Annotated in this window: 63 protein-coding genes (2 of these 63 running past the window's edge); 48 read left to right on the top strand and 15 right to left on the bottom strand. The window is 73.0% G+C overall.

The window, feature by feature from the left end; all coding sequences use genetic code 11:
• From AC1RSJ_RS09930 to mutM, 13 genes are all read left to right on the top strand, one after another.
• Positions 1-227 carry the final stretch of a nitrilase-related carbon-nitrogen hydrolase gene (locus tag AC1RSJ_RS09930; protein WP_493118210.1) on the top strand. Its footprint begins 622 nt before the window's first position, so 227 of the gene's 849 nt are visible here — the last part of the coding sequence; the start codon falls outside the window, past its left edge; it ends in the stop codon at positions 225-227.
• Positions 228-246: 19 nt separating this feature from the next.
• A complete protein-coding gene (gene hydA / locus AC1RSJ_RS09925) occupies positions 247-1,683 on the top strand; it encodes a dihydropyrimidinase (RefSeq protein WP_493118209.1) in 1,437 nt (478 codons plus the stop codon).
• A 46-nt stretch (positions 1,684-1,729) separates the two neighbouring features.
• Positions 1,730-2,761: a TIGR03842 family LLM class F420-dependent oxidoreductase gene (locus tag AC1RSJ_RS09920; protein ID WP_493118288.1), complete on the top strand. Its 1,032-nt coding sequence runs from the start codon at positions 1,730-1,732 to the stop codon at positions 2,759-2,761.
• Complete coding sequence (locus AC1RSJ_RS09915; protein ID WP_493118208.1) at positions 2,758-3,630, top strand: ABC transporter permease; 873 nt, start codon at positions 2,758-2,760, stop codon at positions 3,628-3,630. Before AC1RSJ_RS09920 ends, AC1RSJ_RS09915 begins: the two co-directional genes overlap by 4 nt.
• Entirely contained in the window at positions 3,627-4,487 is an 861-nt protein-coding gene (locus tag AC1RSJ_RS09910; RefSeq protein WP_493118207.1) for an ABC transporter ATP-binding protein, read from the top strand. The genes AC1RSJ_RS09915 and AC1RSJ_RS09910 overlap by 4 nt, the downstream gene beginning before the upstream one ends.
• Positions 4,484-5,239, top strand: a complete 756-nt coding sequence (locus AC1RSJ_RS09905; RefSeq protein WP_493118206.1) for an ABC transporter permease — start codon at positions 4,484-4,486, stop codon at positions 5,237-5,239. The genes AC1RSJ_RS09910 and AC1RSJ_RS09905 overlap by 4 nt, the downstream gene beginning before the upstream one ends.
• A 37-nt stretch (positions 5,240-5,276) precedes the next feature.
• Positions 5,277-6,428: an ABC transporter substrate-binding protein gene (locus tag AC1RSJ_RS09900; RefSeq protein WP_493118205.1), complete on the top strand. Its 1,152-nt coding sequence runs from the start codon at positions 5,277-5,279 to the stop codon at positions 6,426-6,428.
• A 116-nt stretch (positions 6,429-6,544) separates the two neighbouring features.
• Entirely contained in the window at positions 6,545-7,876 is a 1,332-nt protein-coding gene (locus AC1RSJ_RS09895) for an aspartate aminotransferase family protein (protein ID WP_493118204.1), read from the top strand.
• Positions 7,877-7,936: 60 nt separating this feature from the next.
• Positions 7,937-8,362, top strand: coding sequence for a YbaB/EbfC family nucleoid-associated protein (locus tag AC1RSJ_RS09890; RefSeq protein ID WP_493118203.1), 426 nt, complete (start codon positions 7,937-7,939; stop codon positions 8,360-8,362).
• 65 nt (positions 8,363-8,427) lie between these two features.
• A complete protein-coding gene (locus tag AC1RSJ_RS09885; protein WP_493118202.1) occupies positions 8,428-8,952 on the top strand; it encodes a YceD family protein in 525 nt (174 codons plus the stop codon).
• A gap of 3 nt (positions 8,953-8,955) precedes the next feature.
• Positions 8,956-9,159: a 50S ribosomal protein L32 gene (rpmF, locus tag AC1RSJ_RS09880; protein ID WP_493118201.1), complete on the top strand. Its 204-nt coding sequence runs from the start codon at positions 8,956-8,958 to the stop codon at positions 9,157-9,159.
• Positions 9,160-9,241: 82 nt separating this feature from the next.
• Positions 9,242-9,871, top strand: a complete 630-nt coding sequence (gene rnc, locus AC1RSJ_RS09875) for a ribonuclease III (protein WP_493118200.1) — start codon at positions 9,242-9,244, stop codon at positions 9,869-9,871.
• Between the two features lie 4 nt (positions 9,872-9,875).
• Positions 9,876-10,778 carry a bifunctional DNA-formamidopyrimidine glycosylase/DNA-(apurinic or apyrimidinic site) lyase gene (mutM, locus tag AC1RSJ_RS09870; protein WP_493118199.1) on the top strand — a complete coding sequence of 301 codons (903 nt, stop codon included), beginning with the start codon at positions 9,876-9,878 and terminating at the stop codon, positions 10,776-10,778.
• Here the strand turns inward: mutM and AC1RSJ_RS09865 are convergent.
• The 4 genes from AC1RSJ_RS09865 to AC1RSJ_RS09850 all read right to left on the bottom strand — a co-directional run bounded on the left by AC1RSJ_RS09865 (position 10,775) and on the right by AC1RSJ_RS09850 (position 14,573).
• The gene (locus AC1RSJ_RS09865; RefSeq protein ID WP_493118198.1) at positions 10,775-11,875 is read right to left on the bottom strand and encodes an FAD-dependent oxidoreductase; all 1,101 of its coding nucleotides are present in this window, start codon (positions 11,873-11,875) and stop codon (positions 10,775-10,777) included. The genes mutM and AC1RSJ_RS09865 overlap by 4 nt on opposite strands.
• Positions 11,872-12,981 carry a GNAT family N-acetyltransferase gene (locus AC1RSJ_RS09860; protein ID WP_493118197.1) on the bottom strand — a complete coding sequence of 370 codons (1,110 nt, stop codon included), beginning with the start codon at positions 12,979-12,981 and terminating at the stop codon, positions 11,872-11,874. The genes AC1RSJ_RS09865 and AC1RSJ_RS09860 overlap by 4 nt, the downstream gene beginning before the upstream one ends.
• A complete protein-coding gene (locus AC1RSJ_RS09855; protein WP_493118196.1) occupies positions 12,978-13,823 on the bottom strand; it encodes a class I SAM-dependent methyltransferase in 846 nt (281 codons plus the stop codon). The genes AC1RSJ_RS09860 and AC1RSJ_RS09855 overlap by 4 nt, the downstream gene beginning before the upstream one ends.
• 96 nt (positions 13,824-13,919) lie before the next feature.
• Positions 13,920-14,573 (bottom strand): hypothetical protein, encoded by a 654-nt coding sequence (locus tag AC1RSJ_RS09850; RefSeq protein ID WP_493118195.1) that lies wholly within the window; start codon positions 14,571-14,573, stop codon positions 13,920-13,922.
• 80 nt (positions 14,574-14,653) lie between these two features.
• Here AC1RSJ_RS09850 and smc point away from each other — a divergent pair, with 80 nt between their 5' ends.
• Entirely contained in the window at positions 14,654-18,301 is a 3,648-nt protein-coding gene (smc, locus tag AC1RSJ_RS09845) for a chromosome segregation protein SMC (RefSeq protein WP_493118194.1), read from the top strand.
• Between the two features lie 82 nt (positions 18,302-18,383).
• On the opposite strand, the gene AC1RSJ_RS09840 is transcribed toward smc, so the two are convergent.
• Genes AC1RSJ_RS09840 through AC1RSJ_RS09830 form a run of 3 tightly spaced genes read right to left on the bottom strand, consistent with a single transcriptional unit; the run spans position 18,384 to position 21,007 of the window.
• Positions 18,384-19,814: a serine hydrolase domain-containing protein gene (locus AC1RSJ_RS09840; protein WP_493118193.1), complete on the bottom strand. Its 1,431-nt coding sequence runs from the start codon at positions 19,812-19,814 to the stop codon at positions 18,384-18,386.
• Positions 19,815-19,843: 29 nt separating this feature from the next.
• A complete protein-coding gene (locus tag AC1RSJ_RS09835; RefSeq protein WP_493118192.1) occupies positions 19,844-20,416 on the bottom strand; it encodes a histidine phosphatase family protein in 573 nt (190 codons plus the stop codon).
• Positions 20,417-21,007 (bottom strand): histidine phosphatase family protein, encoded by a 591-nt coding sequence (locus AC1RSJ_RS09830; RefSeq protein ID WP_493118191.1) that lies wholly within the window; start codon positions 21,005-21,007, stop codon positions 20,417-20,419.
• Between the two features lie 170 nt (positions 21,008-21,177).
• On the opposite strand from AC1RSJ_RS09830, the gene ftsY reads away from it, so the two are divergent.
• Entirely contained in the window at positions 21,178-22,047 is an 870-nt protein-coding gene (gene ftsY, locus AC1RSJ_RS09825) for a signal recognition particle-docking protein FtsY (RefSeq protein ID WP_493118190.1), read from the top strand.
• 157 nt (positions 22,048-22,204) lie between these two features.
• Positions 22,205-22,648, top strand: coding sequence for a DoxX family protein (locus AC1RSJ_RS09820; RefSeq protein ID WP_493118189.1), 444 nt, complete (start codon positions 22,205-22,207; stop codon positions 22,646-22,648).
• Positions 22,649-22,679: 31 nt separating this feature from the next.
• Here AC1RSJ_RS09820 and AC1RSJ_RS09815 read toward each other — a convergent pair whose 3' ends face one another.
• Positions 22,680-23,207 (bottom strand): gamma carbonic anhydrase family protein, encoded by a 528-nt coding sequence (locus tag AC1RSJ_RS09815; protein ID WP_493118188.1) that lies wholly within the window; start codon positions 23,205-23,207, stop codon positions 22,680-22,682.
• A gap of 23 nt (positions 23,208-23,230) precedes the next feature.
• Here AC1RSJ_RS09815 and AC1RSJ_RS09810 point away from each other — a divergent pair, with 23 nt between their 5' ends.
• The 5 genes from AC1RSJ_RS09810 to AC1RSJ_RS09790 are packed head-to-tail and all read left to right on the top strand — an operon-like array spanning position 23,231 to position 27,190.
• Complete coding sequence (locus AC1RSJ_RS09810) at positions 23,231-23,620, top strand: cupin domain-containing protein (RefSeq protein ID WP_493118187.1); 390 nt, start codon at positions 23,231-23,233, stop codon at positions 23,618-23,620.
• Positions 23,621-23,633: 13 nt separating this feature from the next.
• Positions 23,634-25,214 carry a signal recognition particle protein gene (ffh, locus tag AC1RSJ_RS09805; RefSeq protein ID WP_493118186.1) on the top strand — a complete coding sequence of 527 codons (1,581 nt, stop codon included), beginning with the start codon at positions 23,634-23,636 and terminating at the stop codon, positions 25,212-25,214.
• An 8-nt stretch (positions 25,215-25,222) separates the two neighbouring features.
• Positions 25,223-25,765, top strand: coding sequence for a hypothetical protein (locus AC1RSJ_RS09800; protein ID WP_493118185.1), 543 nt, complete (start codon positions 25,223-25,225; stop codon positions 25,763-25,765).
• A complete protein-coding gene (locus tag AC1RSJ_RS09795) occupies positions 25,762-26,349 on the top strand; it encodes a hypothetical protein (protein ID WP_493118184.1) in 588 nt (195 codons plus the stop codon). Before AC1RSJ_RS09800 ends, AC1RSJ_RS09795 begins: the two co-directional genes overlap by 4 nt.
• A 40-nt stretch (positions 26,350-26,389) precedes the next feature.
• Entirely contained in the window at positions 26,390-27,190 is an 801-nt protein-coding gene (locus tag AC1RSJ_RS09790) for an LLM class F420-dependent oxidoreductase (RefSeq protein ID WP_493118183.1), read from the top strand.
• 71 nt (positions 27,191-27,261) lie between these two features.
• Here the strand turns inward: AC1RSJ_RS09790 and AC1RSJ_RS09785 are convergent, their stop codons facing one another.
• On the bottom strand, positions 27,262-28,419 hold the full coding sequence (locus AC1RSJ_RS09785) for a glutamate--cysteine ligase (RefSeq protein WP_493118182.1): 1,158 nt from the start codon (positions 28,417-28,419) through the stop codon (positions 27,262-27,264).
• An 82-nt stretch (positions 28,420-28,501) separates the two neighbouring features.
• On the opposite strand from AC1RSJ_RS09785, the gene AC1RSJ_RS09780 reads away from it, so the two are divergent.
• The 4 genes from AC1RSJ_RS09780 to rimM all read left to right on the top strand — a co-directional run bounded on the left by AC1RSJ_RS09780 (position 28,502) and on the right by rimM (position 30,987).
• Positions 28,502-29,440, top strand: coding sequence for a DMT family transporter (locus AC1RSJ_RS09780; protein ID WP_493118181.1), 939 nt, complete (start codon positions 28,502-28,504; stop codon positions 29,438-29,440).
• Between the two features lie 133 nt (positions 29,441-29,573).
• Positions 29,574-30,044, top strand: a complete 471-nt coding sequence (rpsP, locus tag AC1RSJ_RS09775) for a 30S ribosomal protein S16 (RefSeq protein WP_493118180.1) — start codon at positions 29,574-29,576, stop codon at positions 30,042-30,044.
• A gap of 2 nt (positions 30,045-30,046) precedes the next feature.
• A complete protein-coding gene (locus AC1RSJ_RS09770) occupies positions 30,047-30,286 on the top strand; it encodes an RNA-binding protein (RefSeq protein WP_493118179.1) in 240 nt (79 codons plus the stop codon).
• A complete protein-coding gene (rimM, locus tag AC1RSJ_RS09765) occupies positions 30,283-30,987 on the top strand; it encodes a ribosome maturation factor RimM (protein WP_493118178.1) in 705 nt (234 codons plus the stop codon). The genes AC1RSJ_RS09770 and rimM overlap by 4 nt, the downstream gene beginning before the upstream one ends.
• 4 nt (positions 30,988-30,991) lie before the next feature.
• Here the strand turns inward: rimM and AC1RSJ_RS09760 are convergent, their stop codons facing one another.
• The gene (locus AC1RSJ_RS09760) at positions 30,992-31,879 is read right to left on the bottom strand and encodes an endonuclease domain-containing protein (protein WP_493118176.1); all 888 of its coding nucleotides are present in this window, start codon (positions 31,877-31,879) and stop codon (positions 30,992-30,994) included.
• A gap of 163 nt (positions 31,880-32,042) precedes the next feature.
• On the opposite strand from AC1RSJ_RS09760, the gene trmD reads away from it, so the two are divergent.
• Positions 32,043-32,738: a tRNA (guanosine(37)-N1)-methyltransferase TrmD gene (gene trmD, locus AC1RSJ_RS09755; protein WP_493118175.1), complete on the top strand. Its 696-nt coding sequence runs from the start codon at positions 32,043-32,045 to the stop codon at positions 32,736-32,738.
• A 27-nt stretch (positions 32,739-32,765) separates the two neighbouring features.
• On the opposite strand, the gene map is transcribed toward trmD, so the two are convergent.
• A complete protein-coding gene (gene map, locus AC1RSJ_RS09750; RefSeq protein WP_493118174.1) occupies positions 32,766-33,536 on the bottom strand; it encodes a type I methionyl aminopeptidase in 771 nt (256 codons plus the stop codon).
• A gap of 220 nt (positions 33,537-33,756) precedes the next feature.
• On the opposite strand from map, the gene rplS reads away from it, so the two are divergent.
• The 7 genes from rplS to dprA all read left to right on the top strand — a co-directional run bounded on the left by rplS (position 33,757) and on the right by dprA (position 39,466).
• Positions 33,757-34,104, top strand: coding sequence for a 50S ribosomal protein L19 (gene rplS / locus AC1RSJ_RS09745; protein ID WP_493118173.1), 348 nt, complete (start codon positions 33,757-33,759; stop codon positions 34,102-34,104).
• A gap of 160 nt (positions 34,105-34,264) precedes the next feature.
• Positions 34,265-35,047 (top strand): signal peptidase I, encoded by a 783-nt coding sequence (gene lepB, locus AC1RSJ_RS09740; protein WP_493118172.1) that lies wholly within the window; start codon positions 34,265-34,267, stop codon positions 35,045-35,047.
• The gene (rnhB, locus tag AC1RSJ_RS09735) at positions 35,047-35,724 is read left to right on the top strand and encodes a ribonuclease HII (protein WP_493118171.1); all 678 of its coding nucleotides are present in this window, start codon (positions 35,047-35,049) and stop codon (positions 35,722-35,724) included. Before lepB ends, rnhB begins: the two co-directional genes overlap by 1 nt.
• Positions 35,725-35,769: 45 nt before the next feature.
• Complete coding sequence (locus AC1RSJ_RS09730) at positions 35,770-36,093, top strand: DUF2469 family protein (protein WP_493118170.1); 324 nt, start codon at positions 35,770-35,772, stop codon at positions 36,091-36,093.
• A gap of 141 nt (positions 36,094-36,234) precedes the next feature.
• Complete coding sequence (locus AC1RSJ_RS09725; protein ID WP_493118169.1) at positions 36,235-36,594, top strand: YraN family protein; 360 nt, start codon at positions 36,235-36,237, stop codon at positions 36,592-36,594.
• Positions 36,591-38,147: a YifB family Mg chelatase-like AAA ATPase gene (locus AC1RSJ_RS09720; protein ID WP_493118168.1), complete on the top strand. Its 1,557-nt coding sequence runs from the start codon at positions 36,591-36,593 to the stop codon at positions 38,145-38,147. The genes AC1RSJ_RS09725 and AC1RSJ_RS09720 overlap by 4 nt, the downstream gene beginning before the upstream one ends.
• 2 nt (positions 38,148-38,149) lie before the next feature.
• Positions 38,150-39,466, top strand: coding sequence for a DNA-processing protein DprA (dprA, locus tag AC1RSJ_RS09715; protein WP_493118287.1), 1,317 nt, complete (start codon positions 38,150-38,152; stop codon positions 39,464-39,466).
• Positions 39,467-39,478: 12 nt separating this feature from the next.
• On the opposite strand, the gene AC1RSJ_RS09710 is transcribed toward dprA, so the two are convergent.
• Positions 39,479-39,691 (bottom strand): hypothetical protein, encoded by a 213-nt coding sequence (locus tag AC1RSJ_RS09710; protein WP_493118167.1) that lies wholly within the window; start codon positions 39,689-39,691, stop codon positions 39,479-39,481.
• Positions 39,692-39,936: 245 nt separating this feature from the next.
• Between AC1RSJ_RS09710 and AC1RSJ_RS09705 the strand changes: the two genes are divergently transcribed.
• Entirely contained in the window at positions 39,937-40,917 is a 981-nt protein-coding gene (locus AC1RSJ_RS09705) for a phosphodiesterase (RefSeq protein WP_493118166.1), read from the top strand.
• Positions 40,918-41,154: 237 nt separating this feature from the next.
• The gene (locus tag AC1RSJ_RS09700; RefSeq protein WP_493118165.1) at positions 41,155-42,063 is read left to right on the top strand and encodes a tyrosine recombinase XerC; all 909 of its coding nucleotides are present in this window, start codon (positions 41,155-41,157) and stop codon (positions 42,061-42,063) included.
• A 191-nt stretch (positions 42,064-42,254) separates the two neighbouring features.
• Here AC1RSJ_RS09700 and AC1RSJ_RS09695 read toward each other — a convergent pair whose 3' ends face one another.
• Positions 42,255-43,097, bottom strand: a complete 843-nt coding sequence (locus AC1RSJ_RS09695; RefSeq protein ID WP_493118164.1) for a serine protein kinase RIO — start codon at positions 43,095-43,097, stop codon at positions 42,255-42,257.
• 214 nt (positions 43,098-43,311) lie between these two features.
• Here AC1RSJ_RS09695 and AC1RSJ_RS09690 point away from each other — a divergent pair, with 214 nt between their 5' ends.
• Complete coding sequence (locus AC1RSJ_RS09690; RefSeq protein ID WP_493118163.1) at positions 43,312-43,917, top strand: hypothetical protein; 606 nt, start codon at positions 43,312-43,314, stop codon at positions 43,915-43,917.
• 108 nt (positions 43,918-44,025) lie between these two features.
• Here AC1RSJ_RS09690 and AC1RSJ_RS09685 read toward each other — a convergent pair whose 3' ends face one another.
• Both AC1RSJ_RS09685 and AC1RSJ_RS09680 read right to left on the bottom strand, forming a co-directional pair.
• Positions 44,026-44,529 carry a M23 family metallopeptidase gene (locus AC1RSJ_RS09685; protein ID WP_493118162.1) on the bottom strand — a complete coding sequence of 168 codons (504 nt, stop codon included), beginning with the start codon at positions 44,527-44,529 and terminating at the stop codon, positions 44,026-44,028.
• Positions 44,530-44,925: 396 nt separating this feature from the next.
• A complete protein-coding gene (locus AC1RSJ_RS09680) occupies positions 44,926-45,054 on the bottom strand; it encodes a hypothetical protein (protein ID WP_493118161.1) in 129 nt (42 codons plus the stop codon).
• Between AC1RSJ_RS09680 and rpsB the strand changes: the two genes are divergently transcribed.
• The 12 genes from rpsB to AC1RSJ_RS09620 form a co-directional block, all read left to right on the top strand.
• Entirely contained in the window at positions 45,053-46,081 is a 1,029-nt protein-coding gene (rpsB, locus tag AC1RSJ_RS09675) for a 30S ribosomal protein S2 (RefSeq protein WP_493118160.1), read from the top strand. The two genes, AC1RSJ_RS09680 and rpsB, sit on opposite strands and share 2 nt — an antisense overlap.
• A gap of 90 nt (positions 46,082-46,171) precedes the next feature.
• Positions 46,172-46,999: a translation elongation factor Ts gene (tsf, locus tag AC1RSJ_RS09670; protein WP_493118159.1), complete on the top strand. Its 828-nt coding sequence runs from the start codon at positions 46,172-46,174 to the stop codon at positions 46,997-46,999.
• Between the two features lie 115 nt (positions 47,000-47,114).
• Positions 47,115-47,846 (top strand): UMP kinase, encoded by a 732-nt coding sequence (gene pyrH / locus AC1RSJ_RS09665; protein WP_493118158.1) that lies wholly within the window; start codon positions 47,115-47,117, stop codon positions 47,844-47,846.
• On the top strand, positions 47,843-48,337 hold the full coding sequence (locus AC1RSJ_RS09660; protein WP_493118157.1) for a hypothetical protein: 495 nt from the start codon (positions 47,843-47,845) through the stop codon (positions 48,335-48,337). Before pyrH ends, AC1RSJ_RS09660 begins: the two co-directional genes overlap by 4 nt.
• 150 nt (positions 48,338-48,487) lie before the next feature.
• On the top strand, positions 48,488-49,042 hold the full coding sequence (gene frr / locus AC1RSJ_RS09655; protein ID WP_493118156.1) for a ribosome recycling factor: 555 nt from the start codon (positions 48,488-48,490) through the stop codon (positions 49,040-49,042).
• Between the two features lie 22 nt (positions 49,043-49,064).
• The gene (locus AC1RSJ_RS09650; protein WP_493118155.1) at positions 49,065-50,036 is read left to right on the top strand and encodes a phosphatidate cytidylyltransferase; all 972 of its coding nucleotides are present in this window, start codon (positions 49,065-49,067) and stop codon (positions 50,034-50,036) included.
• A gap of 83 nt (positions 50,037-50,119) precedes the next feature.
• Entirely contained in the window at positions 50,120-50,665 is a 546-nt protein-coding gene (locus AC1RSJ_RS09645) for a DivIVA domain-containing protein (protein ID WP_493118154.1), read from the top strand.
• A 106-nt stretch (positions 50,666-50,771) separates the two neighbouring features.
• The gene (locus AC1RSJ_RS09640) at positions 50,772-51,413 is read left to right on the top strand and encodes an aggregation-promoting factor C-terminal-like domain-containing protein (protein ID WP_493118153.1); all 642 of its coding nucleotides are present in this window, start codon (positions 50,772-50,774) and stop codon (positions 51,411-51,413) included.
• Positions 51,414-51,516: 103 nt separating this feature from the next.
• A complete protein-coding gene (locus AC1RSJ_RS09635; protein WP_493118152.1) occupies positions 51,517-53,316 on the top strand; it encodes a cation:proton antiporter in 1,800 nt (599 codons plus the stop codon).
• Between the two features lie 20 nt (positions 53,317-53,336).
• The gene (locus AC1RSJ_RS09630) at positions 53,337-53,636 is read left to right on the top strand and encodes an Rv1322 family protein (protein ID WP_493118151.1); all 300 of its coding nucleotides are present in this window, start codon (positions 53,337-53,339) and stop codon (positions 53,634-53,636) included.
• Positions 53,633-54,355 carry an alpha/beta hydrolase gene (locus AC1RSJ_RS09625; RefSeq protein ID WP_493118150.1) on the top strand — a complete coding sequence of 241 codons (723 nt, stop codon included), beginning with the start codon at positions 53,633-53,635 and terminating at the stop codon, positions 54,353-54,355. The genes AC1RSJ_RS09630 and AC1RSJ_RS09625 overlap by 4 nt, the downstream gene beginning before the upstream one ends.
• Positions 54,356-54,372: 17 nt before the next feature.
• Positions 54,373-54,576, top strand: partial view of a rhodanese-like domain-containing protein gene (locus AC1RSJ_RS09620; protein WP_493118149.1) — the 5' portion only. 93 nt of this gene lie beyond the right edge of the window; the window shows 204 of its 297 coding nt (coding positions 1-204); its start codon is at positions 54,373-54,375; the stop codon falls past the right edge of the window.

The raw sequence follows: 54,576 nt of genomic DNA, 5'->3' as shown, positions 1-54,576 counted from the left end.
GCGTCGGGCGCGAGGACAACGAGTACGGCGAGCTCGCGGTCGACTTCTACGGCACGAGCCAGATCATCGACCCGCGCGGCGATTTCGTGGGGGAGCGCGGCTCGGGCGAGCACGAGGAGGTGCTCATCCGCGACCTCGATCTCGACATGGTCCAGGAGATGCGCGACGACTGGCAGTTCTACCGGGACCGCCGGCCCGACTCGTACACCCGGATCGCGAAGCCGTGACGACGAGGAGGATCGGACGATGACGAAGACCCTCATCAAGAACGGCACGGTCGTGAACTCGACCGGCACCGGCGCCGCCGACGTGCTCATCGACGGCGACACGATCGCCGCGGTGCTCGCGCCCGGCTCCACGCTGCTCGGCTTCGACATCGAGTCGAACGTCGACCGCGTGATCGACGCCGAGGGCAAGTACGTGATCCCGGGCGGGATCGACGCGCACACCCACATGGAGATGCCGTTCGGCGGCACGAACGCGTCCGACACGTTCGAGACCGGCACCCGGGCCGCGGCCTGGGGCGGCACGACGAGCATCGTCGACTTCGTCGTGCAGTACCCCGACCAGCGGATCATGGAGCAGTACGCGCTCTGGCACGAGAAGGCCGCCGGCAACTGCGCGATCGACTACGGCTTCCACCAGATCCTCTCCGACGTGCAGGACTCGAGCCTCGACGCGATGGACGAGCTCATCGCCGAGGGGGTCACCAGCTTCAAGCTGTTCATGGCCTACAAGGGCGTGTTCCTCAGCGACGACGGGCAGATCCTCCGGGCGTTCCAGAAGGGCGCGTCGAACGGCGCGATGATGATGATGCACGCCGAGAACGGCGCCATGATCGACGTCCTCGTGAAGCAGGCGCTCGAGGCGGGCAACACCTCCCCGTACTTCCACGGCACCACCCGCCCGTGGCAGGCGGAGGAGGAGGCGACGCACCGCGCGATCATGATCGCCGACCTCACCGGCGCCCCGCTCTACGTCGTGCACGTCAGCGCGAAGCAGGCGGTCGAGCAGATCGCGACCGCCCGCGACCGCGGCCTCAACGTGTTCGGCGAGACCTGTCCGCAGTACCTCTACCTCTCGCTCGAGGAGCAGCTCGGCGCGGTGAGCGAGGAGTGGGGCGACCTCGAGGGCGCGAAGTGGGTGTGCTCGACGCCGCTGCGCTCCCGCGAGGAGGGCCACCAGCACCACATGTGGCAGAGCCTGCGCACCAACGACATCCAGATGGTGTCGACCGACCACTGCCCGTTCTGCATGAAGGACCAGAAGGAGCTCGGCCGCGGCGACTTCTCGAAGATCCCGAACGGCATCGGCAGCGTCGAGAACCGCATGGACCTCATGTACCAGGGCGTCGTCACCGGCCAGATCACCCTGCCGCGCTGGGTGGAGATCACCTCCACCACGCCGGCGCGGATGTTCGGGATGTACGGGAAGAAGGGCGTGATCCAGCCCGGCGCCGACGGGGATGTCGTGGTCTACGACCCGAAGGGCCACACGAGCATCGGCCTCGGCAAGGCGCACCACATGAACATGGACTACTCGGCGTGGGAGGGCTACGAGATCGACGGGCACGTCGACGTCGTGCTCAGCCGCGGCGAGGTCGTCGTCGACGAGACCGGCTACGTCGGGGCGAAGGGCCACGGGCGCTACATCAAGCGCGGCCTCTCGCAGTACCTGTCATGAGCCGCCCCCTCGGATCCCTGAGCCTGTCGAAGGGTCGCTCATGAGCCTGCAGTTCGGCGCCGTCCTCCAGACCAACCCGCCGGCATCGCGCACGATCGCCCTGGCGAAGCTGGCGGAGCAGCACGGGTTCAGCCACGTCTGGACGTTCGACTCGCACCTGCTCTGGCAGGAGCCCTACGTCATCTACTCGGCGATCCTCGCGGAGACCCGGCGCATCACGGTCGGCCCGTTCGTGACCAATCCGGCCACGCGCGACTGGACGGTCACGGCGAGCGTGTTCGCGACGCTGAACGAGATGTACGGCAACCGCACGATCTGCGGCATCGGCCGCGGCGACTCGGCGGTGCGGGTCACGAACGGCCGTCCGACGACGATGGCGGAGCTGCGGGAGTCGATCCATGTCATCCGCGAGCTCGCGAACTCCCGGTCGGTCGAGTACCACGGCGCGACCCTGCGGTTCCCGTGGTCGACGGGCAGCGAGCTCGAGGTCTGGGTCGCGGCCTACGGCCCGCGCGCGCTCGAGCTGACCGGCCAGGTGGGCGACGGGTTCATCCTGCAGCTGGCCGACGTCGACATCGCCGCCTGGATGATCCGCACGGTGCGCGAGGCGGCCGAGAAGGCAGGCCGCGATCCGAGCGCGGTGAAGTTCTGCGTGGCCGCGCCGATGTACATCAGCGACGACACGTCCCAGGCGAGCATCGAGCACATGCGCGCGCAGTGCCGCTGGTTCGGCGGCATGGTCGGCAACCACGTCGCGGACATCGTGGCGAAGTACGGCGGCGAGGGCACCGTGCCCCAGGCGCTGACCGACTACATCGCGGGGCGCACGGGCTACGACTACAACTCGCACGGCCGTGCGGAGAACGATCACGTCGACTTCGTGCCCGACGAGATCGTCGACCGGTTCTGCGTGCTCGGCACCGCGGGGCAGCACATCGAGAAGCTCGAGGCGCTGCGCGCGATCGGCGTCGACCAGTTCGCCGGCTACCTCCAGCACGACAACAAGGAGGAGACGCTGCGCGTGTACGGCGAGACCGTCATCCCGCACTTCCGGGATGCCGTGGCGGCCAAGGCATGAGGCGGGTCTCGCCCGTCTTCCTCGGCGTCGCCGGGATCGTGCTGCTCGGCCTGCTCTGGGAGGTCTACAAGGCGGTCGGTCCGGCTGCAGGCGTGCAGCTCGGTGGGCTGACGGTGCTGCCGCGCACGAGCGATCTCGCGATGCCGCACCTGTCGACGATGCTGAGCCGGCTCGGCGAGCCGGTGACGGCCGCGCCTGGGTCGCCGCTGCTCGTCGTCGCGGTGCTGCAGGCGTGCGCGGTGACGCTCGGCACGGCCGCGGCGGGCTGGCTCGCCGGCGTCGTGGTCGGGATGCTGCTCGCCGTGCTCATGCAGCGGTTCCGCACCGCCGAGTCGGCGCTGCTCCCGTGGATCGTGCTGAGCCAGACCGTGCCGCTCATCGCGCTCGCCCCGCTCGTGGCCGGGCTGCTCGCCCAGGCGCGGATCGGGCCGTCGGGTCGCATCCCGGAGTGGGTCGCGGTCGCGCTGATCGCCTCCTACCTCGCGTTCTTCCCGGTCGCCGTCGGTGCCCTGCGCGGCCTCGAGTCGCCGGAGCGGGCGCACATCGACCTGCTGCGCGCGTACGCCGTCGGCTGGTGGCGGACGCTCCTGCACCTCCGGCTGCCGGCGAGCGTGCCGTACCTGCTCACGGCCCTGCGCCTGGCCGCCGCGAACGCGGTGATCGGCACCGTGGTGGCGGAGGTCTCCATCGGCTTCGACGGCGGGATCGGGCGGATGATGATGGTCTACGCCAGCTCGTCGAGCGGCGACCCCGGCAAGCCGTGGGGTCCGATCTTCGGCGCGATCGCGATCGGGCTGGTCTCGGCCGGGCTCGTCGCGCTGCTCGGCACCGGCCTGCGCCGCTTCCGCCGCGGGGAGGTGGCCGCGTGAGCGCCGCCGCGCCCGCGCGGGGCGCATCCGCGGGCGCGACCGCGGCGGTCTCCGTCCGCGGGGTCGCGAAGCGCTTCCCCGGCCGAGGGCGCGGCGCCGGCGTCACGGCGCTCGAGGGCATCGACCTCGAGGTCGCCGCGGGCGAGTTCGTGTCGCTCATCGGCCCCTCCGGCTGCGGCAAGTCGACGCTGCTCCGCCTCATCGCCGATCTCGATGAGCCGAGCGAGGGCTCCGTCGAGGTGCTCGGCGACCCGGCATCCGCGGCCCGGCGCAAGCAGGCCTATGGCATCGCGTTCCAGCAGGCGGGGCTGCTGCCCTGGCGCACGGTCGCCGAGAACATCCGGCTGCCGCTCGAGCTGCACGGCGTGCCGCGTGCGACCCGCGCCGCGCGCGTCGCCGAGCTGCTCGCGCTCGTGGGGCTCGACGACTTCGCCGACCGGCATCCCGACCAGCTCTCCGGCGGCATGCAGCAGCGCGTCGCGATCGCGCGGTCGCTCGCCGAGAGCCCGAGCCTGCTGCTCATGGACGAGCCGTTCGGCGCGCTCGACGAGATGACGCGCGAGCGGATGCAGGGTGAGCTCGCGAGGATCGCGCGCGAGACCGCCGCCGCGGTGGTGTTCGTGACGCACTCGATCCCGGAGGCGGTGTTCCTCTCCGACCGCGTCGTCGTGATGTCGCCGCGACCGGGGCGGATCGTCGACGTCGTGCCGATCGACCTGGCCGTCGCGCCCGGCGAGGCCGGCGACGACGACGTGCGCGAGGCCGCGTCGTTCTTCGCGGCGGTCAGCACGGTGCGCGAGGCGCTGCACGGCACGCCGGGCGGCGCGGGCGGCGCCCGCGGGGTGGACGTGCGATGAGGGTGCGCACGGTCGTCGCCCCGCTCGTGCTGGCGGTCGTCGTGCTCGCGCTCTGGCAGCTGATCGTGACCGCGCTGAAGGTGCCGCCGTTCATCATGCCGAGTCCGCTCGCGGTCGGCCAGGTGCTCGTGACGCAGACGCCGGCGATCTGGCGCGGCACGCTGGTGACCGGCGGCAACGCGCTCGTCGGACTGCTGATCGGCGCGGTGCTCGGCATCGTCGGCGCGCTGCTCGCCGCGAGCTCCCGCCTCCTCGACGGGCTGAGCCGGCCGGTCGTCACGGCGCTCTCGGTCGTGCCGATCGTCGCGCTGGCGCCCGTGCTGTACACGATGTTCGGCGCGGGGGAGCAGACCGCGCGCCAGCTCATCGCGGCGCTCGCGGTGTTCATCCCCGTGTTCGTGAACACGCTGCGCGGCCTGCGCCAGGTCGCCCCGGTGCACCGCGACCTGCTCCGCGCCTACGCGGCGACGCGCTGGCAGGCGGCGCGCACGGTCATCATCCCGGGCGCGCTGCCCCACCTGTTCACCGGGCTGCGGATCGCGTCGAGCCTCGCGGTGATCTCGGCCCTCATCGCGGAGTACTTCGGCGGCCCGGTCAACGGGCTCGCCAGCGCCATCACGTCGGCGGCGGCGTACAGCAACGTCGCCCTCGCCGACGCGTTCGTGGTCGGAGCGGTGCTGCTCGGCCTGGCCTTCTTCGTCGTCACGCTCGGGCTCGAGCGCCTGGCGACGCGGCACGCGTCCCCCGCGTGATCCCTGCACCACGCACCACCGAGAGAGGAACAGCTCCATGAAACGCAGCACACGTCTGGTCCTGTCCGCCGTCGCGACCGCGGCCGCCGCCGCCGTCGCCCTCAGCGGATGCTCCGGCTCCACCGACGAGGGCTCGTCGTCCGGCGACGGCGGGCTCACCAAGGTCACCCTCCAGCTCCAGTGGGTCGCCCAGGCCCAGTTCGCCGGCTACTACGCCGCCGTCGAGCAGGGGTTCTACAAGGACGCCGGCCTCGACGTCACCATCAAGGAGGCCGGCACCGACACCGTGCCGATCCAGTCCGTCGCGAAGGGCGAGGCCGACTACGCGATCAGCTGGGTGCCGAAGGTGCTCGGCTCGCTCGAGCAGGGCGTCAACGTGACCGACGTCGCGCAGATCTACGCCCGCAGCGGCACGACGCAGATCTCGTTCAAAGACAAGGACATCACCACCGCCGCCGACCTGAAGGGCGAGAAGGTCGGCAGCTGGGGCTACGGCAACCAGTGGGAGCTGTTCGCCGGCATGCAGAAGGCCGGCATCGACACCACGAGCGGCATCAGCCTCGTGCAGCAGGCCTTCGACATGAAGGGCTTCCTCGCGGGCGACATCGACGCGGCGCAGGCGATGACCTACAACGAGTACGCGCAGGTGCTCGAGACGACGAACCGGGCGACCGGCCAGCTCTACACGCCGGACGACCTCAACGTCATCAACTGGAACGACGAGGGCACCGCCATGCTCCAGGACGCGATCTGGGCGGACGCGGGACGGCTCGAGAGCGACACGGCCTACCAGGACACCACGACGAAGTTCATCAAGGCGTCCATCCAGGGCTGGATCTACACGCGCGACAACCCCGAGAAGGCCGCGGACATCGTGACGAAGGCCGGTTCGACGCTCGGCACCAGCCACCAGCTCTGGATGACCAACGAGGTCAACAAGCTGATCTGGCCGTCCGTCGACGGCGGCGTCGGGGTCATCGACGCGGACGCCTGGAAGCAGACGGTCGACATCGCCGAGAAGACGAAGGACGACACCGGCGCGACCATCATCTCGAAGGCGCCGCCGAAGACCGCCTACGACAACACCTACGTGAAGAAGGCGCTGAAGGAGCTCGCGGACGAGGGGGCCGACGTCACGGGCTCGTCGTTCGCGCCGATCACGGTCGAGCTGAAGGAGGGCGGCAAGTAGCCGCCGCTCCCGACCCTCGTCCCGCCTAATCTGGGTGCGGGCGACGGAGCCCGTCTCCGCCGCCCGCACCCATCGACCTCCGCTGCGACACCGGTCGCGCAAGGAACGGAGCCGCAATGCCCCTCGACCCCGCCGACGGCGAGCTCGCGCTCCGCCTCGACCGCGCCCACGTGTTCCACTCCTGGAGCGCCCAGGGCTCCCTGGCGCCGTTCGTGATCGCCGGCGCACAGGGCACCGAGGTCTGGGACTTCGAGGGCCGTCGCTACCTCGACTTCTCGAGCCAGCTCGTCAACGCGAACATCGGGCACGGGCATCCGAAGGTCGTGGCGGCCATCCAGGAGCAGGCCGCGCTGCTGCCGACGGTCGCGCCCGCGCATGCGAACCTCACCCGCGGGCGTGCGGCGGAGGCGATCCTCCGGCACGCCGGCGAGGGCTTCGGTGCCGTCTTCTTCACCAACGGCGGCGCCGACGCGAACGAGAACGCCATCCGCCTCGCCCGGCTCACCACCGGCCGCGACAAGGTGGTCAGCCACTACCGCAGCTACCACGGCAACACGGGCGCCGCGATCGCGTCGACGGGCGACTGGCGCCGCGTGCCGAACGAGTACTCGCGCGGGCACGTGCACGTGTTCGGGCCGTTCCTGTACCGCAGCGAGTTCTGGGCCGAGACGCCGGAGCAGGAGTCGGAGCGCGCGCTGCAGCACCTCCGTCGGGTGATCGAGTCGGAGGGCGCGCAGTCGATCGCCGCCGTGCTCATCGAGACCGTGCCGGGCACCGCCGGCGTGCTCGTGCCGCCGCCGGGCTATCTCGCGGGCGTGCGCGAGCTCTGCGACCGGCACGGCATCGTCATGATCTGCGACGAGGTGATGGCCGGCTTCGGGCGCACGGGCGACTGGTTCGCCTGGCAGAACCCGGAGCTCAACCCGGACCGCGTCCGCCCCGACCTCATCACCTTCGCGAAGGGCGTCAACTCCGGCTACGTGCCGGTCGGCGGCGTCATCCTCTCCGAGCCGATCGCGGCCGCGTTCGACGACCAGGTCTTCCCCGGCGGCCTCACCTACTCCGGCCACCCGCTCGCGGCGGCGTCGATCGTCGCCTCGATCGCGGCGTACGAGGAGGAGGGCATCCCCGAGAACGCCGCCGCGATCGGCCGCGACGTGCTCGGCCCCGGGCTCCGCGCGCTCGCGGAGCGGCATCCGCTCATCGGCGAGGTGCGCGGGCTCGGCGTGTTCTGGGCGCTCGACCTCGTCAGCGATCCGGCGACCCGCGAGCCGGTCTCCGGCGTCGTCGTCGGCCGGCTCAAGGCCGAGCTGCTGCAGCGCGGCCTGCTGCCGTTCACGAGCGACAACCGCATCCACGTCGTGCCGCCGTGCACGGTGACGCGCAAGGAGGCGGAGCGGGCGCTCGCGATCTACGAGGAGGCCTTCGCGGCCGTCGCCGCAGGCTGATCCCGGCTCGCGGACACGTCGCACTGCGACCGCGCGGCGTGATCTGCTAGCGTCCGGAGCGTGAGCGACGAATCCTCCATTTCTCCCGCGGAGGCCGCCCGCCGGGCCGCGGAGAAGGCCGCGACGGACCTCGCCGCAGCCGAGGCGCGAGCCACCCTGCAGCGCTCGCAGGACTTCCGCGCACAGGTGTCCGGGCTCCGCTTCACGGCGGAGCGCGCGGACGGCGCGGTGCGGGTCGTCGTCGACGGCGACGGGCTCCTCGTCGACGTCGGGCTGCAGCCGACCGCGAAGGCGTCCGGCAACCGGGTGCTCGCGCGCGACATCCTCCGGCTCAACGACGAGGCGTCCGCACTCGCGGCCCAGCGCTCGCTGTTCATGGGCCGGATCGAGTTCGGCGACGAGTCGGCGATCGTCGGCGACCTCCAGCGCCGGGCCGACGAGACCGCGCCGGTCGAGGCCGAGGGCGAGCAGCCGCCGGTCGCCTGACGGTAGAGTTCCCGTCCGTGCCGCACTTCCGCCCGACCCCGTTCACGGTCGACGTCCGCGACGTCATGCACCGCCCCGGCGAGATGCGCGAGCGGGAGCTCGACTTCGCCGTGCCCGAGCAGCTGGGCGAGGGCGCCGCCGTCGTCGCGCAGGGATCGGACCTGCAGATCGACGTGCGGATCGAGGGCCTGCACGACGGCATCCTCGTGACCGCGGAGGTCGAGACGGAGGCGACGGGGGAGTGCGGGCGCTGCCTCGACCCCGTGCGGCTCCCCGTCCGAGTCGATATCCAGGAGCTCTTCGGCTATTCTGAGGGCGAAGTCTTCGACTATGCGGTTCGCGATGATCACGTGGATCTCGAACCCGTGGTCCGCGACGCGGTGGTGCTGGCACTGCCGTTCCAGCCGGTCTGTCGACCGGACTGCCCAGGCCTCGATCCCGTCACGGGGGAGAAGCTGACGGCCGTTCCGGAGCAGGAGAGCCGTGCGGTCCCCGACCCGCGGTGGGCCGTGCTGGAGGGCTTCGGCGCTGGACAGGACAGCGCGAACGACACGTCCGGTGCCCCGGGCACCGAGGAAGAGAAGAGATAGACCATGGCCGTTCCCAAGCGCCGGCAGTCGCGCGCCAACACCCACGCCCGCCGCTCGCAGTGGAAGGCGACCGCGCCGACCCTGGTGAAGACCGTCGAGAACGGCCGCACCGTCTACAGCCTCCCGCACCGCGCGAAGGTCGTCGAGGACAGCGCCGGCACGCCCCTGTACCTGGAGTACAAGGGCCGCAAGGTCGCCGACGTCTGAGTCGGACCGGTCGGCGGCGAGTCCGCCGGCGGAGGTCCCGCGGAGCCTGATCGAGCAGCTCGAGGTCGCGATCGACCCCGAGTTGCTCGTCGTCGCGCTCACGCACCGCTCGTACGCGTACGAGCACGGTGGCACCGGCCACAACGAGCGCCTCGAGTTCCTCGGCGACTCGATCCTCGGCCAGGCCGTCACCGTCAAGCTGTTCCGTGAGAACCCGGATCTCGACGAGGGCGACCTCGCGAAGCGCCGCGCGTCGCTCGTCTCGACCGTCGCGCTCGCTGAGGTGGCCCGCGGCATCGGCCTCGGCGTGCACCTGCGGCTCGGCCGCGGCGAGGAGCTGACGGGCGGCCGCGACAAGAGCTCGATCCTCGCCGACACCGTCGAGGCGATCATCGGCGCGACGTACCTCTCCGCCGGTCCGGATGCCGCCACCGACCTGGTGCTGCGCCTCGTCGCGCCGCTCCTGGCCGATCCGCACCGCTTCGGCGCCGCGATGGACCCGAAGACGAGCCTGCAGGAGCTCTCGGCCCGCAGCGGCCGCGGGCTGCCGCGCTACGACGTCTCCGACACCGGCCCCGATCACGACAAGCGCTTCCACGCGACCGTCTCGGTCGGCGACGAGCCCGTCGCCTCCGGCACCGGCACGAGCAAGAAGCAGGCCGAGATGGCCGCCGCGCTCGAGGCCTGGACGATCCTCAGCCGCAAGCACTGACCTCGTGCCCGAGCTGCCCGAGGTCGAGGTGGTCCGCGCCGGCCTGGCCCCCGCGGTCGCCGGCGCGCGCGTCGAGTGGGTCGAGGTGCTGGAGCCGCGATCGCTGAAACGCCACGACGGCGACGCCGCGGACTTCGAGGCCGGGCTCACCGGGGCGGAGCTGCTCGAGCCCGCCCGCCGCGGCAAGTTCCTCTGGGTGCCGTTCGCGCCGTCTCGGACCCCTGAGCCGGTCGACGGGCGCGCGCTGATGGTGCATCTCGGGATGAGCGGCCAGGTGCTGCTGCGCGCCCCCGAGGCGCCGCGCGACCGGCTCACGCGCATCGTGCTCGGCATCCGGCATCCGGAGCACGGCGAGCTCCGCGTCGACTTCGTCGACCAGCGCATCTTCGGCTCGATGGCGATCGACGCTCTCGTGCCCGCCCCGGATGCCGCCGATGACCTCATCCCGACGCAGGTGACGCACATCGCCCGCGATCCGTTGGATCCGCGCTTCGACGACCGCCGCCTGCTCGCCGCGCTCGCGCGGAAGGACAGCGGCATCAAGCGGGTGCTGCTCGACCAGACCACGGTCAGCGGCATCGGCAACATCTACGCGGACGAGGCGCTCTGGGCGGCCCGCATCCACTACGAGCAGCCGGCGTCGTCGCTGTCGCGCCACCGCGCGACCGTGCTGCTGGCGGAGGTGCGGCTGGTGCTCGGCAAGGCGCTCGCCGAGGGCGGCACGAGCTTCGACGCGCAGTACGTCAACGTGAACGGCGCCTCCGGCTACTTCTCGCACTCGCTCAACGCGTACGGGCAGGCGGGCCGGCCGTGCCCGCGCTGCGGCCGTCCGATCGTGCGCGAGACGTTCATGAACCGCGGCTCGCACTTCTGTCCGCACTGCCAGCGGCTCCGCCTGCCTGCCTAGCGGATGCGGAACCGCTCCGGGATCGGCGCGCCCGCGTCGACCGCGAGCCCCGCGAGCAGCTCGCCGAGCACCGGCCCGAACTTGAAGCCGTGGCCCGAGAACCCGGTCGCGACGACGACGGGCCCCCGTCGGTCGAGCACGAAGTCCTCGTCGGCCGTGAGGTCGTAGAGGCAGCTGATCGGCTCCGGCCGGCTCGCGTCCACGCCGGGCACGAGCTCGGCGACGATGCGCTGCAGGTCGGCCAGGCGCCCGGGCTCGACGGCGGAGTCGCGCTCGTCGGCCGTCGTGATCACCCCGTCGCCGTGCCAGCCGACCTTCACGCCCTCGCCCGGCGTCTCCAGCCCGTAGACGCTGCGGCCGTCGCGGTAGACCACGAAGCTCGGCCAATCCGCGGCGGGCAGCAGCGACGGGAAGTGCGCGGGCTGCACCTGCTCGACCCGCACCGACGGCAGCGGGGCGCCGCGATCGGCGAACCAGCCGCCGACGAGCGGATGCGCCCACGAGCCCACGGCCGCGACGACCGCGTCCGCCTCGATCGCGGCGCCGTCCGCGTGCACGAGCGCGGCGCCGGAGGTCGTCTCCTCGATGCCGTCGACTCGGACGCCGAAGCGGAGGTCGGCGCCGTCGGCCGCCGCCGCGTCGAGGAGCGTCTCGATCGCGTCGGCGGAGCGGATCCGGCCGCCGTCCGCGCCGAGCAGCACGTCGCCGTCGAACCGCAGTCCGCGCCAGCGCGCCGTGGCGTCGGCCGCCGCGAGCCGCTCCACGGCCGCGCCGCCGGCGCGCATCGCCGCCTCGATGCGGTCGAGCATCGCGTCGTCGCCGGAGTCGATCGCGCCCGTGCGGTCGAGCAGCGCCCGCCCGGACCGCGCCTCGAGCGCACGCCAGGCGCGGAGGGCGCGGGTGCTGAGGTCGACGTAGTCCGCCGCGTCGTAGCCCTGGCGGAAGATGCGCGATGCGCCGTGCGACGAGCCGCGATCGTGCCCGCGGGCGAAGCGCTCCAGCAGCACGACCCGGCGGCCGGCGGCGGCGAGGGCCGCCGCGGTCGCGGCGCCGACGATCCCCGCGCCGACGACCACGGCATCCGCTCGCCCGGTCACGCCTCCGCTCCGGATGCCGCCGGGTCGGGCGGGACCGCCGAGCCCGGCAGGTCCTTGCGCCAGGCGCCCTCGTAGCCCATCGGCACGAAGCCGATCGCCTCGTTGACCGAGAGCATGTGCCGGTTCTCCTCCGCGTTCCACGTGACGACCGAGGGCCGGCCCGGGTAGCGCTCCTCGAGGGCCTGCAGGTTCGCGATCTTCAGCAGCATGCCGAGCCGGTGCCCGCGGTCCTCGGCGCGCACGAGCGTGTCCCACTGGTGCACGGCGGCGCCGTCCTGCGGCACGCTGAATCGGGTGTAGCCAGCGAGCCGGCCGGACTCCTCGTGCTCGACGGCCGCGGTGAGCAGGTCGTACGTGGAGCCGAGCAGCCGCGCCTCCGTCTCGGCGACGCGGTCGGCGTCCCAGGTCTCGGCCGGCTCCTCGAGGCCGGCACTCGGCGCGTCCGTGCTCATCCTGGCCAGCAGCTCGGCCATCCCGGCGCGGTACGGCTCCGGCGTCGCGCCGGGCCAGATGTGCACGCGGTAGCCCGGCGCGTGAGCTTCGGCCTCGGCGCGCAGCACGGCGAGCGCGTCGGCATCCGCCGGCAGCGGGAACCGGCTGCCGCGCTCCACCTGCTCGAGCCGCCAGCCGCGGGCGAGCAGGAACCGCACCTCGCGGTTCGCGAGCGGCACCGAGCCGAAGCCGGTCGGCGCGGTGAGCCGCTCGCCGGGGCCGTCGGGGGAGGCGGCGTAGCTGATGATCTTCGTCATCCCCTCCTCCGCCGCGATCCGCTCGACCGCATCCGCGAGGGCGCGTCCGACGCCGGCGCCCTGCTCGTCCGGATGCACCTGCACGTCGAGCCACGCCGTGTCGGGCGTCTCGAGCGCCCACTGGAGGCCGCCGCGGCCGACGATCCGCCCGTCGCGCCGCGCGACGATGAGCCGCTTGCCCTCGTTCGGGTCGTGCCAGTGCGGCAGCCGCTGCTCCGCCGTCATGACGACGTCGGCGGTGCCGTACGCGAGCACCTCGGTCGCGATCGCGGCCTCGACCGCGGCGGCGTAGTCGTCCCAGCCCGGTGCGCCGACGGCCTCCGGGAGGGTCAGCTCGTCGATGGTGATGCCGGTCATGCGCCGGGTCCTCTCTTGCGTGCCTGCAGGGTGTAGGTGAGCGGCAGCTCCGGCGGCGTGCTCCTGAGGCGCGCCTCGCCGGCCTCCGCGTCCCAGTCCATCGCGGCGGGCAGGGCCAGCCACGGGATGCTGTCGTGCTCGACGAGCGCGGTGATCTCCAGGCCCTGCTCGAGCAGCGCCGTCACGATCTCGCCGAGGCCGTGGTTGAAGATGTGCGTCGTCGCCGCGGTGATCGGCCCGTCCGTCGTCACGTAGGAGACGTCCGACTCGTCGACGAGCGGCGCGTCCGGGTGCTCGAAGTACGGGTCGCGGGCGACGAGGAGCCCGTCCTGGCGCTCCCAGTCCATCGTGGCCAGCATCGGATGCTGCTCGCGCAGGTGCAGCCGGGCGCCCGGGCGCAGGAGCGCGGCGACGGCGGCGGCCCAGGGGCGGATGCGCGGCAGCCAGCTCAGCACCCCGATGCCCGTGTAGACGAGGTCGAAGCGCTCGCGGCCGAGCGCGGCCGGGGCGTCGTAGACGTCCGAGACCACGTAGTCGATGTCGGCGCCGGCGCGCTCCGCGAGCCGGCGCGCCTCGTCGATGGACGCGGCCGAGAAGTCGAGCCCGGTCACGCGGGCGCCCAGCCGGTGCAGCGAGAGCGTGTCGGTGCCGATGTGGCACTGCAGATGGGCGACGTCGAGCCCGGCGAGGCCGCCGAGCCGCGGCAGGTCGAAGCGGACGACCCCCGACAGCCACGCCGGGTCGGCGGCGGCCCGCTCGAGCTGGTAGTCGGGGCTGGCGGCGTGCAGCGGCGCGCGGGAGTCCCAGTTGGCGCGGTTCAGGGTGAGGTAGTCGTCGCTCATGGCGGCCTCCGGTCGTGGCGCAGGTGCGGTGCCGCCGGGCGAGGTCGTCGCGGGCAGCCGACCAGGATGGCGGACCTCCGCCCGCGGCGCAACCCGTCAGGAGAACGTGGCGACGGCGATCGCGAGCACGATGCCCGCGATCAGCAGCAGCCCGACGAACGTCGCGCCGCCGACGATGAGCGCGAACGCCCAGCGGTGCGCGTCGCGCCAGTGCAGCGTCCGCGGATCCCAGGCGCGCAGCTCCGGCGCGGTGACCGGGCGGTCGAGGTGGATGTGCTCGATGCCGCGGGCGGCGAGGTCCTGCACCAGCAGGCCGAGCTGCGCGCGGTCCCAGATCGTGCCGATCAGCCACGACAGCCGCCGGTCGGGGCCGAGCAGGAAGACGTGGGCGGTGTCCGCCGCGACGGTGATCGTCATCCGGTCGACCGAGACGACGCGCACGATCTCGGCGGCCGTGACGCGCCGCGTGCGGAACAGCCCCTGGGCGATGAGGTACCGCCCGTCGACCGCCTCGATGCGCGAGCGCCGCACGGCCAGCCGCACCAGCGCGAGGGTCAGCGGGATCATCAGCGCGCCGAGGATCACGAGCAGGATGCCGAACCCACGGGACACGAGCAGCTGCAGCAGGCCGAGCAGGATCAGCATCACCGAGACGGGCACCGCGATGGCGATGTTGAGGCGCTGGAACGAGCGCCGGGTCTCCGGCGTCATCCGGATCACGAGCGGCGGGGCGGAGGGAGGCTGCTGCACCCCGCCAGTCTGCCCGGTCGCGGGCCCGTGTTCCGGTACCGTGGAGCGGTCTCCAGCCCCCGGAACGAGAGCGTGCGCGCGTGTATCTGAAGAGCCTGACCCTCAAGGGGTTCAAGTCCTTCGCGTCGCCGACCACCTTCGCGTTCGAGCCCGGTGTCACCGCCGTCGTCGGCCCGAACGGCTCCGGCAAGTCGAACGTCGTCGACGGGCTCGCCTGGGTCATGGGCGAGCAGGGGGCGAAGACCCTCCGCGGCGGCAAGATGGAGGACGTCATCTTCGCCGGCACCGCGACCCGCGGCCCGCTCGGCCGGGCCGAGGTCACGCTGACCATCGACAACGCGGACGGCGCGCTGCCGATCGAGTACAGCGAGGTCACGATCTCGCGCACGCTGTTCCGCAACGGCGGCAGCGAGTACGCCATCAACGGCCAGCAGTGCCGCCTGCTCGACGTGCAGGAGCTGCTCTCCGACTCCGGACTCGGCCGCGAGATGCACGTCATCGTCGGGCAGGGGCAGCTCGACCAGGTGCTGCATGCGACGCCGGAGGAGCGGCGCGGCTTCATCGAGGAGGCCGCCGGCATCCTCAAGCACCGCCGCCGCAAGGAGAAGACGCTCCGCAAGCTCGAGGCGATGCAGTCGAACCTGACCCGGCTCGCCGACCTGCAGACCGAGGTGCGCCGGCAGCTCAAGCCGCTCGGACGCCAGGCCGAGGTCGCCCGCGAGGCCCAGACCATCCAGGCGATCGTGCGCGACGCCCGCGCCCGGCTGCTGGCCGACGAGGTCGTCGAGCTGCGCTCCGCGATCTCGGACGTCTCGCGCACGGAGTCGGAGCGCAAGACCGAGCGCCTCGTGCTGCAGGAGCAGCTCGACCAGGCGAAGCTGCGGATGGGCCGGCTCGAGCAGACCGGCACCTCGACCGCCGTCGACGAGTCCCGCCGCACCGCCTTCGGTCTCGAGCAGGTGCACGACCGGCTCCGCTCGCTGTCCGCGCTCGCCGGGCAGCGGCTGACGCTGCTCACCCAGCAGGCCGAGCTGCCCGGCATGACCTCGACCGTCAGCGCGTCGATGGTCGAGGACGCCCGCGAGGAGGCCGAGCGGCTGCACGGCAGCGTCGTCGCCGCCGAGGAGGAGCTCGGGCGCGCCACCGCCGTCACGGCGTCCGCGCGCGCCAGCCTCGACTCCCTCGACGAGGAGATCAGCGCGCAGAGCGCGCTCGTCTCGCAGCACGACCTCGAGCAGGCCCGCCTCCGCAGCCAGGTCGAGCTCGCCGGATCTCGGCTCGCCGCCTCCACCGCCGAGCTCGAGCGCCAGCGCGGCGCCAGCGTCGAGGCGGAGGCGCGTCGCGAGCAGGCGCGCACCGACTTCCTCGCGCTCGAGGGCGACGACGGCGCGCCGGACGGCGACGGCGAGGCGCTCGCGACCGCCGTGTCCGAGGCGGAGGCCAAGGTGGCCCGCCGCCAGGAGGAGATCGAGCAGCTGCGCGACGAGGTGCACCAGGCCGAGCGCGAGCGCGACGCGCTCGCCGCCCGCGTCGCCGCGCTGAGCATGGCCGCCGGCTCGCACCAGGGCGCCGACGCGATCACCGGCCTCGCCGGCATCCGCGGCATCGTCAGCGACTTCGTGCGCGTGCACCCGGGCTGGGAGGCGGCGATCGCCGCCGCGCTCGGCGGACTGGCGGAGGGCGCGCTCGCCCGCAGCCGCGACGTCGCGCTGAACGCGCTCGAGGAGGCCCGCTCCGGCGACGCCGGCCGCATCGACATCGTCGTGTCCGACGCCGTGCCGCCCGCGCCGCTCGGCGCGCTGCCGACCGGCGCCCGCACGGCGACGAGCCTCGTTGAGGCCCCGCCCGGCGTGCGCGGCCTGCTCGCCCGCACCGTCGTCGTCGACGACCTCGACGTGGCCCGCATCGTCTGGCCGCAGCTCTCGCGCTACGACGACGTCACCCTCATCACGCGCGAGGGCGAGGTGCTGACGGAGTTCGTGCTCCGCGGCGGCACCGGCGGCACGCGCAGCCGGCTCGAGCTGCTCGCCGAGCGCGACACCGCGCAGGAGCGCCTCGTCGGCGTCACGACCCGCATCGAGCGGGCCGAGGGCGCGCTCGCCGACCACCGCGAGAAGCTCGCCAAGGCGCGCGGCAAGGCGGACGACGCCGCCATCCGGCTCAAGGAGTTCGACACGGCGCTCGCCGCCCGCAGCGACGCGCTCGGCCGCGGACGCGTCCAGCTGGAGGCCGCGGAGGCCGAAGCCCAGCGCCTCGCCGACGCGATCGCCGCGCTCGCCGAGGCCGTGCGCGGCGCCCAGTCCGAGAACGACCGCGCCGTCGGCGCCCAGGAGGAGCACGCCGCGTCGCCGCGGCCCATCCTCGACGTGTCCGCCCGCGACGAGCTGTTCGGCGAGCTCGAGGAGGCGCGCGGCCGCGAGGTGGAGCTGCGCGTCGCGCTCGAGACCGCCCGCGAGCGCGTCCGTGCGCAGGTGCAGGCGGCGGAGAGCCTCCAGCGCCAGCTCGACGCCGAGCGCGCCGCGGCCGAGGAGGCCGCCCGCATCGCCGTGCTGCGCCAGCACCAGGTCGGCGCCGCCTCCGCGGTGCTCGACTCGCTGCCGCCGGTGCTCTCGCTCGCCGAGCGCTCGGTGTTCCAGGCCCGCGAGGAGCTCGCGTCGGCGGAGGCGGAGCGCGCGAAGCAGAACGACGAGCTGACGCAGCTGCGCACCGGCGAGGCCGCGCTGCGGGAGCGGCTCAGCGCGCTCAACGAGAACGTGCACGGGCTCGAGATGCAGGCCTACGAGAAGCGGCTGCACCTCTCGACCCTGCTCGAGCGCGCCGCGGAGGAGCTCGGGCTCGACGAGGACGTGCTGGTGGCGGAGTTCGGCCCCGAGGCGCCCGTGCCGGTGGACGCGGATCTCGTGGCGCAGGAGCGGGGGGCTGAGCCCGTCGAAGCCACGGACGACACTCGGACGGCTGAGCCTGTCGAAGCCTCCGATGACGACACTCGGATGGCTGAGCCTGTCGAAGCCTCCGATGACGACGACGCCGCGCACGAGACCCGCCCGTTCGTGCGCGAGGAGCAGCGCCGCCGGCTCGCGGAGGCGGAGCGCAAGCTCGCGCTGCTCGGCCGCGTGAACCCGCTCGCCCTCGAGGAGTTCGCCGCGCTCGAGCAGCGCCACCGCTTCCTCAGCGAGCAGCTGACCGACCTCACGCAGACGCGGCGCGACCTCATGACGATCATCGAGGAGATCGACGAGAAGATGCAGGACATCTTCCGCGCGGCCTTCGACGACACCAAGGCGGCGTTCAACCGCGTCTTCCCGATCCTGTTCCCGGGCGGCTCGGGCAGCCTGTTCCTCACCGACCCCGACGACATGCTCGCGACCGGCATCGAGGTCACCGTGAAGCCGGCCGGCAAGAAGATCGAGCGGCTGTCGCTGCTGTCCGGCGGCGAGCGGTCGCTGGCGGCCGTTGCGCTGCTCATCGCGATCTTCAAGGCCCGGCCGAGCCCGTTCTACATCATGGACGAGGTCGAGGCGGCGCTCGACGACGCGAACCTCGGCCGGCTGCTGACGATCTTCGAGGACCTCCGCCAGAGCTCGCAGCTCATCGTCATCACGCACCAGAAGCGCACGATGGAGATCGCGGACGCGCTCTACGGCGTCTCGATGCGCCAGGACGGCGTCAGCGCGGTCGTCGGCCAGCGCATCCAGACGGAGCGCCGCCAGCTGGAGTCCGCGGGCTGAGCGATCCGGATGGCTGAGCCTGTCGAAGCCCCTTCGACAGGCTCAGGGATCTGAAGTGCGGCTGAGGGATCCGACGTGCGGCTCAGGAGGCCGGGTCCGCCCGCCCCTCCAGCACGCCGAGGTCCGCGGAGTCGAACGCCGCGTTCTGCGTCAGGGCGACGGTGACGGCGTCGCCCTCGGCGCGGATCACGGCGGTGATCGTGAACGGCGTGGAGACGAACACGAAGCGGATGCGGAACTCGTCGCCGACCCAGGCCGCGCTGGTCGCGACGTCCGCATCGACCCCGAGCGGGGCGCCGCTCGATGCCGGGATCCAGTCGCCGGCGCCGAGCCGGAGCGACTGCGGACCGCCCGCGGTCTCGACGTCGAGGGTCCAGCCGCCGGCGGCCTCCGGCGTCAGCAAGAAGGCGGAGATGCCGGGCAGCGAGCGCGTCAGCGCCCAGCGCCGGCGCTCGAGGCCCGCGGCGGCCGGCGAGGTCGGGGTGCCGTGCTGCGGCGGCATCCGGAGGTGCGCGAGGCGGGTGCTCAGCGCCTCGGCCGCGAGCGGGTCCTCCGCCCGGGTCGGCCCGATCGCGGGCAGCAGCTCGTGCCAGACGGCGTCGAGCACGGCCTGCATGTCGACGAGCCCGCTCGTGATCGCGAGCACGGCATCCTGCTCCGGCAGCACGAGCACGAACTGCCCGAAGGCGCCGTCGCCGCGGTACGCGCCGTGCCGGGCGCGCCAGAACTGCCAGCCGTAGCCCTCGCTCCAGTCGGGGTTCGTGTCCGGCCCTGCGTTCGGCACCTGGAACGACGTGGCCTCGTCGACCCAGGCGGCCGGCAGCACCTGGTCGTGGCCCCACAGCCCTCGGTGCAGCAGCGTCTGCCCGAAGCGGGCGAGGGCCTCCGTCGTGAGGTGCAGGCCGGTGCCGGCGCGATCGAGGCCGTCGGCGCTCTGCTCCCAGTGGCCGGGCTCGATGCCGAGCGGCGCGAACAGGCGCGGCCCGAGGTACTCGAGCAGCGAGCCGCCGGTGAGCCGCTGCACGATGGCGCCGGCCAGGAACGTGTCGCCGGTGTCGTAGACGAAGCGCTCGCCCGGCTCGTCCGCGAACGGCGTGCCGAGCGCGGAGGCGACGGTCACCTCGTCGCGCGGCGCGAAGCTCTCGCCGCCGTGCCCGCTCGTCATCGTCAGCAGATGCCGCACGGTGAGCCGCGCCAGCCGCGGGTCCGGGTCGGCCGGCACTGCATCCGGCAGCAGGTCGGCGACGCGGTCGTCGACGCCGAAGAGGCCGTCGGCCATCGCGAGTCCGACCGCCGCCGACGTGAAGCTCTTGCTGACCGAGTACAGCGCGTGCGGCCGGTCGGCGGTGTACGGCGCCCACCAGCCCTCGGCGACGACCGTGCCGTGGCGCAGCAGCACCATCCCGTGCACGGAGTCCATCGCGTCGAGCTCGCGCACGAGCGCCTCGACGGCGGCGGACGGGATGCCCTGCGCCTCGGGCGCGGAGCGGGGGAGCGGGGCGACGTCGGCCATGCCCCCAGTCAACACCCGGAGGCCCGCGGTCAGCCGATCTCGGCCGGAGCCGGATCCGCTCCGTTGACCGTGATCACGCGGAGCCCGTCCGCGCCGCTCTCGACGAGCGACACGGAGCCGTTGTCGATGGCGGGCACCTTGAAGCCGACCAGCTCCGACAGCGTGTAGCGGATGATCGTGCCGTGGCAGACGACCACGATCTCGCGTCCCGGATGCGCTGCGCCGATCGCGTCGAGGGCCCGCAGGCCGCGCTCCACCACGGACGTCAGCGGCTCGACGCTCGGCTCGCTCTTGCCCGGCCAGAGCCGCTCGACCTGCGCCTCGGTGTCGCCCTCCAGCGCGCCGTAGTCGCGCTCGACGAGGTCGGCGTACGAGGGGCCGAGCTCGATGCCGAGCCCGGCGGCGATGATCTCCGCGGTCGTCCGCGCGCGCTGCAGCGGCGAGCTGACCACGAGGTCCCACGGCGTCGCCGCGGCCCGGAGCACCTCGACCGCGGCGGCGGCCTGCTCGTGTCCGGTGGCGTTGAGCGGCCAGTCGCTGGCGCCCTGGAGGCGGCCCTGGAGGTTGAGGTCGGTCTGGCCGTGCCGGATCAGCGCCAGCATTCAGGCATCCACCTCGGCGACGACCGGCACGCCGCCGTTGCTGAGCAGCGTCCAGCCGGACTCGGTCCAGGCGGCGATCGCGCGGCCGGTGTTGTCGAGCGCCGGCATGTCCATCGGCTCGACGCCGGCGATGCGGGCCGCGATCGCGCGGATGACGGTGCCGTGCGCCGCGATGATGACGTCCTGGTCCGGGTAGTCGGCGCGCACCTGCTCGAGCGCCGCGAAGCCGCGCTCCGCCACCTGCTCCATCGTCTCGCTGCCCTCGGCGTCCCAGTTCGGCCACCGCACCACGGCCTCGTCGATCGTGAAGCCCTCGCCGGCGCCGAAGTCGAGCTCGGCGAAGCCCTCGTAGGCCGGGCCGAGCTCGAGCCCGAGCTTCTCGGCCACGATCGCGCCGGTCTCGCGGGCCCGCGACAGCGGCGAGCTCACGACGATCGCCCAGTCCTGCTCGTCGCGCTGCGCGGCGAGCAGCTCGCCCACCTCGGAAGCCTGCTGCCGCCCGGTCGCGTTGAGCGGGATGTCGCTGGATCCCTGCAGCCTCCGCTCGAGATTCCAGTCGGTCTGGCCGTGGCGGAGGAGCGCGATCGTCATGCCCCCATCCTCCCAGGCCCGTTCGACGCTCCGCTGAACGCCCGGCGACCGGCGGACGCGGCGCCATGGGCTCATCCGCGTACGCGAGTGGCGACTGCGGACCGTCGCAGGTGCGCAGTCGGCGGCTCGCGTACGCGGTCGGGGTCGTCGCCGCCGCCTAGGCTGGGCGCATGGCGGCATCCTGGTCACTCGGCGGCGCGCTGCGCGGTCTGTTCGCGAAGCCGACCATCGACGAGGAGACCTGGGACGACCTCGAGACCGCCCTCATCACCGCCGACTTCGGGCCGACGATCTCCGAGCAGATCATCGAGGACCTCCGCGCGAAGGTGGACCGCTACCGCACCACGGATCCGCGCGACCTCCAGCGGATGCTCCGCGAGAGCCTCGAGGAGCGGTTGTCGAGGCTCGACCCGACCCTCCACCTGCAGGAGCGGCCCGCCGTCATCCTCGTCGTCGGCGTCAACGGCGTCGGCAAGACCACCACGATCGGCAAGTTCGCCCGCTTCCTCGCGAACTACGGCCGCAGCGTCGTCGTCGGCGCGGCGGACACGTTCCGCGCGGCCGCCGTCGAGCAGCTCGCGACCTGGGCGGAGCGGGCCGGGGCGCAGATCGTCCGCCCGCAGCAGCAGGGGCAGGATCCGGCCTCCGTCGCGTTCCAGACCGTCGAGAAGGCGAAGAACGAGGGCATCGAGATGGTGCTCATCGACACCGCCGGCCGGCTGCAGACGAAGAGCGGCCTCATGGACGAGCTCGCAAAGGTGAAGCGCGTTGTCGAGAAGCAGGCGCCGATCGCCGAGGTGCTGCTCGTGCTCGACGCGACCACCGGGCAGAACGGGCTCGCTCAGGCCGAGGCGTTCATCGAGCACGCCGGCGTCACCGGCCTCGTGCTCACGAAGCTCGACGGCTCCGCGAAGGGCGGCTTCGTGCTCGCGGTGCAGGAGAAGACCGGCATCCCGATCAAGCTCATCGGCCAGGGCGAGGGCATCGGTGACCTCACCGGCTTCACCCCGCACGTCTTCGCGCAGCAGCTCGTCGGCTGAGATCGGGCGCTCCCTCAGCAGCCGGAAACCGGCCCGAAATCCGGGGTACGCGGCGTCCTCCGGATGCCCCACCCGAGCCTGAGGGGATCCCCGGCGGGCCCGGGGAGACCCCGCAGAACCCGGTCCATGCGCACGCATCGGATGTCAGCGTCGAGGCATGAGAACAGCCTCCGCCTCCCTCGCGATCCTGCTCCTCCGCCTCGTGCTCGCCGTCGTCTTCGTGGCGCACGGTCTGCAGAAGCTCCTCGGCCAGGGGGTCGAGGGCACGGCCGCCGGCTTCGCGCAGATGGGCGTGCCGCTCGCGCAGGTCGCCGCGCCGCTCGTGATCGCTCTCGAGATCGGCGGCGGCGTGCTGCTCGGCCTCGGCCTGCTCGCCCGGCCGGTCGCGGCGCTGCTCGCGGTCGACATGATCGCGGCCTGGGTGCTCGTGCACGCGGGCAGCGGCTTCTTCGCGCAGGACGGCGGCTTCGAGTACGTGCTCGTGCTCACCGCCGCCTCGGCCGTCATCGCGATCGCCGGCGCCGGACGCGCCTCGCTGGATTCCGCCATCGCGCCGCGCCTCGGCTCCCGTCGCCGTCGGCTCGCCTTCGCCCGGGCCTGACCCGGAACGACGGGGCGGCCGGGATCCGCGCTCAGCCGAGCGGCGCGAGCCCCCGGTGGGCCTCCGCGAGCTCGCGGTACTGCACGGCGTTGCGGGCGACCCGGTCGCGCAGCTCCGGATCCCGGATCTCGCCCCGCACCTTGGCCGGCACCCCGGCGGCGATGGACCCCGCCGGCACCTCGTGCCCCTCGAGCAGCACCGCGCCGGCCGCGACGAGGGCGCCGGGGCCGACGACGGATCCGCTGAGCAGCCGGGACCCCATCCCGATCAGCGCGCCATCGCCGATCCGCGCGCCGTGCACGATCGCGGCATGGCCGATGCCGACCCCGGCCCCGATCACCGTCGGGTTGCCGAGGTCGGTGTGCACGACCGAGTTGTCCTGGATGTTGCTGCCCTCGCCGAGCACGATCTCCTCGAGGTCGCCGCGCAGCACGGTGCCGTACCAGACGCTCGCATGCGGGCCGATGCGCACCCGGCCGATGATCGTCGCGTTCGGCGCGACGAACGCCGTCCGGTGGATGTCGGGCTCGTGCCCGTCGAACGGCAGGAGAAGCGGCATGCGGTCAGCCTAGGGTGGGCGCCATGAGCCTTCCCGAGCTGTCGTCGACCGACCTCGCCGCCGCCCTCGAGGGCGTGACGGAGCACTGGAGCCCGCGCGTCGTCGGCCGCGTCAACGACCAGTACGTGAAGGTCGCGAAGCTGCTCGGCGAGTTCGTCTGGCACGCCCACGACGAGGAGGACGAGCTCTTCCTCGTGCTGCGGGGCGTGCTGCGCATCCAGCTCGAGGGCGACCGGGAGGTGCGCGTCGAGTCCGGCGGCTTCTTCGTCGTGCCGCGCGGCGTGCGGCACAACCCGATCGCCGACGAGGAGGTGCACGTCGTGCTCATCGAGACCGTCACCACGGCCCACACGGGCGACGTCGTGACCGACCGGACCCGCTCCGTCGACGAGCAGCTGGGCCGCTCCGCGTAGAATCGCCCGCATCATGGCCACCTTCGGTACCCTCTCCGACCGTCTCGTCGAGACCTTCAGCAAGCTCCGCACCAAGGGGCGCCTCACGCCCGCGGACGTCGACGGGACGGTGCGCGAGATCCGCCGCGCCCTGCTCGACGCGGACGTCGCACTCGAGGTGGTCAAGGACTTCACCGCGAAGGTGCGCGAGCGCGCGCTCTCGGACGAGGTCAGCAAGGCGCTGAACCCGGCGCAGCAGGTCGTGCAGATCGTCAACGACGAGCTGGTCGCCGTCCTCGGCGGGCAGCAGCGCCGGCTCGAGTTCGCGAAGACCCCGCCGACCGTGATCATGCTCGCCGGCCTCCAGGGCGCGGGCAAGACGACCCTCGCCGGCAAGCTCGCGAAGTGGCTCAAGAAGGACGGCCACACCCCGATGCTGGTCGCAGCCGACCTCCAGCGCCCGAACGCGGTCACCCAGCTGCAGGTCGTCGGCGACCAGGCCGGCGTGCCGGTGTGGGCGCCGGAGCCCGGCAACGGCGTCGGCGATCCGGTGAAGGTCGCGAAGCAGGGCGTCGCGGAGGCGCAGCGCCGGCAGTTCGACACCGTCATCGTCGACACCGCCGGACGCCTCGGAATCGACGCCGAGCTCATGAAGCAGGCGTCCGACATCCGCAAGGCCGTCGACCCGGACGAGGTGCTGTTCGTCATCGACGCGATGATCGGCCAGGACGCGGTCGCCACGGCGCGTGCGTTCCAGGAGGGCGTCGACTTCACCGGCGTCGTGCTGTCGAAGCTCGACGGCGACGCCCGCGGCGGCGCGGCGCTCAGCGTCGCGAGCATCACCGGGCGCCCGATCATGTTCGCGTCCACCGGCGAGGGGCTCGACGACTTCGAGCCGTTCCACCCGGATCGCATGGCCGGCCGCATCCTCGACCTCGGCGACATCCTCACCCTCATCGAGCAGGCGCAGTCCGCGTTCGACGAGGACGAGGCCCGCAAGGTCGCGGAGAAGTTCGCGACCGACAGCTTCACGCTCGACGACTTCCTGTCGCAGATGCAGCAGCTGAAGAACATGGGGTCGCTGAAGGGGATGCTCGGCATGCTCCCCGGCGCCCGCGGCATGCGCGAGCAGCTGGAGAACTTCGACGAGCGCGAGATCACCCGCACCGAGGCGATCATCCAGTCGATGACGCCGCAGGAGCGCGCCCTGCCGAAGCTGCTGAACGGCTCGCGCCGCCTCCGGATCGCGAAGGGCTCCGGCACGACCGTCACGGACGTGAACGGGCTCGTCACGCGCTTCGACCAGGCGTCGAAGATGATGAAGACCGTCGCGAAGGGCGGCATGCCGCAGGTGCCCGGGATGGGCCCGGTGCCCGGCATGGGCGGCGGCCGTGCGGCCCTCGCGAAGCAGCAGGCCAAGCGGAAGAAGGGCGGATCGCGCAGCGGCAACCCCGCCAAGCGCGCCGCGGACGAGGCGGCCCGCGCCGCCGGACGCCCGCTGGACGGCGAGGCGGCTCCGAGCGGCTCGGGCTTCGGGCTCGGCGGCGGCGGCGCGAAGAAGGACGGGCCGTCGGCCGAGGAGCTGGCCGCCCTCCAGAAGATGCTCGGGCGCTAGGAGCCCTCGTGCTGCGGCGTCGTCGGGGTCTCCTCGCCGGCGTCGCCCTGGCCGGCGCCGTGCTGGCGCTGGCCGCGTGCGCGCCGGTCGCGGACGCGGTCGGCGACACCGGCTGCCCGCCGACGCTCGCGGCCGCCGTCGAGGCGCGGTCCCGCCTCAGCGGAGCCCCGGGCGCGCAGGTCTCGGAGGTCTCGCCCGCCGACGTGCCGCTGCCCGCGACGCGCACGCTGCTGGGCGGGGCGTGCATCCTGCGCCTGCACTACTCGGTGCTGCTGTCGCTGCCGAACGTGTTCCGCATCCTCGTGCCGGGCGGCGCGGGCACCGAGTCGGCGCTCGGCATGACCCTCGCCCGCGACGGCTGGCTGCCGACCGCGGACCACGGGCTGCTCCGCTCCGCCGCGGGCGGCCGGGCGACGCTCGAGTCGGCGACGGCCGCGGCGCTCGGGCGCGCACTGCCGCCCGGCGCCGTCATCCCCGCGTCCTCCGCGTACGCGGGCGGGCGCATCGTGCTGCTCGGGGTCTTCCTGCCCGCGCGTCCGGCGGGCACGTGAGCGCGCGTCCGGCCGGCGTCCTCGTCGTCGTCCTGCTCGTCGCGGCGGCCCTGGGCGGCTGCGCGCCCGATCGCGCGGACCGGGGGGAGACGGGCTGCCCGCCGACCCTGGCCGGCGCGGTCGAGGATCGTGCCGTGGTCGGGGGCACCCCGACCGTGCGGGTGTCGGTGGCGTCGCCGTCGACGCTCGGCCTCCGCACCGCCGGAGCGCTGCTCTCGGACGCGTGCGTGCTGGTCGTGCACTCGATCTTCACGCCGGACGATCCGGTCGTGTACCAGGCGATCCTTCCCGGCGGCCAGGCCTCCGCCGACGCCATCGCCGGCGCGATGCTCCGCGACGGCTGGACACCGTCGCGCGACCAGACGCCCGGTGCTCGCATGCTGACCGGACCGGGTGGCGGTCGGGCATCCCTGCAGGTCTACAGCTCGCACGACTTCCTCGTCTCGCTGCCGCCCGGAGCGCGGATCCCAGACGACTCGGCCTACCGTGACGGACCCGTCGTGCTGCTCGGCCTCGCCGTCCGCGCGTCCGGTGCCGGCGGTGGTGGCGTGCCCGGCGGCTCGCAGCGGGACAGCTCGGGCTGAGACCGGCGGCGCCGCACCCGGTCGCCCTAGGCTCGAGCGCATGACGAGCCCCGCCATCCGCCCCGTCCGCATCGGCGTCCAGGTGCAGCCCCAGCACGCGACGTACGAGACCATCCGCGACACCGTCCGCACGCTCGAGGACCTCGGCGTCGACGTGATCTTCAACTGGGACCACTTCTACCCGCTGTCGGGCGAGCCGGACGGCCTGCACTTCGAGTCGTGGACGATGCTCGCGGCCCTCGCGGAGCAGACCTCGCGCGTCGAGTTCGGCGCGCTCGTCAACTGCAACTCGTACCGGAACCCCGACCTGCAGGCCGACATGGCCCGCACCATCGACCACATCAGCGCGAAGGGCGGCACCGGCCGCTTCATCTTCGGCACCGGCTCCGGCTGGTTCGAGCGCGACTACGACGAGTACGGCTACGAGTTCGGCACCGTCGGCAGCCGCCTCGACGACCTCGCCGAGGCGCTGCCGCGCATCGAGGCGCGCTGGGCGAAGCTGAACCCGGCGCCGACCCGCGAGATCCCCGTGCTCATCGGCGGCGGCGGCGAGAAGAAGACCCTCCGCCTCGTCGCGAAGCACGCCGACATCTGGCACAACTTCGCCGACCCGGAGACGCTGAAGCGCAAGCTCGACATCCTCGCCGACTGGTGCGAGAAGGAGGGCACGGACTTCTCCGCCATCGAGATCTCGAACGAGAACAACTCGAAGGACCTCTCCGCGGCGGACGAGAAGCGCGAGCTCGGCGTCTCGCTCTTCACGCTCGGCGTCTCCGGCCCGGACTACCCGCTCGACACCGTCAAGGAGTGGATCGCCTGGCGCGACTCGGTCAACGGCTGAGCAGTCCTGGGGTGGCTGAGCCGCCTTCGGGTGGCTGAGCTGCGCTCGGATGGCTGAGCCTGTCGAAGCCCCTACGCGGTCGCGGGCTCGCCGGTCTGGAACTCGGCCACGAGCGCCCGCACGACCGGGGCCGTGTCGCCGTCGTGCGCGGCCGCGACCCGGCGCTGCCGCTGGTAGCTCGCGCCCCGGTCGAGGATCAGCTCGATGTCGGCGAGCTCGCCGGCGCAGTCGAGCCGGTCCGCGATCGGCGCGAGCCGCTCCACCGTCTCGCGCAGGTGCTCCGTGACGAGCCGCTCCTCGCCGTCTGCGTCGACGATCACGATCGCCTCGAGGCCGTAGCGGGCGCCGCGCCACTTGTTCTCGCGGATGAACCACGGCGGCATCGAGGGCGGCACGACGCCGCGGTCGAGCCCGGTCTCCATCTCCTCGACGAGGCACTGCGCGAGTGCGGTGAGCGCCCCGACCTCGCGGAGCGTCGAGATGCCGTCGCAGAAGCGGAGTTCGAGCGTGCCCCACTTCGGCGAGGGCCGCACGTCCCAGCGCAGCTCGGAGTGGTCGTCGATGACGCCGACGTGGGTGAGCTCCGCGACGATCCGCTCGTAGTCCGTCCACTCGCGCAGCTCGGGCGGCAGCCCCGCCGTCGGCAGCTGCTGGAACATCAGGGCGCGGTTCGAGGCGTACCCGGTGTCGATCCCGGTCCAGAACGGACTGGACGCCGACAGCGCCTGGAAGTGCGGGTAGTAGGCGAGCATCCCCGCGATCACGGGCAGCACGCGGTCGCGCGCATCGAGCCCGATGTGCATGTGCACGCCCCAGATGAGCAGCTGGCGTCCCCAGTACTGCGTCCGGTCGAGCAGGGTCTGATAGCGGTCCTTGCCCGGCGTCACCTCCTGCGCCTGCCACTGCGCGAACGGGTGCGTGCCCGAGCACATGAGGTCGGCGCCCTGGGTGCGGGCGGCCTCCGCGGCGGCGGCGGACTCGCGCGCGAGGTCGCTGACGGCGTCGGCCACCCGCTGGTGCGGCCCGCTCACGACCTCGACGGTGTTGGTGAGGAACTCGCTGGTGGTGTGCGGGAACACGCCCTCGTCGCGGTCCAGCGCCTCGAGGATGCCGGGCGCGGCCGGCGCCAGATCCCCGCTCGCGGAGTCCACGGTCTGCAGCTCCCACTCGATCCCGACCGTCGAGCGCGCGGACTCGCGGAACGGGATGGGGCGCACCTCGATCGCCATGCGGCGAGTCTGGCAGGAGGAGGGCGGTCGGTGGCCGATTCCTCGCCGCTCCCCAGTCGGAGGTCGGCCCTAGCCTGACGACATGCCCCGCCGCTCCGCGCTCCTCCTCCCGGCCGCCATCGTCGTCACGGTGCTGGCCTGGGCCAGCGCCTTCGTCGTCATCCGCGGGGTCGCGCCGTACATCGGCGGCGGCGCGCTCGCGCTCGGCCGGCTGATCGTCGGCGCCGTCGCGCTGGCCGTGCTCCTGGCGGTGTCGCGGAAGTGGGTGCGGCCCACGGGGCGGGAGTGGCTGCTCCTCCTGCTCTACGGCGTCGCCTGGTTCGGCGCCTACAACACCGCCCTCAACCTCGCCGAGCGCACGCTCGACGCTGGCACGACCGCGCTCATCGTCAACGTCGGCCCGATCCTCATCGCGATCGGCGGCGCACTGGTCTTCCGGGAGGGCATCAGCCGGTGGCTCGCGCTCGGCTTCCTGGTCGCCTTCGTCGGCATCGTGCTCATCGCGGTCGGCAGCGGCGCCCGCTTCGGCGATGCGACCGGCATCGTCTGGTGCCTCGTCGCCGCGATCACCTACGCGATCGGGGTGCTCGCGCAGAAGCCGACCCTGCGGAGGCTGCCGGGCGGCCAGGTCACGTTCCTGGGCTGCACGATCGGCATGCTCGTGAGCCTCCCGTTCGCCGGGCAGCTGCTCGCGGAGGCGGCCGACGCCCCGCCCGCCGCGATCGCCGGCGTCGTGTACCTCGGGGTCGTGCCGACGGCGCTCGCCTTCACGACCTGGGCCTATGCGCTCGGGCGGATGCCGGCCTCCCAGCTCGGCATCTCGACCTACGTCGTGCCGCCCATCGCTGTCGTGCTCGCCCTCGTGCTCTACCGGGAGTTCCCGACGCCGCTCGCGATCGTCGGCGGCGTCATCTGCCTCGCCGGGGTGGCGCTGTCGCGGCGCCGCTCGCGACGTCCCGCTCCGCCCCAGACGGCCGTGCCGGAGCGCGTTTCCGGACCGGCCGCGGATCTGCCACAATAGGAGGTCGAGTCTGCGCGCGTTCGACCCTCTATCCGACGCGCACCAGACCCCATCCAGAGCTTCGCGTCCGAGCGTGCACCCCACGCATCCCGGCCGCGGTTCGAACTTCCAACACTCACCACTCAGGAGAATCGTGGCTGTCAAGATCCGCCTCAAGCGGCTCGGAAAGATCCGCGCGCCGTACTACCGCATCGTCGTCGCCGACTCGCGCACCAAGCGTGACGGTCGTGTGATCGAGGAGATCGGCAAGTACCACCCGACCGAGAACCCCTCGTTCATCGAGGTCGACTCGGACCGCGCCCAGTACTGGCTGTCCGTCGGCGCCCAGCCGACCGAGCAGGTCACCGCCATCCTCAAGCTCACGGGCGACTGGGGCACCTTCAAGGGCGAGAAGGATGCCAAGAGCACCGTCCAGACCCCCGAGGGCCGCTCGGAGTTCGTCGCCGACGAGAAGAAGAAGCCGGTCCTCAAGCCCAAGGCCGAGAAGAAGGCCGTGCCGGTCGCGACCGACGCCGCCGACGAGTCGCCCGCGGCTGCGGACGCCGACGCGTCGCAGGTCGCCGCCGACGAGGCCGCCGACGCGGCCGACGCCGACAAGGCCTGATCGTGCTGGCTCCCGCGCTCGAGCACCTCGTCAAGGGGATCGTGGATCACCCGGACGACGTGCGCGTGGAGTCCGTCGGTTCCTCGCGTGGCGAGGTCCTCGAGGTCCGCGTGCACCCCGAGGACCTCGGCCGCGTGATCGGCCGATCCGGCCGCACCGCGAAGGCGCTCCGCACCCTCGTGGCGGCGCTCGCCGACGGCCGTCGCGTGCGCGTCGACGTCGTCGACACCGACCGGGCGTGAGCAGCCCCGCGAAGGCTCCCAGGACGCAGCTCCGGGTCGGCCGCCTCGTCAAGGCCCACGGGCTGAAGGGCGCGCTGAAGGTCGAGCTCTACACCGACGACCCGGACCGCCGGTTCGTGCCGGGGGCGTCGTTCGCACTCCAGGTGCCGACGTCGTCCCCGTGGCACGGCAAATCGATCGAGCTGATCGAGCTGCGCTGGTACAACGCGCACCCGGTCGCGTTCTTCGAGGGCGTCGGCGACCGCACCGCGGCCGAGACGCTCGTCAAGGCGATCCTCTGGGTCGACCAGGACCCCGCCGAGCCCGCCGAGGACGACGCCTGGTTCGACTTCCAGCTCGTCGGCCTCACCGCGCTCCGCGACGGCGAGTCGGTCGGACGGGTCGCCCGCGTCGACCACCTCCCCGCTCAGGACCTCCTGGCGATCGACACCGGCGCCGGCGAGGTGCTCGTGCCGTTCGTCACGGCGATCGTCCCGGCCGTCGACATCGCCGCGGGCACCATCACCCTCACCCCGCCGACGGGCCTCTTCGAGCCCGCACCCGACGACGACCCCGAGCCGCAGGCCGCGGAGCCGGTCGAACCGGCTGGTGCTGAGGCGGCGGACGCGGACGAGTCAGTCGACGCGGACGACGACGGCCCGGAGCCGGAGCCGCAGCCGACGGACACGACGCCGACCGAGGCGGACCCGCGAGGGAAGTAATCCCTCACCGACGCTTCGCAGTCGGCAATGTGCGCGGCGGGTAACGCCATCGGTGCTGGTCGCGCCGCACCATCCCGCGGATCAGCGCCTCGACGTCCGCCCATTCGTCGACGATGCGGTGGTAGCCGAACCGGAGCACTCGATATCCGAGCGAGACGAGCGTCGCATCCCGGCGACGGTCTCGCTCCCGCTGGGCCGGTGTCGAATGCCATCGGTCGCCGTCGAGCTCGATGACGAGCCGGTCGCCGATCACCAGGTCGACCCGTCCCACTCCGGCGATCGGAACCTGCGACGCCACCCGGATGCCCAGGCGGCGAAGCCGCACCCGCACCAGGCTCTCGAGGCCGGATTCCGCGTGGCCGTCGACCCGATCGCGAACGCGACGGCCGATGGCGGTGCGCGACAGGAGCGTCTCGACCTCGACACCGGTGAGCAGGCCGAGGTTCAGTACCGAGTCCGCGGCGGCGATCGCCTCGTCGAACGGCAGGCATCCGACGGCGAGCTCGAGCGAGGTGACGACGTCGTCCACCCCGTCTGCGGCGTGCCCTCCCGACACGTGGATCCTCGCCGCCGCGAGCTGCACCGGCCGCACGGTCCGGGGCCGTCGCAGGTGCGATCCGTGCTCGATCGTCCAGACGCCATGCCGCGCCAGCGCGCTCACGCAGGAGATCGCGAGTCCCGCTGTCAGTGCGCGGTGGACGTCGGCGTCACCGCGGGGCCCGACGTACGAGTCGCGCCGGAGCCGCTGCAGCGCTCCGTCGTCGACGGCCGTCGCGATCTGCCGCCGGGTCCACCCGTCGGCGCGAAGATCACGGTAGCTGCTGACTTCCATACCCGGAGCGTGGCAACGCACGACGAAGCCGGAACTCCCCGGTGGCAGGTCTGCGGACACGGTCCGGAACCTCGGCCGTGTGGAGGAGCGGACATGTCACCGCCGCTGACGTTCACGCGAGGGAAGTAATCCCTCGCGGAGCTCGTTCTGTCGGCGCGGTGCACGGGCGCCACGAATCGGCGCACGCGCCGGCCACGGCATCGCGCGCGGCTACGCTCGAGGCGTGCGCATCGACATCGTCACGATCTTCCCGGAGTTCTTCTCCGTGCTCGACGTGTCGCTGCTCGGGAAGGCCCGCAGCACCGGCCTGATCGACGTCGTCGTGCACGACCTGCGCGACTGGACGCACGACCGGCACCGCACGGTCGACGACACCCCGTACGGCGGAGGCGCGGGCATGGTCATGCGGCCCGAGCCGTGGGGGGAGGCCCTCGATGCGCTGCTGACGCCGGTCTCGACGCTCGTCGTGACGACGCCGGCGGGCGAGCTGTTCCGCCAGCGGCGCGCGCGCGAGCTCAGCACCCGCGAGCACCTCGTCTTCGCCTGCGGACGCTACGAGGGCCTCGACCAGCGCGTCGTGGACTGGGCCCGTCGTGACCACGAGGTGCTCGAGCTGAGCATCGGCGACTACGTGCTCAACGGCGGCGAGGTCGCCGCGCTGGCGATCATCGAGGCCGCCGGGCGGCTCGTGCCGGGCATGGTCGGCAATCCCGAGAGCCTCGTCGAGGAGAGCCACGAGGACGGGCTGCTCGAGTACCCGAGCTACACGAAGCCGTCGGAGTGGCGCGGGCTCGAGGTGCCGCCGGTGCTGCTCAGCGGCCACCACGCGGCGATCGCCGGATGGCGGCGCGGGCAGCAGCTGGAGCGGACGCGCCGAGTGCGTCCGGAGCTGCTGCCGGACGACGGCGTCGGCGCCTGACCCGCACCAGCCTCCGAACCCGACGAGCTAGCTCGACCGCGCCGTGAGGACGACCGGCCCGTCCTCCGTGATCGCGATCGTGTGCTCCACGTGCGCGCCACGCGAGCCGTCCGCGCTGCGCAGCGTCCAGCCGTCCGGATCCGTGTAGATCTCGTCGGTGCCGAGCATGAACCACGGCTCGACGGCGAACACGAGTCCGGCGCGCAGCGGGAGGCCGCGCTTGCGCCGTCCGTCGTTCGGCACGTGCGGGTCGCCGTGCATGACCCGGCCGACGCCGTGGCCGCCGAAGTCGAGGTTCACCTCGAGGCCGGCGGCGTCCGCGACGTCGCCGATCGCGGCCGACACGTCGCCGATCCGGTTCTTCAGCACGGCGGCCTCGATGCCGGCGGCGAGGGCGCGCTCGCAGGTGTCGATGAGGTCGAGGTCCGCCTGCCGCGGGGTGCCGACGACGATCGACAGCGCCGAGTCCGCGACCCAGCCGTCGACGGCTGCGGCGAAGTCGAGCGAGAGGAGGTCGCCGTCCTGGAGCCGGTAGTCGTGGGGGAGTCCGTGCAGCACCGCATCGTTGACCGAGAGGCAGATCACCTTGCCGAACGGCGAGGCGCCGAACGACGGGTGGTAGTCGATGTAGCAGCTCTCGGCGCCGGCGGCGCGGATCATGTCGTGGGCGAGCGCATCGAGGTCGAGCAGGTTCACGCCGACGTCGGCGGCGTCCCGGGTCGCCTCGAGCACGGAGGCCACGAAAGCCCCGGCGGGTCGCATCTGGTCGATCTCGGCCGGGGTTCGCAGTTCGATCACCCGGAGATGCTACCCGGGCGGATCCGCGTCCGCCCGGGCCGCTTTGCCCTCGGAGCCCCGCGTCTGGCACAATAGACGCTTGTGCCCGGCGCGGCTCTGCCACAGGGGAGCCCGGTCGTCGCGATCAGTCCATGATCGACACTGCTCAGCCGCAGGCACGTCACCGTCTTCATCATCCAACCGCGTCCGACCCGTGGCGGTCGCAGAGAGCGAACTCCCCATGAACATCCTCGACTCCGTCGACGCGGCATCGCTGCGTTCGGACCTCCCGGACTTCCGTCCCGGCGACACCGTCAAGGTGCACGTGAACATCATCGAGGGCAGCCGCTCGCGTATCCAGGTCTTCCAGGGCGTCGTCATCGGCCGCTCCGGCGAGGGCGTCCGCGAGACCTTCACGGTCCGCAAGGTCAGCTTCCAGGTCGGCGTCGAGCGCACCTTCCCGGTGCACTCCCCGGTCATCGACCACATCGAGATCGTGACCCGCGGCGACGTGCGCCGCGCGAAGCTCTACTACCTCCGCGAGCTCCGCGGCAAGAAGGCCAAGATCAAGGAGAAGCGCGAGTCCTGAGCTCCCGCTCCCGCAGCTTCGAGAAGCGCCGCACGGTGATCCGTGCGGCGCTTCGTCGTCTCCCGCGGAGGCCGTCGACACGCGCCTCCGGGTCCGGGTCGGCGTTGACGGCCGCGTCGGGTGCGCCGCCTATGCTGGTTCGGAATCGGAGGGGTCGTCTGTGGCGGTATCGAAGTTCGCGCCCGAGTGGAGCGACGAGGGCGAGGGCTCCGAGGAGTCGCTGCGGGCACGTCCGAAGCGACGCAGGAAGCTGACCGGCTGGAAGGCGTTCCTCCGCGATGTCGCCGTCATCCTGGTGGCGGCGATCGTCATCTCCTTCCTCATCAAGACGTTCCTGATCCGCTCGTTCTACATCCCGTCGGAGTCCATGGAGGACACCCTCATCAAGAACGACCGGATCATCGTCAACGAGCTGGAGCCGCGGCTGACGCCGATCTCGCGCGGCGACGTGGTCGTGTTCACCAAGCCGGACGGCTGGCTCGGCAACCAGACGCCGCCGGCCACCGGATCCAACCCGGTCGGCGACTTCTTCGACGGGCTGCTCTCCGTGGTCGGGCTGACCGCGCCGGACAGCGACGAGCACCTCATCAAGCGCGTCATCGGGCTGCCGGGCGACCACGTGAAGTGCTGCAACAGCCTCGGGCAGATGACGATCAACGGCGTGCCGATCAAGGAGCCGTACCTCTCGGCCGCGTCCGGGGGGATGTCGTCGAGCACCGCCTTCGACGTCACGGTGCCGGAGGGCTCGCTCTGGGTCATGGGCGACAACCGCGTGAACTCCTGCGACTCGCGCTGCAACACCAGCGCCCCGGGCAAGGGCTTCGTGCCCGAGAAGCTCGTGGTGGGCAGGGCCGTGCTGATCAGCTGGCCCTCGAGCCGATGGACATGGCTCGACAACTACCCCATCGTCTTCGCGGACGTCGACAAGCAGGGCGCCGGCTGATGGTCGTCGCCGACCCGACGCTCGTTCACGAGCGGCGGCTCCTCCGCGAGGGCGCCTCGATGGTGATCGGGGTCGACGAGGTCGGCCGCGGTGCGATCGCGGGCCCGGTGGCGATCGGCGTGAGCGTGGTCGACGTGCCGCGGCGCATCATCCCGACGGGCCTGCGTGATTCGAAGATGCTCAGCGAGAAGCGACGCGAGCAGCTGCAGCCGGAGGTGGCGGCGTGGAGCGCGGCCTGGGCGGTCGGGCTCGCCTCGAACACCGAGGTGGACGCGTCCGGCATCATGTCGGCGCTCGGGATGGCCGGTGTTCGCGCGCTCGAGGCCCTCGTCGCCGACGGCGTGGACGTGACCGGCGCCGTGCTGGTGCTCGACGGCTCCTACGACTACCTGACCCGGCACCTCGGCGTGCTCGCCGGGCGGGTGCGCGTCACGACGCGCATCAAGGCGGACCGCGACTGCGCCAGCGTCGCCGCCGCGTCCGTGCTCGCGAAGGTGCACCGCGACCGGATGATGATCGACGCGCACGAGCGGATGCCGGACTACCGCTGGGTCGACAACAAGGGCTACGCGAGCGCGGAGCACTACGCCGCCGTCGACCGGATCGGTCCGAGCGAGCTGCACCGCTGGTCGTGGCTGCGGCAGCCGAGCCTGCTCGACGGGCTCGAGTCCGCCTGATCCCCGGGTCGGCGTCCGCCTGCGGCCCGCTCTAGACTGACCGCGATGGACGACGACGATATCGAGGACTACGACCGCGAGGTCGAGCTGGCCCTGTACCGCGAGTACCGCGACGTCGTGGGCCAGTTCCGGTACGTCATCGAGACGGAGCGGCGCTTCTACCTCGCCAACGACGTGAGTCTCGAGCGGCGCGACACCGAGCACGACTTCTACTTCGAGCTGACGATGACCGACGTGTGGGTGTGGGACGTGTACCGCGCCGACCGGTTCGTGAAGAGCGTCCGCGTGCTCACGTTCAAGGACGTGAACATCGAGCTGCTCGGCGACCGGGAGCTCGAGCTCCCGAAGGAGCTCGCGCTCGACGAGTAGCGGTCGGCGCGCCCGCCCGCTCGCAGGCCTGCCCGTCTGAGGCGGGACCACCCCTCCTCCACAGGACGACCGGACCGCGCGTTCCGCACGGATCGCGTTGCCGCAGCCCGCGGCACCCGCCCGCCCCGGGATCCTCGTCCCGTGGCGGCGAAGGACGAGCTGGGCAGACGGGGCGAGCAGATCGCCGCCGAGTACCTCGAAGGGCGCGGTCTCGAGCTGCTCGATCGCAACTGGCGGTGCGAGCACGGCGAGATCGACCTCGTCGCGCGAGACGGGCGCGCCGTCGTCGTGGTCGAGGTCAAGACGCGGTCGGGCACGGGGTACGGGCATCCGCTCGAGGCGATCACCGCCGTGAAGCTCGCCCGGCTGCGGCGGCTCGCGGGCGCGTGGCAGGAGGCGCATCCGGACGCCCGCGGACCGCTCCGGATCGACGCCGTGTCGGTGCTGCTGCCGCGCGACGGCGGCCGGCAGATCGAGCACCTCGAGGGGGTGTTCCGGTGACGGTCGCCCGCACCCGGGCGATGGCGCTGCAGGGACTCGACGGTGCGGTGGTGGAGGTCGAGGCGTCGATCGCATCCGGGCTGCCCGCGTTCGTGCTGATCGGCCTCGCGGACACCGCGCTCGGCGAGGCGAAGGACCGTGTGCGCGCGGCCGCGGCCAACTCCGGCTGCGCGCTGTCCGGTCACCGGATCACCGTGAATCTGTCGCCGGCGTCGCTGCCGAAGCACGGCTCGAGCTTCGACCTCGCGATCGCCCTCGCCGCGCTCGCCGCCGACGGCGTCGTGCCGGCCGAGGCGATCGCCGGCGTCATGCACCTCGGCGAGCTCGGGCTCGACGGGCGGCTCCGGCCGATCCGCGGCATCCTGCCCGCCGTCCTCGCGGCGCGGCGGGCCGGCATCGAGACGGTGATGGTGCCGACCGCGAACGCGGAGGAGGCGGAGCTCGTCGAGGGCATCCGGGTGATCGCCGTCGCGAGCCTGCTCGACGCGGCGATCCGCCACGGTGCGGAGCTCGAGGCGCGCGATGTGGAGCCGGTGCCGGACCACGGATCCGGTTCGACCGATGGCGGCGGTGCCGTGCCCGATGCGCCCTCCGTGCCGGAGCTCGCGGACGTCCTCGGCAGCAGCGACGCCGTCGATGCGCTCGTCGCGGCGGCGGCGGGCGGTCACCACATGCTGCTGCTCGGTCCGCCGGGCGCCGGCAAGACGATGCTGGCCGCCCGGCTGCCGGGCATCCTGCCCGACCTCGGCGATGACGCCGCGCTCGAGGCCGGATCGCTCCGGTCGCTGGCCGGGCTGCCGGTCGGCTCGCCGCTGTCGCGCCGGCCGCCGCTCGAGTCGCCGCACCACTCGGCGACCATGGCCTCGATCGTGGGCGGCGGCTCCGGCCAGCTGCGTCCGGGCGCCGCGGCCCGCGCGTCGCACGGGGTGCTGTTCCTCGACGAGGCGCCGGAGTTCGCGCCCTCGACGCTCGACGCCCTGCGGCAGCCCCTCGAGTCCGGGCTCATCACGATCCACCGGGCCGCGGCGACGGCGACGTTCCCCGCCCGATTCCAGCTCGTGCTCGCCGCCAACCCCTGTCCGTGCGGCCAGGCCGGCGCCCGCGACGCCGAGTGCGTCTGCACGCCGTTCGCGCGGCGGCGCTACCTCGGCCGCATGAGCGGACCGCTGCTCGACCGCATCGACATCCAGCTCCGGGTGCCGAGGATCACCGCGGCGCAGCTGCGCCTCGCGGACGAGGGCGGACGCCTCACGACCGTCCGCGCGCGGGAGCTGGTGCAGCGTGCACGCAGCGCGGCGGCCGCCCGGCTCGGCGCGACGCCCTGGCGGCTGAACTCGCAGGTGCCGGGCTCGTACCTGCGGTCGGCGGCGGGGGTTCCCCGCGCCGGGGCGGCGCTCGCGCTCGATCGGGCGCTCGAGCGCGGGCTGCTCACGATGCGCGGCTACGACCGGGTGCTCCGCCTGGCGTGGACGCTGGCGGATCTCGACGGGGCCGACCGCCCGGGATCCGATCAGATCGGCCGCGCGCTCTACCTCCGGAGGGCTGCCGCGTGAGGATGCTCGGGGTCGCGACCGGCGAGATGCTGGCACTGGTCCGCGCCGTCGTCGCCGATCCGGACGGGCTCGATCCCGCCGCCGCCGCGGAGCGCTTCGCCCGCGCGGCCTGGTCGTGCCTCGCCGAGCCGGGGGACGGCGTCGCCGGGCAGCTCGTCGCCCTGCTCGGGCCGGTCGCAGCGCTCGCCGCGGTCGAGGCGGATGACGCCGAGGGCGCGCTGTTCGCCCTGCCATCCGCGGCCGAGTCCCGTCCCTCGCTGGCCGAGCTCCGCGCCGGACTCGACCGGTGGCGTCCGCGGGTCGACGCCGCGCTCGTGACTCGTGCGCTGCAGCAGGGGCGCCGCTTCGCGGCGAGGCTCGTCGTGCCGGGCGACGACGACTGGCCAGCGGGTGTCGACGATCTGGGTGCGCATCGTCCCGCGGCACTGTGGCTGCGGGGAGACCCCGCCGTCCTGGCGGCGGCGGGGGAGGCCTCGATCGCGGTCGTCGGGGCGCGAGCGGCCACCGGCTACGGCGAGCACGTCGCGGTGGAGTCGGCGGCCGGTCTCGTCGACCGCGGCTACGCGATCGTCTCCGGCGCGGCGTACGGCATCGACGGCGCCGCCCACCGCTCGGCGCTCGCGAGCGGCGGGCCGACCGTCGCGGTGCTGGCGGGCGGGCTCGACCGGTTCTACCCGAGCGGACACGAGGCGCTGCTCGCGCGGATCGTCGAGCGCGGCGCGGTCGTCGCGGAGGTCCCCTTCGGGTCGGCGCCGAGCAAGTGGCGGTTCCTGCAGCGCAACCGGCTCATCGCCGCGCTGTCGCAGGCGACCGTGGTGGTCGAAGCGGGGTGGCGCTCCGGCTCCCTCAACACCGCGGGACACGCGGCCGCGCTCGGACGGCCGCTCGGGGCGGTGCCCGGTCCGGTGACCTCCAGCGCGTCGGCCGGCTGCCACCGGCTGCTCCGCGAGTACGACGCGGTCTGCGTGACGAGCGCCGAGGAGATGGCCGAGCTGGCTCCGCTGCCGATCCGCTCGCCCGAGGGATCCGATGGTGCGAGCGGCGGGAGTGGTGGGGGCGGCGGGCCGAGCGACGGGGCTGCCCTGCGAGATCGTCGGCGCGATGAGTCCCGCGACCGATCGCCGGGCTCGTCGCGCGACGCCGACGGCGCGCGGACGCGGGTGCTCGACGCGCTGAGCCCGCGCACGCCGCGTCCGGTCGATCAGGTCGCACGCGAGAGCGGCCTCGCTCCGGATCGCGTCCGCGCCGAGCTGGGGGTGCTCGAGCTGGACGGGCTCGTGCGCGACGGCGGCGCCGGCTGGGTCAGGACCGCCGGATGAGCGGGGGTCGGGTCAGCGGTCCTCGCGCTCGGCGCTGGCGCCCACGCGGAGGAACAGGATGATCATGAACACGCCGACGATGAGCAGCGTGTATCCGAGCGGGTTGCGTGTCAGGCCGACGACGAGCCCGATGATCGCGATCACGAAGCCCAGGATCAGCCGCAGCGCGATGCTGACGCGGCCGCGGGGACCGGTCCATCCCCGTTGCAGCCGTCGCAGATCCACCCGACCAGTATCGCCCGCGGAGGGTCCGCGGCGCCCGCATCGCGAGAGCTCGGGCGCCGCATCGGGCTCGAGCGCACGCGAGGCAGCCGGTCACCCGCCTGCCGGGGTCGCCGATCGCCCGCGCGCCGGGACGTCCGGTCGCGTCCCCCCGAAACCCGACACCCGACACCCGACACCCGACGCCCGACGCCCGACGCCTGACGGCACGCACCGCGTCGTTCCCGACCGCCGCTACCATGCCCGGCATGACCCGCTTCGGACAGCACCCGGCTCCGCGCCACACGATCGCGCACCTCAGCGACACCCACCTGCTGGCCGAGGGCCGCCCGCTGTACGGGCTGCTGCAGCAGGAGTCGACGCTGCGGCGCGGACTCGAGCAGCTCGAGCGGTCCGGTCAGCGGCCGGAGGCGATCGTCGTCACCGGCGACCTCGCGGACCTCGGCGAACCGGACGCCTATCGACGGCTGCGGGAGATCGTCGACCCGGTCGCCGAGCGGATGGGGTCGCGGATGATCTGGGTCATGGGCAACCACGACGAGCGCGCGCCGTTCGCGGAGCTCATGCTCGATCGCGAGCCCACCGACGTGCCGCAGTACGAGGTGTACGACGTGGACGGGCTCCGCATCATCGCGCTCGACTCGACGGTGCCCGGCTACCACCACGGCGAGCTCGACGACGAGCAGCTCGAGCGCCTGCGGGCGGACCTCGCGACGCCGGCGCCGCACGGGACCCTGCTCGCGCTGCACCACCCGCCGATCCCGACCCCGATCGAGGTGATGGGCGTCCTCGAGCTCCAGGACGAGCGGCGGCTGGCCGCCGCGATCGACGGCGGTGATGTCATCGGGATCCTCGGGGGGCACCTGCACTACACGACGTTCGGCACGTTCGCGGGCGTCCCCGTCTCGGTCGCCGGCGCGACGTGCTACTCGATGGACGCCGGTGCCGACCCGCGCGCGCTGCAGGGACTCGACGGCGGGCAGTCGGTGAACCTCGTGCAGGTCTACGACGACCGGGTCGTGCACTCGGTGATCCCGGTGAATGACGCCCGTCGCGTGTCCCAGTTCCCTGACGTGGTCATCGAGGCGTTCGCCCTGATGAGCCCCGAGGATCGCCTGGAGGCGTTCTCGAGCAAGACCTCGACCTTCGATCTCGCCCGCGCCGAGCAGATCGTCGCGGAGGCGGCAGGGTCTCGCGATCGGGACTCCGGGGACGACGTCCTGAGCTGAGTGCGTGCCGCCAGGACCCGCGACCGCGACCCGATCGACGTTCGACCCGTGACGTACGACACGTAGCGCACGACCAGCGACCCCGACCCCCGACCCCGACCCCCGACCCCCGACCCCGACCAGCGACCCCGACCCCCAACCTCCGACCAGCGACCCGACCCCCGACCCCGACCCGTGAGATGGGACCACGCGGCGCGCCGGACCGTCCGTGTGGGCGGCAGGGCACACGATCGGATCGTGGAGCTCGAGCTGTCCGTCCGCGCGTACCTGGCGCATCTCACGGACGAGCGCGGGCTCAGCGCGAACACGGTCGACGCGTACCGCGCCGACCTGGCGGCGCTGATCCGCTTCGCTGGCGAGCGCGACGTCGCGAGCACCGACGGCCTCGAGCTGGAGCTGCTGCGCGACTGGCTCTGGGACTCCGCGCAGCGCGGGCTCGCCAAGGCCACCATCGCGCGCCGCTCCGCGTCCGCGCGCGGACTGACCCGCTGGCTCGTCGCGACCGATCGCGCCGTCGTCGATCCCGCCGCTCGGCTGCGTGCCCCCCGGCCGGACGCGCATCTGCCCCGGGTGCTGACCCGAGACGCCATGGACGCGATGCTCGCCGGGCTCGCCCAGCGTGCTGACACCGGCGACCCCGGAGCGCTGCGGGACCTCGCGGTCGTCGAGCTGCTCTACGCATCGGGTCTCCGCGTCAGCGAGCTGAGCGGACTCGACGAGGCCGACGTCGACCTGGACAACCTGACGGTGCGGGTGCTCGGCAAGGGATCGAAGGAGCGGGTCGTGCCGTTCGGCGCCCCGGCGCGGCGCGCGCTCGAGGGCTGGTTCCGCGAAGGCCGGACCGCCCTGCTCGCCAGACGTCACGACGAGCCCGCCGTGTTCATCGGCGACCGCGGCCGTCGACTCGGAGTCCGGTCGGTCTATGCGCTGGTGTCGGCGCTGCTGGCCGAGCTGCCCGGTGGCGGACCCGCGGGTCCGCACACGCTGCGCCACACGGCCGCGACGCACCTGCTCGACGGCGGCGCCGACCTCCGCGCCGTGCAGGAGCTGCTCGGGCACTCGTCGCTCGGCACCACGCAGATCTACACCCACGTCTCGGCCGAGCGCCTCCGCCAGACCTACGCCACGGCGCACCCGCGCGCCTGAGCCGTCGGCGATCGCGCGACGGGCGCATCGATCCGGACCTCGACGCGGGTCCGGACCTCGATGCTGGTCCGGGCTCGACGCGCGCGGCGGGCGCATCGATCCGGCCCACGGTCCTGACCGGCGACCGCCGCGGCGGTCGGCGCGCGGCGGCCCGGTGGATCGGGTGGCGCCCGATCACCCGGTACCGACCCTCACAGCGACTCGGCGATCAGCTCGGCGAGCACCTGCGACTCGTCGAACGGCACGCCGTGCCTGGTGAACCAGGTGCCGACGTTGCGGCAGTCGCGCTCGAGCAGCGCGATGCCGTTCGGATTGCCGACGACGTCGACGAGCTGGGGCAGGTCGATCACGACGAGCCGACCCCCGTGCACCAGCAGGTTGTACGGCGACAGGTCGCCGTGCGCGTAGCCGAGGCGGGCCAGATCGTGCAGCACGCCGACGACCTGCGCGGACAGGTCGTCGAGATCGGATCGGCCGTCGGCGCACTGCGCGAGGCGCGGTGCCGCCTCGCCGGAGTCGGGGTCGCCGATGAACTCCATCAGCACCTCGGTCTCCTGCAGCTGGACCGGATACGGCACGGGCAGTCCGGCCGACCAGAGCCGGCAGAGCGCGTCGAACTCGGCGCCGGCCCAGGCGCCGGCGGCGACCTCGCGGCCGTAGCCCGACCGTCGCGCGATGGCGCGGTCGTCGCGGCTGCGGCGCATCCGCCGCCCCTCGCGGTAGACGGTGGAGCGGTGGAAGTCCGAGTGCTCGGACGACCGGTAGCGCTTGGCGGCCAGGATCGCGCGCCGCCCCGGGTCGTCAGGCACGGCGCGCTCGATGAGGCAGAGGTCCGCCTCCTTGCCGCTCTTGACGATCCCGAGCTCGGTATCGAGGGCGGCGGCGGAGGTGACGACCCAGTCGGGTCGTGGCTCGGGTCCGCGCTCGCTCGGCGTGGTCGACGGCCAGGTCGACCAGCGCTGATCATCGTCGGGCGCGGACTCGGTGAAGGTGGGGACGTCGAACCGCAGTTCGACATCGTCGTAGAAGGACATCGCGGTGTGTGCTCCGGAGATCGGAGGCCGCCGCGGCGTCAGAGGGTCGGGGCGACCTCGAGGATGAGGGTCGAAGGCACGGAGACGGCAATCATGGTCGTTCCTCCTTCGTCTCATCCCGGTGCGACCGGGGGCTCGTCGATCGAGCGGAGCCGACGATAGCGCGGATCGGGGCCAGTGGGAACCCCCGGCGGCGACGCCTAGCATGGCGCGCATGAGCGACGACGCCCGCGCCCCCGTCCCGTCGAGCCCGACGGGAGCCGCCGCACCGCACTCGGCGGACGCAGGCGCGTGGGCGGCGCCGGACACGCGCGAGTGGCGCTCCGATGCCGGCTATCCGCGGACGCTGGGGTTCGGCACGCTCCGCTGGAACCTCGCCCGGCCCGCCGTCGCGGTGCCGTTCGTCGTGGTCGTCGGGCTGTTCCTGATCCTGGCCGGCCTCGGCGCGCTGTCCGGAAGCGTCGCCCTCGTGACCATCGGCCTCGTCGTCGCCCTCCTCTTCGCGCTCGTGCTGCCCGTCGCGGCGCTGTCGAGCATCCGCCGGCTCCGCACGATGATCCCGACGGGTGCCCGATTCGAGCTCGGCTTCGAGCGGCGCGGGCTGCGCCTGCTCTCGCCGTTCGGACGCGACGAGATCGCGTACGCGGCGATCTCCGACGTGCGCGCCGACCACGGGCTCGGGCTGCTCCGGCTCCGCAGCAGCGGACGGTGGCGGCCCGTGCCGCTCCCGCTGCTCGGCGACGGCGCGCTCGAGCGGCTGCGTGCGGCGGTCGCCGCCGGCGAGGACACGACCGCGCGGCCGACGACACCGGCGTCGTAGTCCGACTCAGCGCCCACGACCGCGTGACCGATCCGGACTCGACGCGGTCGGTCGGATGACCGCTCCCGTGCGAGCCGCTCGGCGGCTCGCACCTGCCGACACGGTCGATCATCCGCTCCCGCTCCGGCCGCTCATCGGCAGCAGGACTGCCCGCGGCACCCCGCCGAGATACCGCAGCGGCGAGACGTACTCGCCGTCGACCCGCACGCCGAGATGCAGGCAGGTGTCGGCACAGTGACCCGGACGCAGCGTGCCGATGACGTCGCCGCGGCGCACCGGGTCGCCGGCGGCCACGAGGGGGTCGACAGGCTCGAAGCTGGTGAGGACACCGCCGCCCTGGTCGATCGAGAGCAGCGGCCGGTCGACGACCACGCCGGCGAAGTGCACGACCCCGTCCGCCGGGGCGCGGATCCTCGTGCCCGCGGGTGCGGCGATATCGATGCCGCGATGACCGGCCGAGTAGGGCGTCGGCGGCGCGACGTACGGGCCGACGACCGGATGCGGGGCCGCGACCGGCCAGAGCCACAGCCCCGCACCCGCTGCCATCGCAGCGAGACGGACGATCGCCCGGGCGCGCACCGGGACGGGATGCGGAAGGCGGGTCGTCGTCACGGATCCAGGGTCGGCCACCGGAGGTCCGAGCGGCGCTGGCGGTCGGGATCGGTGCAGAACCTGATGGCATGGACGGGTTGTGGAGGAGGGGATGCGGCCGCCCCGCCGCGAGCGCACCGATAGGCACCCGCCACGAGCGCAACCCGAGCACCCGCCGCGAGCCGACCCGCCGGCACGCCCCACGAGCCCCCGACCCCGCTCCGCACCGCACCCACAAGCCCGCACCTCCCGCCCCTGCTACACTGGACCCGCACTCCGGGCGACCGGGGTGACTTCGCGTGCCCTTCAGCGGCCGTGGACGACTCGCCTCCCGGCGCGGGCTCCGGCCCGATCGGCGGCGGTGTCCCGCGGGCGCGGCGGCCATCCGTCGGTCTTCCCCGCACGATCCAGACCAGGTCACTGGTCGACGTCGGCGGGGGAGCGGATGCGCGCCAGGGTGCCAGGGTCCAGGCCGACCGGCACGGACACAACTGAGAACAGCGGCTCCGCGTGCGCGCCGAGACGCCAGAGAAGGAGAACGGCCATGGCCGTCGTCACCATCCGCCAGCTGCTCGACAGCGGCGTCCACTTCGGACACCAGACCCGCCGCTGGAACCCGAAGGTGAAGCGCTTCATCCTCACCGAGCGCTCGGGCATCCACATCATCGACCTGCAGAAGTCGCTCGGCTACATCGACAAGGCCTACGACTTCGTCAAGGAGACCGTCGCCCACGGCGGCACCGTCCTGTTCGTCGGCACGAAGAAGCAGGCGCAGGAGTCCATCTCCGAGCAGGCGACCCGCGTCGGCCAGCCGTACGTGAACCAGCGCTGGCTCGGCGGTCTGCTCACCAACTTCTCCACCGTCTCCAAGCGCCTCGCGCGCATGAAGGAGCTCGAGGAGATCGACTTCGACGACACGACGAAGGGCTTCACCAAGAAGGAGCTCCTCATCAAGCGCCGCGAGCTCGACAAGCTGCACAAGACGCTCGGCGGAATCCGCAACCTCACGAAGACCCCGAGCGCCATCTGGGTCGTCGACTCGAAGCGCGAGCACCTCGCCATCGACGAGGCCACGAAGCTCGGCATCCCGGTGATCGGCATCCTCGACACCAACGCCGACCCGGACGAGCTGCAGTACCCGATCCCGGGCAACGACGACGCGATCCGCTCGGTGAGCCTGCTCACCCGCATCATCGCCGACGCCGCGGCCGAGGGCCTCGTCCAGCGCCACCAGTCGCCGGAGGCCTCGGGCAACGTGTCCGCCGTCGAGCCGCTCGCCGAGTGGGAGCGCGAGCTCCTCGAGGCGAGCGAGACCCCGAAGTCGACCGCCGAGCGCATCGAGGCCGTCGACCAGGGTGCCGACGCCGCTGAGGCCGTCGCCGAGGTCGTCGCCGCCGAGGTGCCGACCGAGGAGAACGACGCGGATGCCGTGGTCGCCGCCGCCGAGGAGAACGCCGACGCCGACCTCGTCGTCGAGCACGCTCCGGAGTCGGAGGAGGCCGCCGAGGCCCGCATCGAGTCCGAGGCCACCGAGGACGAGAAGAAGCCGGTCAAGAAGGCCGCCGCGAAGTAGTCCCGGGGCTCCCCGACCACAACACCTTCAGCGGGTGCCGCGCACCCCGCGGCACCCGCTGTTCATCTCCACCCCCTAAGGAGTAGATCCATGGCCAACTTCAGCCTGGAAGACGTCAAGACCCTGCGCGAGCGCCTCGGCACCGGCATGGTGGACACCAAGAACGCGCTGGTCGAGGCCGACGGCGACATCGAGAAGGCCGTCGAGATCCTGCGGCTCAAGGGCGCGAAGGGCAACGCGAAGCGCGCCGACCGCTCCACGAGCGAGGGCCTCATCGCCGTCGTCGAGAGCGCGACCGCCGTCACGCTGATCGAGCTCGCCTGCGAGACCGACTTCGTCGCGAAGAACGACAAGTTCATCGCCCTGGCCGACAAGGTCGTCCAGGCGCTCGCCGACTCCGGCGCCGAGACCGTCGATGCGGCGCTCGCCGCGCCGGCCGAGGGCGGCACCGTCGGCAGCCTCATCGAAGACCAGGCCGCGACCATCGGCGAGAAGATCGAGCTGCGTCGCGTCGCCCGCATCGCCGGCGACAAGTTCGAGGTCTACCTGCACCGCACGTCGAAGGACCTGCCCCCGCAGATCGGCGTGGTCGTCGCCTACACCGGCGACGATGCGGAGACCGCCCGCGGCATCGCGCAGCACGTCTCGTTCGCCGACCCGACCTACCTCTCGCGCGAGGACGTGCCGGAGGCGGAGGTCGCCAACGAGCGCCGCATCGTCGAGCAGATCAGCCGCGAGGAGGGCAAGCCGGAAGCCGCCCTCCCGAAGATCGTCGAGGGCCGCGTCGGCGCGTTCTTCAAGCAGGTCGCCCTGCTCGAGCAGGACTACGCGCGCGACAACAAGCTCAGCGTCGGCAAGGTCGTCGCCGACGCCGGCATCACCGTGACGGGCTTCGCCCGCTTCAAGGTCGGCGCCTGATCGCACCCGGCTCCGCCCCGCGCGGATGCCACCGGAAGGGCCCGGACGCTTCGGCGTCCGGGCCCTTCCGCGTCTCGACTACCCTGGACCGAGCCCCCGACGGAAGGACCCCGCGATGACCGAACGCCGACGCCGCGTACTGCTGAAGCTCTCCGGAGAGGCGTTCGGCGGCGGCTCGCTCGGCGTCAACCCGGACATCGTCTCGAGCATCGCGAAGGAGATCGCCGCGGCGACCAGCGATCCCGACGAGGACGCGCGGGTCGAGGTCGCGGTCGTGGTCGGCGGCGGCAACTTCTTCCGCGGCGCGGAGCTGAGTCAGCGCGGCATGGAGCGCGGCCGTGCGGACTACATGGGCATGCTCGGCACGGTCATGAACGCGCTCGCGCTGCAGGACTTCCTCGAGCAGGCCGGCGCGCAGGTGCGCGTGCAGTCCGCGATCGCGATGACGCAGGTCGCCGAGCCGTACATCCCGCTGCGCGCGGAGCGGCACCTGGAGAAGGGCCGCGTCGTGATCTTCGGCGCCGGCGCCGGCCTGCCGTACTTCTCGACCGATACGGTCGCGGCGCAGCGCGCGCTCGAGATCGGCGCCCGCGAGGTGCTGGTCGCCAAGAACGGCGTCGACGGCATCTACACGGCCGACCCGAAGAAGGACCCGACCGCCACGAAGATCGACGACATCACGTACAAGGAGGCCCTGGTGAAGGGGCTCAAGATCGTCGACTCGACCGCCTTCAGCCTCTGCATGGACAACCGGATGCCGATGCGCGTCTTCGGCATGGAGCCGGCCGGCAACGTGACGTCCGCGCTGCGGGGCACGCTGCCCGGCGGCACCCTCGTGCACGCGTGACCGACGAGCGCCCCGGCGACCCCGACGAGCGCCCCGGCAACCCCGACGAGCACCCCGGCCCCGGCGACCCCATCGCCCAGCCGGCAGACGGTGCGGCCATCGCGGAGCCGGCGCTCGAGGCCGCGGGCTCGCCCGACCCCGACGCGTTCCCGTTCCCGGCCGACCACGACCCGAAGGCCGAGCGCGCGGCGCGCGGTCCGCTGCCGCGCGGCGACGTCATCGCGTCCGCGGTGCTGCTCGTCGTCGGCGGGATCGTCGCCGGCGGATCGGCGGCGGTGGGCGTGCTCATGATCCTCGTCGCCGCCGACCCCGGTGCCCTGCTCGCCTTCGCCGGGCCGGCCGTCGTCGTGGTGGCGGGCGTCGTCGCGGTGATCCTGCTGGTGCGGTCCCGTCGGCGCGCCTGGCCGATCGCCGCTGCCGCGCTCGGCCTCGCGCTGGTGCTCGGCGCGCTCGGCGCGATCTGGTGGGCCGCCGACGCGCACCTCGTCTGAGTCCCGCCGACACTCCCGCCCGCCTGGGCGTCGCCGGAGCGTCCGCGCTCCCGGCCCCCGCTAGGCTGAGGGGGATCCGGACGCGGCACGCGCCCGGCACGCGGACGGCCCGACGGCGGGTCTCCGCACCGAGCAGGAAGGCTGCCTGACGTGATCAGCGACGTGATGTCCGAGACCAAGGACCGGATGCTCAAGGCGGTCGATGTGGCGAAGGACGACTTCTCGACCGTCCGCACCGGCCGGGCCAACCCCGCGCTCTTCGAGAAGATCAACGTCGAGTACTACGGCACGCCCACGCCGCTGCAGCAGCTCGCCAGCCTCCAGAGCCCCGAGGCCCGCACGCTCATCATCACGCCCTACGACAAGACGGCGCTGAAGGACATCGAGCGCGCGATCGTGGCCTACCCGAACCTCGGCGCCAGCCCGTCGAACGACGGCACCATCATCCGCATCACCATGCCGGAGCTCACCGAGGAGCGCCGCAAGGAGTACGTGAAGATCGTGCGCGCGAAGGGCGAGGACGCGAAGGTCGTCATCCGCAACCTCCGCCGCAAGTCGAAGGACGACCTCGACGCGCTGAAGTCGGAGGTCGGCGACGACGAGGTCGCGCGCGCCGAGAAGGAGCTCGAGACGCTCACCAAGGCCAACATCGACGCGATCGATGAGGCGCTGAAGCGCAAGGAGGCCGAGCTGCTCGAGGTCTGAGCAGTCCGGCTCCCGTCCCCTCGTGACGAATCAGACTCCGCCGCCCGGCGACCGCCGGCACGGCCGCGCCGAGTTCGAGGCGCAGGTGCGCCACAACGTCGCCGAGGTCGAGGCGCAGATGAAGGCCGCGCGCACGCAGTTCGAGGCCGCCAACGAGGCCGTCACGGCCCGCGTCGGCCGCAACCTCGTGCTCGCGATCGCAGCCGGCGTGCTGCTCGGCGGCCTGTTCATCGTCAGCCTGATCATCCTCAAGTGGCTGTTCATCCTGTTCGGCGCCGCGCTCGTCGGCTTCGCCGCGTTCGAGCTGGGCAGCGCGCTGCGCTTCGCAGGGCGGGATGTGCCCCGGGTGGCGAGCGTCGTCGTCGCAGTGGCCGTGATGCCGGCCGCGTTCTTCCTCGGCATCGAGGGGCTCTGGATCGCGATGATCGCCGCGATCGCAGTGCTCTCGCTCTACCGGCTCGGGGAGCTGGTCTGGCAGCACCACCGCCGCAGCGTGCGCGACGTGCTGAAGGACCTCGTCGCCGGCGCGTTCGTGCAGCTCTACGTGACGCTGCTCGGCGGCCTCTACGTCGTGCTCACCGCCCGCGACGGCGGGGAGTGGTGGACGCTCGGCACGATCATCATCGTGGTCTCCGTGGACTTCGGCGCCTGGCTGGCGGGCGTGAGCTTCGGCAAGCACCCGATGGCGCCGAGTATCAGCCCGAAGAAGACGTGGGAGGGCTTCGCGGGCGCCGCGGCCGCCGCCGTGATCGCGGGCGTGCTCATCTCCTGGCTGATGCTCCGCATCGACTGGTGGATCGGCATCCCGCTCGGCCTCGTGCTGCTGCTCGTCGCCACCGGCGGCGACCTGGTCGAGTCGCTCATCAAGCGCGACCTCGGCATCAAGGACATCTCCACCTGGCTGCCTGGCCACGGCGGCTTCCTCGACCGCCTCGACAGCATCCTGCCGTCGGCGGCCATCGGCTACGCCGCCTTCCTCATCGTCGTGCACTGACCGGCAGCGTCCGACTCCGGCGTGGACGGCCCGCCCGTCGTCCGCTGAGCCGTGTCGGAGGCCGCGTCTGGCAGAATGACGCGGTGCCCTCGACCTTCCCCCACGTGCGCCGCTCGCAGCTGGGCTACGACCAGGACGAGGTCGACGAGTTCCTGGAGCTCGCCCGCACGGCCTACACGGGCGACGACGCGGCGGCGCTGAGCTCCACCGCCATCCGCCGCACCGCCTTCACGATGCGCAAGGGCGGCTACTCGTCCGAGCACGTCGACTCGGCGCTGGAGCGCCTCGAGGACGCCTTCGCGAACCGCGAGCGCGACCGCGAGCGGAAGGACGCCGGCGATGCCGCCTTCTACGGCGAGGCCCGCCAGCTGGCGCAGGAGGTGCTCGACCGGCTGGTCCGGCCGCTGGGCCACCGCTTCCGCCGTGTCGGGCCGTTCGCCGTCGGCTACGCCCCGAAGGAGGTCGACGCGTTCACCGACCGCATCGCGTCGTTCCTGCAGCGGGGCACGCCGCTCACCGCGGAGGATGCGCGCACCGTCGCCTTCACGCCGCGTCGCGGCGGCTACAGCGAGGCGCAGGTCGACTACCTCATCGACACCGTCATCCGCGTGCTGCTGGCCGTCCGCTGATCGGCCGAGTCTCCGTGCTCCCCGAACGGGGGTCGCCTCTCGTGACCCGTCCGTTACACTGGACGGCACTGTGACCATGTACCGGCGATCCCGCGCGCCCCGCGCCGTGGCTCTGCGCACCCCGGCCCCGCGTCCCGCGGTGCGGCAGGAGACCGTGGTGCTGCGACCCGTGCGGTCCCGCGCGCTGCTGCCGATGCTCGCCGCGCTGGTCACCGCGGGCGTCATCCTGGTCTCGATCGTCGACCCGTACTCGGGCGCCTACGCCTCCGAGACGAACGCGCCCGCCGATCCGCGCGCGGCGCAGACGTACATGTCGACGGCCGATGCGGTCGCCGTCGGCGCCCGTGACGGCTACGGCCTCACCAAGCCCGCTCCGCCGCCGCCCGTCGCCGCCGCGAAGGCCGGCAAGTCCGGCGGATCCGCCCCCTCGGCCGGCGCGCCCGACCCCGGCACCGCGCAGGCCATCGCGCACGACATGGTCCTGCAGCGCGGCTGGGGCGAGGACCAGTACGACTGCCTCGTGGCGCTCTGGAACAAGGAGTCGCACTGGCGCGTGAACGCCGGCAACACGAGCTCGGGCGCCTACGGCATCCCGCAGGCGCTGCCTGGCTCGAAGATGGCGAGCGTCGGCGCGGACTGGCAGACCAACCCGGCTACGCAGATCACCTGGGGCCTCGGCTACATCTCGGGCCGCTACGGCACCCCGTGCGCCGCCTGGGCGAAGAGCCAAGCCAGCAACTGGTACTGAAGCCGGAGCGGTCGGGTCTGAACCCGACTCCGGCGTCCTGAGCGTCGTCGGCGGCATCCCTCGACTGTCGGATGCCGCGTGCACCCGCCGATAGCCTGGTGGCATGCCGGAGGCGAGCAGCATCGAGGAGCTCGCGATCTTCGGCGTCCTCGGCGTGGTAGTCGTGGTGGCCACCGCCGCCTTCTCGCGGAAGCTCGGCATCGCCGCGCCGCTGATCCTCGTGCTCGTCGGCATCGGCATCAGCTACGTGCCGGGCGTGCCGGACATCATCGTCGACCCGGAGTGGATCCTGCTGGCGGTGCTGCCGCCGCTGCTCTACTCCGCGGCCGTGCAGGTGCCGTTCGTGGACTTCCGCAGGGATGTCGCGCCGATCGCGGCACTGTCGGTGCTGCTCGTGGTGGGCAGCGCGCTCGCGACCGGCTTCGCGCTGTTCGTGATCCTGCCCGACCTCAACCTCGGCGCCGCGATCGCGGTCGGCGCCGTCATCTCCCCGACCGACGTGGTCGCCGCGACCTCCATCGGCCGCCGCCTCGGCCTGCCGCCCCGCGTGCTCAACATCCTCGAGGGGGAGGGCCTGGTCAACGACGCGACGGCACTCGTGCTGCTCCGCTCGGCCGTCGCGGCCGCCGCCGCCAGCGCCGGCGGCACGTTCAGCGTCGGCGGCGCGTCGCTCGACTTCCTCTACGCCCTGGCGATCGCGGCGATCGTCGGGCTCCTGGTCGGCGTCGTCACGGTGCTCGTGCGCAGCCGGCTGACCGACCCGGTGCTCGACACCGCGATCTCGCTGGCCGTGCCGTTCGTCGCCTTCATCCCGGCCGAGGACCTCGGCGCCTCCGGCGTCATCTCCGTCGTCGTCGCCGGGCTGTACACCGGCTACATGGCGCCGCGGCGGTTCCCGGCCCAGTTCCGCATCTCGGAGCGGCTGAACTGGCGCACGGTGCAGTTCCTGCTCGAGAACGGCGTCTTCCTGCTCATGGGGGCGCAGCTCAAGCACATCATCGACGCCGTGCACGACGACGGGCTCGACAGCACGCTGGCCGTGCAACTCGGGCTGCTGTGCACCGGCCTGCTCATCGCGGTGCGCTACCTGCTCGTCGGGCCGCTCATCCTGCTGCTGCGCGCGAACGAGCGGCGGATCCCGCGTCGGGAGGCGCGTCTCGCCGGCCTCGTGGACCGGATCGCCGCGTTCGTCGACCGCAGCTCGCCGGCGATCGTCGACGCGCGCCGCGAGCGACGGGTGGGCCGCTGGCAGCAGGCCGTCACGCGGCGGGGCAACGACCTGAAGCAGCTCTCGCGCGAGGGACTCGACTGGCGCGGCGGCGTCGTGATCGGCTGGGCCGGGATGCGCGGCGTGGTCACGCTCGCGGCCGCGCAATCGCTGCCGGACTCCACCGACTACTACCCGATGCTCGTGCTCATCGCGTTCACGGTCGCGATCGCCACGCTCCTGCTGCACGGCAGCACCCTGCCGCTGCTCATCCGCTGGACCGGCATCCGCGGGTCCGACCGCGTCGCCGACCGGCACGAGCTCGCCGACCTGCTCGACGAGATGCAGGAGGCCGGGCTCGCCTACCTCGACCGGGAGCCGACGCTGTCGCTCGCGGGTGGCGAGCCGGTCGACGAGGAGGTCGTCGAGCGGGTCCGCCGCGACACCCGGACGGCGGCCGCGGTGGCCCGCGAGCGCGCGGACCAGGGGGAGTCCGTGGACGACACCGCGGATGCCCCGCACCGGCAGTACCGGGTGCTGCGTCGCGAGGTGATCGACGCCGAGCGGGAGGCGCTGCTCGAGGCGACGTCGCGCAACGCGTACCCGTCGCGCATCCTCCGCCGCGCTCAGGTGCTGCTCGACCTCGAGGAGACGCGGCTCGAGCAGCTCGACACCGGCGGCCGCGAGCAGCACTGAGCCTTCGTAGACTGGATGCCATGCCGCGCTCGAACCGTCCCCGCCGCCGGGGACCGGAGGACGAGCCGGAGCCGCTCGACCTCGAGCGCGCCCGCGCCGGCACGTTCCGCGTCGAGGTGAAGCGCGACGGCGCCTGGAACGTGCAGCCGCAGTCGGCGGCCAGCGCGGTGAAGGTCTACACCTGTCCGGGCTGCGGCCGGGAGATCGTCGAGGGCACGGCGCACCTCGTGGCCTGGCGCGCCGACGGCGTGCTCGGCGACGCGGCCGACCTCGCCTCCCGCCGGCACTGGCACGGCCGCTGCTGGGCGGTCCGCACGTGAGCGAGCCGATCCGCAGCGCCACGATCCTCCCCGCCCGCCGCGAGGACGTCGAGCTGCGCACGGACGACGGCCTCACCCTCGTCGGCGAGCTCGCGCTGCCGGAGACCGCCGCGCCCGTCGCGACGCTCGTCTGCCTGCATCCGCTGCCGACGCACGGCGGCTTCATGGACTCGCACATCATCCGCAAGGCCGCGGCGCGGCTGCCGGCGCTCGCGGACCTCGCGGTGCTGCGCTTCAACTTCCGGGGCGTGACCTCGCCGCGCGGCACCTCCGAGGGCGTCTTCGGCGAGGGCATCGAGGAGCGCCGCGACCTGGCCGCCGCGATGGACCTCGTCGCGGCCCGCGCGCTGCCGCGTCCGTGGCTGCTCGGCTGGTCGTTCGGCACCGAGGTCGCGCTGAAGTGGGGTCGGCCGCATCCGGTCGAGGGCGCGCTGCTGCTCTCCCCGCCCCTGCACCGCACCTCGGAGGAGGAGCTCGCGGCCTGGCACGGCAGCGGCCGGCGGCTCGTCGCCGTCGTGCCCGAGCTCGACGACTACCTGCGCCCGGCCGAGGCCGCCGCCCGCTTCGCGGTCGTGCCGGAGGCCGAGGTCGTGGCCGTCGAGGAGGGCAAGCACCTCTGGGTCGGCGAGAAGCAGACCTATCGTGTGCTCAGCGAGATCGTCGAGCGGCTCAACCCGGCGGCGCTCCCGCTGCCGGTCGAGTGGCCCGCCGGCCAGTGAACCGAGAGGAATCCGGAATGAAGACCATCACCCCCACCGAGTTCGCCGCGCTCGAGGGCGCGACCCTGGTCGACGTGCGCGAGCCGGACGAGGTCGCCGCGGTCCGCGTCGACGGCGCCGTCCTGGTGCCGATGAGCGGGCTGACCGAGCACCTCGACGCCCTGCCGGAGGGACCGCTCTACATCATGTGCCACGCCGGCTCCCGCAGCGCGCGCGTCACC

Source organism: Schumannella sp. GW821-FHT10F01, assembly GCF_058809295.1.
Note: the sequence above shows the minus strand (reverse complement) of the source record. Positions and strands in the feature narration are given on the sequence as shown.

Excerpts from the sequence above, each read along its gene's own strand:
- AC1RSJ_RS09840 (WP_493118193.1), bottom strand. The coding sequence starts at position 19,814 with ATGGCCGACGTCGCCCCGCTCCCCCGCTCCGCGCCCGAGGCGCAGGGC.
- tsf (WP_493118159.1), top strand. The coding sequence starts at position 46,172 with ATGGCCAACTTCAGCCTGGAAGACGTCAAGACCCTGCGCGAGCGCCTC.
- AC1RSJ_RS09915 (WP_493118208.1), top strand. The coding sequence starts at position 2,758 with ATGAGGCGGGTCTCGCCCGTCTTCCTCGGCGTCGCCGGGATCGTGCTG.
- AC1RSJ_RS09900 (WP_493118205.1), top strand. The coding sequence starts at position 5,277 with ATGAAACGCAGCACACGTCTGGTCCTGTCCGCCGTCGCGACCGCGGCC.
- AC1RSJ_RS09695 (WP_493118164.1), bottom strand. The coding sequence starts at position 43,097 with ATGTCCTTCTACGACGATGTCGAACTGCGGTTCGACGTCCCCACCTTC.
- AC1RSJ_RS09635 (WP_493118152.1), top strand. The coding sequence starts at position 51,517 with ATGCCGGAGGCGAGCAGCATCGAGGAGCTCGCGATCTTCGGCGTCCTC.
- dprA (WP_493118287.1), top strand. The coding sequence starts at position 38,150 with ATGCTCGGGGTCGCGACCGGCGAGATGCTGGCACTGGTCCGCGCCGTC.
- AC1RSJ_RS09815 (WP_493118188.1), bottom strand. The coding sequence starts at position 23,207 with ATGCCGCTTCTCCTGCCGTTCGACGGGCACGAGCCCGACATCCACCGG.
- AC1RSJ_RS09885 (WP_493118202.1), top strand. The coding sequence starts at position 8,428 with ATGCACCGCCCCGGCGAGATGCGCGAGCGGGAGCTCGACTTCGCCGTG.
- ffh (WP_493118186.1), top strand. The coding sequence starts at position 23,634 with ATGGCCACCTTCGGTACCCTCTCCGACCGTCTCGTCGAGACCTTCAGC.
- rpsB (WP_493118160.1), top strand. The coding sequence starts at position 45,053 with ATGGCCGTCGTCACCATCCGCCAGCTGCTCGACAGCGGCGTCCACTTC.
- AC1RSJ_RS09810 (WP_493118187.1), top strand. The coding sequence starts at position 23,231 with ATGAGCCTTCCCGAGCTGTCGTCGACCGACCTCGCCGCCGCCCTCGAG.
- AC1RSJ_RS09785 (WP_493118182.1), bottom strand. The coding sequence starts at position 28,419 with ATGGCGATCGAGGTGCGCCCCATCCCGTTCCGCGAGTCCGCGCGCTCG.
- AC1RSJ_RS09855 (WP_493118196.1), bottom strand. The coding sequence starts at position 13,823 with ATGAGCGACGACTACCTCACCCTGAACCGCGCCAACTGGGACTCCCGC.
- rpmF (WP_493118201.1), top strand. The coding sequence starts at position 8,956 with ATGGCCGTTCCCAAGCGCCGGCAGTCGCGCGCCAACACCCACGCCCGC.
- AC1RSJ_RS09895 (WP_493118204.1), top strand. The coding sequence starts at position 6,545 with ATGCCCCTCGACCCCGCCGACGGCGAGCTCGCGCTCCGCCTCGACCGC.
- AC1RSJ_RS09905 (WP_493118206.1), top strand. The coding sequence starts at position 4,484 with ATGAGGGTGCGCACGGTCGTCGCCCCGCTCGTGCTGGCGGTCGTCGTG.
- pyrH (WP_493118158.1), top strand. The coding sequence starts at position 47,115 with ATGACCGAACGCCGACGCCGCGTACTGCTGAAGCTCTCCGGAGAGGCG.
- AC1RSJ_RS09790 (WP_493118183.1), top strand. The coding sequence starts at position 26,390 with ATGACGAGCCCCGCCATCCGCCCCGTCCGCATCGGCGTCCAGGTGCAG.
- AC1RSJ_RS09860 (WP_493118197.1), bottom strand. The coding sequence starts at position 12,981 with ATGACCGGCATCACCATCGACGAGCTGACCCTCCCGGAGGCCGTCGGC.
- AC1RSJ_RS09730 (WP_493118170.1), top strand. The coding sequence starts at position 35,770 with ATGGACGACGACGATATCGAGGACTACGACCGCGAGGTCGAGCTGGCC.
- AC1RSJ_RS09630 (WP_493118151.1), top strand. The coding sequence starts at position 53,337 with ATGCCGCGCTCGAACCGTCCCCGCCGCCGGGGACCGGAGGACGAGCCG.
- rnhB (WP_493118171.1), top strand. The coding sequence starts at position 35,047 with ATGGTCGTCGCCGACCCGACGCTCGTTCACGAGCGGCGGCTCCTCCGC.
- hydA (WP_493118209.1), top strand. The coding sequence starts at position 247 with ATGACGAAGACCCTCATCAAGAACGGCACGGTCGTGAACTCGACCGGC.
- ftsY (WP_493118190.1), top strand. The coding sequence starts at position 21,178 with ATGGCGGCATCCTGGTCACTCGGCGGCGCGCTGCGCGGTCTGTTCGCG.
- rplS (WP_493118173.1), top strand. The coding sequence starts at position 33,757 with ATGAACATCCTCGACTCCGTCGACGCGGCATCGCTGCGTTCGGACCTC.
- AC1RSJ_RS09680 (WP_493118161.1), bottom strand. The coding sequence starts at position 45,054 with ATGGCCGTTCTCCTTCTCTGGCGTCTCGGCGCGCACGCGGAGCCGCTG.
- AC1RSJ_RS09830 (WP_493118191.1), bottom strand. The coding sequence starts at position 21,007 with ATGACGATCGCGCTCCTCCGCCACGGCCAGACCGACTGGAATCTCGAG.
- AC1RSJ_RS09835 (WP_493118192.1), bottom strand. The coding sequence starts at position 20,416 with ATGCTGGCGCTGATCCGGCACGGCCAGACCGACCTCAACCTCCAGGGC.
- AC1RSJ_RS09705 (WP_493118166.1), top strand. The coding sequence starts at position 39,937 with ATGACCCGCTTCGGACAGCACCCGGCTCCGCGCCACACGATCGCGCAC.
- AC1RSJ_RS09780 (WP_493118181.1), top strand. The coding sequence starts at position 28,502 with ATGCCCCGCCGCTCCGCGCTCCTCCTCCCGGCCGCCATCGTCGTCACG.
- AC1RSJ_RS09820 (WP_493118189.1), top strand. The coding sequence starts at position 22,205 with ATGAGAACAGCCTCCGCCTCCCTCGCGATCCTGCTCCTCCGCCTCGTG.
- AC1RSJ_RS09690 (WP_493118163.1), top strand. The coding sequence starts at position 43,312 with ATGAGCGACGACGCCCGCGCCCCCGTCCCGTCGAGCCCGACGGGAGCC.